55 protein-coding genes and 1 pseudogene (2 of these 56 only partly in view) are annotated in these 56,749 nt (G+C 66.9%); 43 read left to right on the forward strand and 13 right to left on the reverse strand.

All coding sequences use genetic code 11. The annotated features are described in order from the left end of the window. A protein-coding gene (locus tag AC5RUO_RS11220; RefSeq protein WP_494103534.1) for a dihydrolipoamide acetyltransferase family protein crosses the window boundary here: on the forward strand, positions 1–791 show its 3' portion. 598 nt of this gene lie to the left of the window's left edge; only the last 791 of its 1,389 coding nucleotides appear in the window; its start codon lies off the left edge, out of view; the stop codon is at positions 789–791. Positions 792–910: 119 nt separating this feature from the next. Here AC5RUO_RS11220 and AC5RUO_RS11225 read toward each other — a convergent pair whose 3' ends face one another. Beyond that, a complete protein-coding gene (locus tag AC5RUO_RS11225; protein WP_494010476.1) occupies positions 911–1,570 on the reverse strand; it encodes an SACE_7040 family transcriptional regulator in 660 nt (219 codons plus the stop codon). A gap of 144 nt (positions 1,571–1,714) precedes the next feature. Between AC5RUO_RS11225 and AC5RUO_RS11230 the strand changes: the two genes are divergently transcribed. From AC5RUO_RS11230 to AC5RUO_RS11260, 7 genes are read left to right on the forward strand one after another with little or no spacing between them, the layout of a single operon-like run. Further along, a complete protein-coding gene (locus tag AC5RUO_RS11230) occupies positions 1,715–3,322 on the forward strand; it encodes a carboxyl transferase domain-containing protein (RefSeq protein ID WP_494103535.1) in 1,608 nt (535 codons plus the stop codon). Between the two features lie 7 nt (positions 3,323–3,329). Then, positions 3,330–5,465: an acetyl/propionyl/methylcrotonyl-CoA carboxylase subunit alpha gene (locus AC5RUO_RS11235; RefSeq protein ID WP_494010474.1), complete on the forward strand. Its 2,136-nt coding sequence runs from the start codon at positions 3,330–3,332 to the stop codon at positions 5,463–5,465. A 3-nt stretch (positions 5,466–5,468) separates the two neighbouring features. Beyond that, on the forward strand, positions 5,469–6,632 hold the full coding sequence (locus tag AC5RUO_RS11240) for an acyl-CoA dehydrogenase family protein (protein ID WP_494010473.1): 1,164 nt from the start codon (positions 5,469–5,471) through the stop codon (positions 6,630–6,632). A 48-nt stretch (positions 6,633–6,680) separates the two neighbouring features. Next, a complete protein-coding gene (locus AC5RUO_RS11245) occupies positions 6,681–7,448 on the forward strand; it encodes a CoA transferase subunit A (RefSeq protein ID WP_494103583.1) in 768 nt (255 codons plus the stop codon). After that, a complete protein-coding gene (locus AC5RUO_RS11250) occupies positions 7,445–8,227 on the forward strand; it encodes a CoA transferase subunit B (RefSeq protein WP_494051546.1) in 783 nt (260 codons plus the stop codon). Before AC5RUO_RS11245 ends, AC5RUO_RS11250 begins: the two co-directional genes overlap by 4 nt. Continuing rightward, positions 8,224–8,850 (forward strand): MaoC family dehydratase, encoded by a 627-nt coding sequence (locus tag AC5RUO_RS11255; protein WP_494010471.1) that lies wholly within the window; start codon positions 8,224–8,226, stop codon positions 8,848–8,850. Before AC5RUO_RS11250 ends, AC5RUO_RS11255 begins: the two co-directional genes overlap by 4 nt. Further along, positions 8,847–9,686: an HpcH/HpaI aldolase/citrate lyase family protein gene (locus AC5RUO_RS11260; protein WP_494010470.1), complete on the forward strand. Its 840-nt coding sequence runs from the start codon at positions 8,847–8,849 to the stop codon at positions 9,684–9,686. The genes AC5RUO_RS11255 and AC5RUO_RS11260 overlap by 4 nt, the downstream gene beginning before the upstream one ends. 32 nt (positions 9,687–9,718) lie before the next feature. Here the strand turns inward: AC5RUO_RS11260 and AC5RUO_RS11265 are convergent, their stop codons facing one another. Then, positions 9,719–11,176, reverse strand: a complete 1,458-nt coding sequence (locus AC5RUO_RS11265) for a lipase maturation factor family protein (protein ID WP_494051547.1) — start codon at positions 11,174–11,176, stop codon at positions 9,719–9,721. Positions 11,177–11,234: 58 nt separating this feature from the next. On the opposite strand from AC5RUO_RS11265, the gene dxr reads away from it, so the two are divergent. The 8 genes from dxr to AC5RUO_RS11305 all read left to right on the forward strand — a co-directional run bounded on the left by dxr (position 11,235) and on the right by AC5RUO_RS11305 (position 18,357). Further along, positions 11,235–12,416 (forward strand): 1-deoxy-D-xylulose-5-phosphate reductoisomerase, encoded by a 1,182-nt coding sequence (dxr, locus tag AC5RUO_RS11270; protein WP_494103536.1) that lies wholly within the window; start codon positions 11,235–11,237, stop codon positions 12,414–12,416. An 18-nt stretch (positions 12,417–12,434) separates the two neighbouring features. Then, positions 12,435–13,766 carry a M50 family metallopeptidase gene (locus tag AC5RUO_RS11275; protein WP_494103537.1) on the forward strand — a complete coding sequence of 444 codons (1,332 nt, stop codon included), beginning with the start codon at positions 12,435–12,437 and terminating at the stop codon, positions 13,764–13,766. Between the two features lie 135 nt (positions 13,767–13,901). After that, positions 13,902–14,609 carry a MarR family transcriptional regulator gene (locus AC5RUO_RS11280; protein ID WP_494010466.1) on the forward strand — a complete coding sequence of 236 codons (708 nt, stop codon included), beginning with the start codon at positions 13,902–13,904 and terminating at the stop codon, positions 14,607–14,609. After that, complete coding sequence (locus AC5RUO_RS11285; RefSeq protein ID WP_494010465.1) at positions 14,606–15,133, forward strand: hypothetical protein; 528 nt, start codon at positions 14,606–14,608, stop codon at positions 15,131–15,133. Before AC5RUO_RS11280 ends, AC5RUO_RS11285 begins: the two co-directional genes overlap by 4 nt. 80 nt (positions 15,134–15,213) lie before the next feature. Then, complete coding sequence (locus AC5RUO_RS11290; protein ID WP_494010464.1) at positions 15,214–15,507, forward strand: YciI family protein; 294 nt, start codon at positions 15,214–15,216, stop codon at positions 15,505–15,507. Positions 15,508–15,539: 32 nt separating this feature from the next. Then, complete coding sequence (ispG, locus tag AC5RUO_RS11295; RefSeq protein ID WP_411376019.1) at positions 15,540–16,706, forward strand: flavodoxin-dependent (E)-4-hydroxy-3-methylbut-2-enyl-diphosphate synthase; 1,167 nt, start codon at positions 15,540–15,542, stop codon at positions 16,704–16,706. Continuing rightward, complete coding sequence (locus AC5RUO_RS11300; protein WP_494010695.1) at positions 16,669–17,559, forward strand: GNAT family N-acetyltransferase; 891 nt, start codon at positions 16,669–16,671, stop codon at positions 17,557–17,559. Before ispG ends, AC5RUO_RS11300 begins: the two co-directional genes overlap by 38 nt. A gap of 87 nt (positions 17,560–17,646) precedes the next feature. Further along, the gene (locus AC5RUO_RS11305) at positions 17,647–18,357 is read left to right on the forward strand and encodes a hypothetical protein (RefSeq protein ID WP_494103538.1); all 711 of its coding nucleotides are present in this window, start codon (positions 17,647–17,649) and stop codon (positions 18,355–18,357) included. Here the strand turns inward: AC5RUO_RS11305 and AC5RUO_RS11310 are convergent. Genes AC5RUO_RS11310 through AC5RUO_RS11320 form a run of 3 tightly spaced genes read right to left on the reverse strand, consistent with a single transcriptional unit; the run spans position 18,334 to position 20,548 of the window. Further along, the gene (locus AC5RUO_RS11310) at positions 18,334–18,966 is read right to left on the reverse strand and encodes a TetR/AcrR family transcriptional regulator (RefSeq protein WP_494103539.1); all 633 of its coding nucleotides are present in this window, start codon (positions 18,964–18,966) and stop codon (positions 18,334–18,336) included. The two genes, AC5RUO_RS11305 and AC5RUO_RS11310, sit on opposite strands and share 24 nt — an antisense overlap. Further along, positions 18,963–19,718: an ABC transporter permease gene (locus tag AC5RUO_RS11315; protein ID WP_494103540.1), complete on the reverse strand. Its 756-nt coding sequence runs from the start codon at positions 19,716–19,718 to the stop codon at positions 18,963–18,965. Before AC5RUO_RS11315 ends, AC5RUO_RS11310 begins: the two co-directional genes overlap by 4 nt. Further along, positions 19,718–20,548 carry an ABC transporter ATP-binding protein gene (locus AC5RUO_RS11320; protein WP_494103541.1) on the reverse strand — a complete coding sequence of 277 codons (831 nt, stop codon included), beginning with the start codon at positions 20,546–20,548 and terminating at the stop codon, positions 19,718–19,720. The genes AC5RUO_RS11315 and AC5RUO_RS11320 overlap by 1 nt, the downstream gene beginning before the upstream one ends. A 427-nt stretch (positions 20,549–20,975) precedes the next feature. On the opposite strand from AC5RUO_RS11320, the gene AC5RUO_RS11325 reads away from it, so the two are divergent. The 3 genes and pseudogenes from AC5RUO_RS11325 (at position 20,976) to AC5RUO_RS11335 (ending at position 25,040) form a co-directional block, all read left to right on the forward strand. Continuing rightward, a complete protein-coding gene (locus AC5RUO_RS11325; RefSeq protein WP_494103542.1) occupies positions 20,976–22,781 on the forward strand; it encodes a proline--tRNA ligase in 1,806 nt (601 codons plus the stop codon). Positions 22,782–22,790: 9 nt separating this feature from the next. Further along, the gene (locus tag AC5RUO_RS11330) at positions 22,791–23,585 is read left to right on the forward strand and encodes a sulfite exporter TauE/SafE family protein (RefSeq protein ID WP_494010458.1); all 795 of its coding nucleotides are present in this window, start codon (positions 22,791–22,793) and stop codon (positions 23,583–23,585) included. 65 nt (positions 23,586–23,650) lie between these two features. Next, positions 23,651–25,040, forward strand: a pseudogene (locus AC5RUO_RS11335) (pyridoxal phosphate-dependent decarboxylase family protein). Positions 25,041–25,053: 13 nt separating this feature from the next. Here the strand turns inward: AC5RUO_RS11335 and AC5RUO_RS11340 are convergent. Beyond that, complete coding sequence (locus AC5RUO_RS11340; protein WP_494103543.1) at positions 25,054–26,097, reverse strand: aminoglycoside phosphotransferase family protein; 1,044 nt, start codon at positions 26,095–26,097, stop codon at positions 25,054–25,056. Positions 26,098–26,167: 70 nt separating this feature from the next. After that, a complete protein-coding gene (locus AC5RUO_RS11345) occupies positions 26,168–27,343 on the reverse strand; it encodes a DUF4439 domain-containing protein (RefSeq protein ID WP_494103544.1) in 1,176 nt (391 codons plus the stop codon). A gap of 106 nt (positions 27,344–27,449) precedes the next feature. On the opposite strand from AC5RUO_RS11345, the gene rimP reads away from it, so the two are divergent. The 5 genes from rimP to rbfA all read left to right on the forward strand — a co-directional run bounded on the left by rimP (position 27,450) and on the right by rbfA (position 33,395). Then, positions 27,450–28,067 carry a ribosome maturation factor RimP gene (rimP, locus tag AC5RUO_RS11350; RefSeq protein ID WP_494103545.1) on the forward strand — a complete coding sequence of 206 codons (618 nt, stop codon included), beginning with the start codon at positions 27,450–27,452 and terminating at the stop codon, positions 28,065–28,067. Then, positions 28,067–29,047, forward strand: coding sequence for a transcription termination factor NusA (gene nusA, locus AC5RUO_RS11355; RefSeq protein ID WP_494010453.1), 981 nt, complete (start codon positions 28,067–28,069; stop codon positions 29,045–29,047). Before rimP ends, nusA begins: the two co-directional genes overlap by 1 nt. A gap of 161 nt (positions 29,048–29,208) precedes the next feature. Next, positions 29,209–29,571 (forward strand): YlxR family protein, encoded by a 363-nt coding sequence (locus AC5RUO_RS11360; protein ID WP_494010452.1) that lies wholly within the window; start codon positions 29,209–29,211, stop codon positions 29,569–29,571. A gap of 152 nt (positions 29,572–29,723) precedes the next feature. Next, positions 29,724–32,639, forward strand: a complete 2,916-nt coding sequence (gene infB, locus AC5RUO_RS11365; RefSeq protein WP_494010451.1) for a translation initiation factor IF-2 — start codon at positions 29,724–29,726, stop codon at positions 32,637–32,639. A gap of 246 nt (positions 32,640–32,885) precedes the next feature. Further along, complete coding sequence (gene rbfA, locus AC5RUO_RS11370; RefSeq protein WP_494103546.1) at positions 32,886–33,395, forward strand: 30S ribosome-binding factor RbfA; 510 nt, start codon at positions 32,886–32,888, stop codon at positions 33,393–33,395. Between the two features lie 90 nt (positions 33,396–33,485). On the opposite strand, the gene AC5RUO_RS11375 is transcribed toward rbfA, so the two are convergent. Continuing rightward, entirely contained in the window at positions 33,486–34,637 is a 1,152-nt protein-coding gene (locus AC5RUO_RS11375; protein ID WP_494103547.1) for a ScyD/ScyE family protein, read from the reverse strand. A gap of 182 nt (positions 34,638–34,819) precedes the next feature. Between AC5RUO_RS11375 and AC5RUO_RS11380 the strand changes: the two genes are divergently transcribed. Both AC5RUO_RS11380 and trxA read left to right on the forward strand, forming a co-directional pair. Next, positions 34,820–35,305, forward strand: a complete 486-nt coding sequence (locus AC5RUO_RS11380; protein WP_494010448.1) for a nucleoside deaminase — start codon at positions 34,820–34,822, stop codon at positions 35,303–35,305. Positions 35,306–35,307: 2 nt separating this feature from the next. Beyond that, on the forward strand, positions 35,308–35,745 hold the full coding sequence (trxA, locus tag AC5RUO_RS11385) for a thioredoxin (RefSeq protein ID WP_494010447.1): 438 nt from the start codon (positions 35,308–35,310) through the stop codon (positions 35,743–35,745). Between the two features lie 12 nt (positions 35,746–35,757). Here trxA and AC5RUO_RS11390 read toward each other — a convergent pair whose 3' ends face one another. Continuing rightward, positions 35,758–36,921 (reverse strand): pyridoxal phosphate-dependent aminotransferase, encoded by a 1,164-nt coding sequence (locus tag AC5RUO_RS11390; protein ID WP_494010446.1) that lies wholly within the window; start codon positions 36,919–36,921, stop codon positions 35,758–35,760. Between the two features lie 65 nt (positions 36,922–36,986). Here AC5RUO_RS11390 and truB point away from each other — a divergent pair, with 65 nt between their 5' ends. The 10 genes from truB (at position 36,987) to AC5RUO_RS11440 (ending at position 47,166) form a co-directional block, all read left to right on the forward strand. Continuing rightward, entirely contained in the window at positions 36,987–37,925 is a 939-nt protein-coding gene (gene truB, locus AC5RUO_RS11395; RefSeq protein WP_494103548.1) for a tRNA pseudouridine(55) synthase TruB, read from the forward strand. 1 nt (position 37,926) lies between these two features. Then, positions 37,927–38,280 (forward strand): hypothetical protein, encoded by a 354-nt coding sequence (locus tag AC5RUO_RS11400; protein WP_133349922.1) that lies wholly within the window; start codon positions 37,927–37,929, stop codon positions 38,278–38,280. 19 nt (positions 38,281–38,299) lie between these two features. After that, positions 38,300–38,758, forward strand: coding sequence for a hypothetical protein (locus tag AC5RUO_RS11405; protein ID WP_494103549.1), 459 nt, complete (start codon positions 38,300–38,302; stop codon positions 38,756–38,758). A gap of 78 nt (positions 38,759–38,836) precedes the next feature. Then, entirely contained in the window at positions 38,837–39,820 is a 984-nt protein-coding gene (locus AC5RUO_RS11410) for a bifunctional riboflavin kinase/FAD synthetase (protein WP_494103550.1), read from the forward strand. Between the two features lie 89 nt (positions 39,821–39,909). After that, a complete protein-coding gene (gene kynA / locus AC5RUO_RS11415) occupies positions 39,910–40,764 on the forward strand; it encodes a tryptophan 2,3-dioxygenase (protein ID WP_494010442.1) in 855 nt (284 codons plus the stop codon). After that, positions 40,761–42,020: a kynureninase gene (locus AC5RUO_RS11420; protein ID WP_494010441.1), complete on the forward strand. Its 1,260-nt coding sequence runs from the start codon at positions 40,761–40,763 to the stop codon at positions 42,018–42,020. Before kynA ends, AC5RUO_RS11420 begins: the two co-directional genes overlap by 4 nt. Before the next feature lie 182 nt (positions 42,021–42,202). Continuing rightward, a complete protein-coding gene (gene rpsO / locus AC5RUO_RS11425) occupies positions 42,203–42,472 on the forward strand; it encodes a 30S ribosomal protein S15 (protein ID WP_494010440.1) in 270 nt (89 codons plus the stop codon). A gap of 239 nt (positions 42,473–42,711) precedes the next feature. Then, positions 42,712–44,970, forward strand: a complete 2,259-nt coding sequence (locus tag AC5RUO_RS11430; protein WP_494103584.1) for a polyribonucleotide nucleotidyltransferase — start codon at positions 42,712–42,714, stop codon at positions 44,968–44,970. Between the two features lie 112 nt (positions 44,971–45,082). Next, positions 45,083–46,426 (forward strand): M16 family metallopeptidase, encoded by a 1,344-nt coding sequence (locus AC5RUO_RS11435; protein ID WP_494010439.1) that lies wholly within the window; start codon positions 45,083–45,085, stop codon positions 46,424–46,426. An 89-nt stretch (positions 46,427–46,515) separates the two neighbouring features. Further along, positions 46,516–47,166 carry a DUF1579 domain-containing protein gene (locus AC5RUO_RS11440; protein WP_494103551.1) on the forward strand — a complete coding sequence of 217 codons (651 nt, stop codon included), beginning with the start codon at positions 46,516–46,518 and terminating at the stop codon, positions 47,164–47,166. A 64-nt stretch (positions 47,167–47,230) separates the two neighbouring features. Here the strand turns inward: AC5RUO_RS11440 and AC5RUO_RS11445 are convergent, their stop codons facing one another. The 3 genes from AC5RUO_RS11445 to moaA all read right to left on the reverse strand — a co-directional run bounded on the left by AC5RUO_RS11445 (position 47,231) and on the right by moaA (position 50,577). Then, the gene (locus tag AC5RUO_RS11445; RefSeq protein WP_494103552.1) at positions 47,231–49,030 is read right to left on the reverse strand and encodes an HNH endonuclease signature motif containing protein; all 1,800 of its coding nucleotides are present in this window, start codon (positions 49,028–49,030) and stop codon (positions 47,231–47,233) included. A gap of 152 nt (positions 49,031–49,182) precedes the next feature. Continuing rightward, positions 49,183–49,449, reverse strand: coding sequence for a MoaD/ThiS family protein (locus AC5RUO_RS11450; RefSeq protein ID WP_494103553.1), 267 nt, complete (start codon positions 49,447–49,449; stop codon positions 49,183–49,185). 6 nt (positions 49,450–49,455) lie between these two features. Continuing rightward, entirely contained in the window at positions 49,456–50,577 is a 1,122-nt protein-coding gene (gene moaA, locus AC5RUO_RS11455) for a GTP 3',8-cyclase MoaA (protein WP_494103554.1), read from the reverse strand. 309 nt (positions 50,578–50,886) lie between these two features. Here moaA and AC5RUO_RS11460 point away from each other — a divergent pair, with 309 nt between their 5' ends. The 7 genes from AC5RUO_RS11460 to AC5RUO_RS11490 all read left to right on the forward strand — a co-directional run bounded on the left by AC5RUO_RS11460 (position 50,887) and on the right by AC5RUO_RS11490 (position 56,434). Next, positions 50,887–52,302 (forward strand): molybdopterin-dependent oxidoreductase, encoded by a 1,416-nt coding sequence (locus tag AC5RUO_RS11460; RefSeq protein WP_494103585.1) that lies wholly within the window; start codon positions 50,887–50,889, stop codon positions 52,300–52,302. A gap of 23 nt (positions 52,303–52,325) precedes the next feature. After that, complete coding sequence (locus AC5RUO_RS11465; RefSeq protein ID WP_494103555.1) at positions 52,326–53,567, forward strand: molybdopterin molybdotransferase MoeA; 1,242 nt, start codon at positions 52,326–52,328, stop codon at positions 53,565–53,567. Then, a complete protein-coding gene (gene moaC / locus AC5RUO_RS11470; protein WP_035753881.1) occupies positions 53,555–54,049 on the forward strand; it encodes a cyclic pyranopterin monophosphate synthase MoaC in 495 nt (164 codons plus the stop codon). The genes AC5RUO_RS11465 and moaC overlap by 13 nt, the downstream gene beginning before the upstream one ends. Continuing rightward, complete coding sequence (locus AC5RUO_RS11475) at positions 54,046–54,576, forward strand: MogA/MoaB family molybdenum cofactor biosynthesis protein (RefSeq protein WP_494010433.1); 531 nt, start codon at positions 54,046–54,048, stop codon at positions 54,574–54,576. Before moaC ends, AC5RUO_RS11475 begins: the two co-directional genes overlap by 4 nt. After that, entirely contained in the window at positions 54,566–55,054 is a 489-nt protein-coding gene (locus tag AC5RUO_RS11480; RefSeq protein ID WP_494010432.1) for a molybdenum cofactor biosynthesis protein MoaE, read from the forward strand. Before AC5RUO_RS11475 ends, AC5RUO_RS11480 begins: the two co-directional genes overlap by 11 nt. A gap of 124 nt (positions 55,055–55,178) precedes the next feature. Then, positions 55,179–55,949, forward strand: coding sequence for a 4-hydroxy-tetrahydrodipicolinate reductase (gene dapB, locus AC5RUO_RS11485; protein ID WP_494010431.1), 771 nt, complete (start codon positions 55,179–55,181; stop codon positions 55,947–55,949). Between the two features lie 2 nt (positions 55,950–55,951). Then, positions 55,952–56,434 carry a hypothetical protein gene (locus tag AC5RUO_RS11490; RefSeq protein ID WP_494010430.1) on the forward strand — a complete coding sequence of 161 codons (483 nt, stop codon included), beginning with the start codon at positions 55,952–55,954 and terminating at the stop codon, positions 56,432–56,434. A gap of 59 nt (positions 56,435–56,493) precedes the next feature. Here the strand turns inward: AC5RUO_RS11490 and AC5RUO_RS11495 are convergent, their stop codons facing one another. Further along, on the reverse strand, positions 56,494–56,749 hold the 3' end of the coding sequence (locus AC5RUO_RS11495; RefSeq protein ID WP_494010429.1) for a heparan-alpha-glucosaminide N-acetyltransferase domain-containing protein. It continues 980 nt past the right edge of the window; the window shows 256 of its 1,236 coding nt (coding positions 981–1,236); its start codon lies off the right edge, out of view; the stop codon is at positions 56,494–56,496.

Below are 56,749 nucleotides of genomic sequence, written 5' to 3' on the forward strand. Positions count from 1 at the left end.
GGGAGGACGTCCAGGCCTTCCTGGACGGCAAGCCCGCGCAGGAGCCGGACGGCGCCCTGGCGGCCGGGGCCACCTCCATGCAGCAGGGAGCACGGGAGACCCGTACTCCCATCAAGGGTGTCCGGAAGTTCACGGCCGCGGCGATGGTGGAGAGTGCCTTCACGGCGCCGCACGTCACCGAGTTCCTGACGGTGGATGTCACGCCCACCATGGAGCTGCTGGCCAAACTCAAAGCCAGCAGCGCGTTCTCCGGGGTAAAGCTCACGCCGCTGACCCTGGCCGCCAAGGCGGTGCTGATCGCACTACGGCGCAACCCCGGCCTGAACGCGAGGTGGGACGAGGCCAGCCAGGAGATCGTCACCTTCAACTACGTGAACCTGGGTATTGCGGCAGCAACGCCCCGCGGCCTGACGGTGCCCAACATCAAGGACGCCGATGCGCTGTCCCTGCACCAGTTGGCAGAAGCGCTGACGGCCCTCACCGAGACTGCCCGCGCTGGAAAGACCGCCCCGGGGGACCTGTCCGGCGGCACCATCTCCATTACCAACATTGGCGTTTTCGGCATTGATGCCGGCACCCCCATCCTCAATCCGGGGGAAGCGGCCATCCTGGCCATGGGGGCCGTGCGGACCATGCCCTGGGAGTACCGGGGCGAGGTGGCGCTGCGGCAGGTCCTGACGCTCAGCCTGTCCTTCGACCACCGCCTGGTGGACGGCGAGCAGGGGTCCCGGTTCCTGGCCGACGTCGGCGCGATCCTGGCCGAACCCGGCATGGTCCTGACCATGGTGTAGTAGAAAGGCGGCCCGCACCCGCGCCAGAATTCCGGGCCGGCGGTCAGAAGTTTTTGTCCAGATATGGTGACTCCAAGCGGTTCCAAGCCGCCATAGCTGGACAACAACTCCAGTGGTTGTCAGGGGGCCGGGGGAATACTGACGGTGAGGGCGGCCAGGGCCATCCCCTCCAGCAGCGGGCGGGCGGCCGCGGCGGTAATCCTGCGGCCGTGGCTGCGCACGGAATGCGGGGTGGAGTTGATGAGGCCGAACGTGGCGTGCGCCCGCATCCGAAGTTCCGGAATGTCCACGTCCGGGTGGACGCCGGCGAGGACCTCCACCCACACCTCCACGTAGCTCCGCTGGAGGATGCGGACAGCGGCCTGGTCCTGCTCGGACAGGTTGCTGAAATCGCGGTCCTGTACCCGGATTACGTCCGGCTTGCTTAGGGCGAAGTCCACCTGGAACGCCACCAGCCGCTGCAGCGCGGCCAGGGGGTCGGGGCTGGCCTCCACCACCTGGCGGCCACCGTCCAGCAGATCCTGGCTGACCGTCAGCAGCAGGTCGGCCAGGACTGCCTGCTTGCCCGGGAAGTGGCGGTAGACGGCCGGGCCGCTGACTCCCGCCGCCGCTCCCAGGTCCTCCAGCGACACCTTGTTGAACCCGTTCACCGCGAACAGTGACGCGGCGGCAGCCAGCAGTGCCTGGCGGCGGTTCTCCTTCGCCTTGCTGCGCTGGGTCGACGGGCTGCGGCCGGCTGCGCTGCGCTCGCTGGTCTGCGTGGTATCGGTGCTGGGCACTTTTCCTCCTAGGACCCGCAGATTCTAGCAAGGCGGCCCATGTGTTGGACATCACAGTTACGAGAGACTAACCTGAATTTCAGTTATTGGGCACTAACCGAGTTGGAGTGGATCCGGCTTGGCTCATGGAGGAACGGACCGTCAATGGAGACCCTTGTCAGCAGGATCAACCCGGCCAGCGAGGCGTTCGGTGCCAACAGCCAGGCCCAGAGGGAGCTGGCCGGGGAGCTCCGAAAAAGACTGGCCGAAGCGGCTCTGGGGGGTCCTGAAAAGTCCCGGCAACGCCATGTGGCAAGGGGCAAGCTGCTGCCCCGGGAGCGCATCGACCAGCTACTGGATGACGGCAGTCCTTTCCTGGAAATCGCGCCGCTGGCGGCCAACGGCATGTACAACGACGAAGCTCCGGGCGCGGGCGTAATCGCCGGCATCGGGCTGGTGCACGGCAGGCAGGTGCTGGTGATCTCCAACGACGCCACCGTCAAGGGCGGCACCTACTACCCCATGACGGTCAAGAAGCACCTCCGGGCCCAGGAGATCGCCCTCGAAAACCGGCTTCCCTGCATCTACCTCGTCGACTCGGGCGGCGCATTCCTGCCTAAGCAGGACGAAGTCTTTCCGGACAGGGACCACTTCGGACGCATTTTCTACAACCAGGCGCGCCTGTCAGCGGCCAAGATCCCGCAGGTCGCCGCCGTCATGGGTTCCTGCACCGCGGGCGGAGCCTACGTTCCCGCGATGAGCGACGAGACGGTTATCGTCCGCAACCAGGGCACCATCTTCCTGGGCGGCCCGCCGCTGGTGAAGGCGGCCATCGGCGAAATCGTCAGCCCGGAGGAATTGGGCGGCGGGGAGGTGCACTCCAGGATTTCCGGTGTGACCGACCACCTGGCCGAGAACGACCATCATGCCCTGCAGATCATCCGGGACATCGTGGCCACGCTGCCGCCCCCGGCCCCGCCCGCGTGGCAGGTGGAACCCGCCGTCGAACCCGTTGCCAGCATGGAAGAGCTGTACGGCGCCGTACCCACGGACGTCAACGCCCCCTACGACGTGCACGAAGTCATCGCCAGGCTGGTGGACGGCAGCACCTTCCACGAATTCAAGAAGGACTACGGCACCACGCTTGTCACCGGCTTTGCCCGGCTGCACGGACACCCCTTGGGTATCGTGGCCAATAACGGCGTGCTGTTCAGCGAGTCCTCCCTCAAGGGGGCACACTTCATCGAACTCTGCGACCAGCGCGGCATTCCGCTGCTCTTCCTCCAGAACATCTCCGGCTTCATGGTGGGCCGGGACGCGGAGCAGGGCGGCATCGCCAAGAACGGGGCCAAAATGGTCACGGCCGTCGCCACGGCCCGGGTTCCGAAGCTCACGGTGGTGATCGGCGGATCCTTCGGAGCAGGCAACTACTCCATGTGCGGCCGGGCCTATTCGCCGCGGTTCCTGTGGATGTGGCCCGCGGCCCGGATCTCCGTCATGGGCGGCAACCAGGCCGCCAGCGTGCTGGCCACCGTCAAGCGGGACCAGTACGAAGCCGCCGGGGAGGAATGGCCGGAACAGGACGAGGAAGAGTTCAAGGCCCCCATCCGGCGGCAGTACGAGGACCAGGGCAGCCCCTACTACTCCACCGCCCGCCTGTGGGATGACGGCGTGATCGACCCCGCAGACACCCGCACCGTCCTGGGACTGGCGCTCGACGTCGTCTCCCGCACCCCGTTGCCGGACACCTCCTTCGGCCTTTTCCGGATGTGAGCACACCATGACCGCACCCACTGACGTCTCCGCAACACCGGCAGCAGCCGTCGCCGCAGCCCCGCTGTTCGGCACCGTCCTGGTGGCCAACCGCGGCGAAATCGCCTGCCGCGTGATCCGTACACTGCGTGCGCTCGGCATCAGGTCGGTCGCCGTGTACAGCGATGCCGACGCCGGCGCCCGGCACGTGCGGGAGGCTGACATTTCCGTGCGCATCGGCCCGCCCCCTGCCGCCGACAGCTACCTCAACATCGAGGCGGTGCTCAAGGCCTGCCGCGCAACAGGGGCCCAGGCGGTGCACCCCGGCTACGGCTTCCTCAGCGAGAACGCCGATTTCGCCCGGGCCCTGGAAGACGCGGGAATCACCTTCATCGGTCCCGGCGTGGAGGCCCTGAACGTCATGGGGGACAAGATCCGGTCCAAGAACCACGTGGCAGGCTACGGGGTCCCCGTGGTGCCGGGCGTGGCCCGCCCCGGAATGAGCGATGCCGAGCTGGCGGAGGCAGCGGCCGGCGTCGGATTTCCGCTCCTCATCAAGCCCTCCGCCGGCGGCGGCGGGAAGGGGATGCACGCAGTGGACAAAGCGGAGGACCTTCCGGCGGCCCTGGCCACGGCCCGGCGGGTGGCGGCGAGCGCCTTCGGCGACGACACCCTGTTCCTGGAACGCCTGGTGACCACCCCGCGGCACATCGAGGTACAGGTGCTGGCGGACCACCATGGCAACGTCATCCACCTCGGCGAGCGCGAGTGTTCGCTGCAGCGGCGGCACCAGAAGGTCATCGAGGAGGCACCGTCACCGCTGCTGGAAAACCTGCCCAACGGCGCCGCCATCCGGGCCCGGATTGGCGAGGCTGCCTGCAATGCCGCCCGCAGCGTGAACTACACCGGTGCCGGAACGGTGGAGTTCCTGGTCTCCGACGAGCACCCGGACGAGTTCTACTTCATGGAAATGAACACCCGCCTCCAGGTGGAGCACCCGGTCACGGAGATGGTGGCCGGCCTGGACCTCGTGGAATGGCAAGTACGGATTGCGGCAGGCCGGGAACTCTCCATCCGGCAGTCCGACGTCGTGCTGACCGGCCACGCGGTGGAAGCCCGCGTGTATGCCGAAGTGCCGGAGAAGAACTTCCTGCCATCAACCGGCAGGGTGCACCTGCTGGACGAGCTGCCCGCCGGCGCGCAAGGCAAGGTCCGCGTGGACTCCTCCCTGGTTGAAGGGCTGGAGCTGTCCTCGAACTACGACCCCATGATGTCCAAGGTCATCGCCTGGGGCGGGGACCGGGCCGCCGCACTCGATGCACTGGACACGGCGCTCGCCGGCTACACCGCCCTTGGCCTGGACACCAACGTCGAGTACCTCCGGCTGCTCGTCAATGATCCCGACGTGCGGGCGGGACGCTTGGATACCGGCCTGATCGGGCGGAAGCTTCCCGGCCTCACCTTCCGGCGGGTGGGTCCTGCCGAGCTGGTGGCTGCGGCGCTGGATGTCCTGGCCGGCCAGGAACAGCAGCTTCCGCCTGCTGCCGGGCCCTGGCAGATGCGCAATGGCTGGCGGCTGGGCAAGCCCGCACCGCGCCGCATCACCCTGGGGACCCCCGACGGCGGCATGGCCACCGTGGAGGTCACCGGCGACGCCGCGTCCGGCCCGGTGGCGGTGACGGTGGACGGAGGTGCGGGCCACACCGCCTCCCTGCACGTCCAGGGGAAGGGCCACGTGGAATTGATGCTCGACGGCGGCACCCACCACTACGCGCTGGCGGAAGACGGCACGGGGCAGGTCTTCCTCGGCAACCAGGGCTGGTCCTGCCGCCTGGACGTTCTGACCCGGGAGGAACGGCTGGAACGGATCCTTGCAGCCATCCAGCGTGAAGAGGGGTCCGCTGACCCGGCCGTGCGTTCGCCGATGCCCGGCACCGTGGTGTCCGTCCCGGTCACCGACGGCGACGCCGTGGCAGCCGGCCAGGTGCTGGTCTCGGTAGAGGCCATGAAGATGGAACACCAGCTCCTGGCACCCCTCGCCGGAACGGTGCACCTCAACGCACAACCGGGAGACCTGGTGAAGGCCGACCAGGTCCTCGCCACCGTCCACCCGCATACCGCGGAACAGGACCACCACAATCCCACAACAGGCGAAGGAGCCTAACGAATGCCAGGCGTAGAACTCACCGAGGAGTACCAGGACCTTAGCGACACGGTGCGCGACTTCGCGGACAATGTGGTGGCTCCGGTTTCGGCCAAGCACGATGAAGAGCACAGCTTCCCCTACGAGGTAGTGAAGCAGATGGCGGAAATGGGACTGTTCGGCCTGCCCTTTCCCGAGGAATACGGCGGAATGGGCGGCGACTACTTTGCCCTCGCCCTGGCGCTGGAACAGCTGGGGCGCGTGGACCAGTCCGTGGCCATCACGCTGGAGGCAGGCGTCTCTTTGGGCGCCATGCCCGTGTACCGGTTTGGCACCGACGAGCAGAAACAGCAGTGGCTGCCCATGCTCGCGTCCGGGCAGGCGCTCGCCGGTTTCGGCCTGACCGAGCCGGAGGCGGGATCGGACGCCGGCGGCACCAAGACCACTGCCCGGCGGGATGCGGGGGACTGGGTGATCAACGGCAACAAGGAGTTCATCACCAACTCCGGGACGGACATCACGCGGCTGGTGACAGTCACCGCCGTCACGGGCCAGAGGGAACGCGGCGACGGGACGGTGCAGAAGGAAATCTCCACCATCCTGGTGCCCACCGACACGCCCGGCTTCAAGGCGGAAAAGCCGTATAACAAGGTGGGCTGGAACGCCTCGGACACGCACCCGCTCACCCTCAAGGACGTCCGGGTTCCCGAAGCGAACCTGCTGGGAACCGAAGGGCGGGGCTACGCGAACTTCCTGTCCATCCTGGACGAGGGGCGTATCGCCATCGCGGCCCTGGCCACCGGCGCGGCGCAGGGCTGCGCGGACCTGTCCGTCCGGTACGCCAAGGAACGCAGGGCGTTTGGTAGCGAGATCGGCAAGTACCAGGCCATCTCGTTCAAGATCGCGCGCATGGAAGCCAGGGCCCATACCGCCCGCCTGGCCTACTACGATGCGGCTGCCCGCATGCTTGCCGGCAAGCCATTCAAGACGCAGGCGGCCATCGCTAAGATGGTCGCAGGCGAGGCGGCCATGGACAACGCGCGGGATGCCACCCAGGTATTCGGCGGCTATGGCTTCATCAACGAGTTCACCGTGGCACGCCACTACCGCGACTCCAAGATCCTTGAAGTGGGGGAGGGCACCACGGAGGTCCAGCTGATGCTCATCGCCCGCGAACTGGGTCTGTAGCACCCGGCGTTTGCCGCATGGAACGTAGCCGGCCTGAAAGGATCGATGATGATTGACAAGGTTGTTGCAAGCGCGGACGAGGCAGTGGCGGACATTCCTGACGGCGCCTCCCTGGCCGTGGGCGGCTTCGGGCTCTGCGGAATACCGGTCACCCTGATCGACGCCCTGCACCGGTCCGGAACCTCGGACCTGGAAACCGTCAGCAACAACTGCGGCGTGGACGACTGGGGGCTGGGCATCCTGCTCCGGGACGGCCGCATCCGGCGCACCATCAGCTCCTATGTCGGTGAGAACAAGGAGTTCGCGCGCCAGTACCTGGCCGGCGAGCTTGAGGTGGTCCTCACTCCGCAGGGCACCCTCGCGGAGAAGCTGCGGGCGGGTGGCGCCGGGATCCCGGCGTTCTACACCAAGGCGGGCGTGGGCACCCAGGTGTCCGACGGCGGCCTGCCGCAGAAGTACGACGCCCACGGCGGCATCGCGGTGGCCTCCGAACCGAAGGAGGTGCGTTCCTTCGGCGGCGTCGATTACGTCCTGGAGGAGTCCCTCACCCCCGACTTCGGGCTGGTCCACGCCTGGAAGGGCGACCGGCACGGCAACCTGGTCTTCCATGCCACTGCCATGAACTTCAACCCGCTGTGCGCCATGGCGGGCCGGATCACCATCGCCGAGGTTGAGGAACTCGTGGAGCCCGGCGAGCTTGATCCCGAGCACATCCACACGCCGGGCATCTTCGTCCAGCGGGTGGTGGTGGCGCCTGGCGGCGAGAAACGGATCGAAAAGCGGACGGTGGCCCTCACCGGGCAGGCAGGAGCATGACCATGGACCCGAACAGCCCTGAAGCACCCCGGCCCGAAGCGGTCCGGCCTGAATACCGGCGCGCGGCATCCCAGCAGCATGCCGCACCCGGCGAGTCGACGGCCGGAGCCGACACCAAGGGCTGGACGCGCAACGAGCTCGCCGCCCGGGTGGCCAAGGAGCTCAGCAACGGCCAGTACGTGAACCTCGGCATCGGCATGCCCACCCTAATCCCCAACTACATCCCTGACGGGGTGGAGGTGGTGCTCCACTCCGAAAACGGGATCCTGGGCGTTGGCCCCTACCCGGCGGAGGACGCCGTCGACCCGGACCTGATCAATGCCGGCAAGGAAACTGTCACGGTCAACAAGGGCGCCGCGTTCTTCGATTCCGCCGCGTCCTTCGGCATGATCCGCGGCGGGCACGTGGACGTAGCGGTCCTCGGGGCCATGGAAGTGGCAGCGAACGGCGACCTCGCCAACTGGATGATCCCGGGCAAGATGGTCAAGGGCATGGGCGGCGCGATGGACCTTGTCTTCGGGGCCAAGAAGGTCATTGTCATGATGGAACACGTGGACCGGAACGGGAACCCGAAGATCGTCCAGCAGTGCTCGCTTCCGCTGACCGGCAAAGGCTGCGTGGACAGGATCATCACGGACCTCGCGGTCATCGACGTCGTGACGGACAGGTCCGGGTCACGGCTGGTCCTGCGCGAGCTGGCCCCGAATGTCTCGGTGGAAGATGTTGCGGCGGCCACAGGTGCCGAACTGTTCGAGGAAGACATGGAACTGACCGTATGACTGCCGCCAGGCCGGAAGAAGGGGGCGCGGGGGCCCGGGCGGACCAGGACGCCGGCCCGCGCGTCATCGAGCAGCGCGGGCTGTACTTCGATGAACTGGAGGAGGGCGTGCTGTACGCCCACCGCCCTGGCCGGACAGTGACGGAGGCGGACAACGTCCTCTTCACCACCCTCACCATGAACACCCAGGCACTGCACCTGGACGCCGCATGGAGTGCGGGGCAGCCCTTCGGCCAGCGGCTCGTGAATTCCATGTTCACGCTCGCCACCATGGTGGGCCAGTCGGTGGGCCAGCTGACCCAAGGCACCATCATCGCCCAGCTGGGCCTCACGGACGTGTCCTTTCCGCACCCGCTCCATCACGGGGACACCCTTTACACCGAAACGCTGATCACCGGAAAGCGGCTGTCCGGTTCACGGCCGGGACAGGGGATCGTCACAATGCGGCACACCGGCAGGAACCAGGACGGCACCGTGGTGGCGCTGGCAACGCGGAGCTGCCTGATGTGGACCCGTGAGGCGCATGCGCGGCAGCGCGCCGGACAGGGGAACGGCGGGGAGGAGAAAGAAGGCGTCGGCCGGGGAAGCGGCCACCGGGACGGACAGGAGACAATGCCGGTATGACCTTTGTGATGGGACCCGCCCTGCTTTTCTGCCCCGCTGACCGGCCCGAACGCTACCAGAAGGCTGCCACACGCGCAGACGCCGTGATCCTGGACCTCGAGGATGCCGTGGCCCCGGCGGACAAGCAGCGGGCCCGCGGTGCCATCCTCGCCCAGGTGGGGGCAACGGGCGACGAGCCGGAACTGGACCCGAGCCGGACGATCGTGCGCGTGAACCCTGCGGGGACCGAGGAGTTCGAAAAGGACCTCCACTGCCTGGCCCACACCCCCTACCGGACCGTCATGCTTGCCAAGGCGGAGACTGCCGAACAGCTGGAGGCGCTGGCGGACTACCAGGTCATCGCGCTGTGCGAGACGGCCGTGGGCGTCCTGAACGCCCCCGCCATTGCCGCCGCGCCCAATGTGGTGGCACTGATGTGGGGAGCCGAGGACCTGCTGGCAACCCTGGGGGGAACATCCAGCAGGAAGGACGACGGCGGCTACCGGGCAGTGGCGCTGCACGCACGGTCGTCGGTGCTGCTGGCGGCCCGTGCGTTCGGCAAGGAGGCCGTGGACGCGGTCTATGTGAACATTCCGGACCTTGGCGGACTGGCTTCGGAAACGGCGGACGCCGTGGCGTCAGGCTTCAGCTCGAAGGCGTGCATCCATCCCAGCCAGGCTTCCGTGGTGCGCGGCGCATACGCGCCCTCCGAGGCCGAGGTCACAGAGGCCGCGGCCCTGCTGCAGGCTGCCCGTGCCGCCGGTTCCGGGGTCTTCCAGTACAACGGAAAGATGATCGACGGCCCCCTCCTTCAGCACGCCGAGGCCGTCATCCGCCGCGCGGGTGAACACGCCTAGGGCGTTCGCGCCCCGTTGCCTGCGCCGCCTCGTTACCTGCGCCGCCCCGGTGACCGGCGCAGCGACAGCGGCGGTATCGGTTCGTAAAGCAGAGTCCGCACCCAGCGGTTCCCGGTCTCGCGGAACTCCCGCCGGGTGGCGAAACGGTAGTGGTAGCTGCGGACGCGCACCCAGCGCGGCGCCCCGCCGTCGAACGGGTCATGGCGCAGGAGCCGCAGCGTCTGCCGGTCCGCCTCCAAGAGCTTGCCGAGGAACGCGTAGAACCACTCCTCATGCACGGTGCGCAGCGGCAGGAACCACATCAGCCAGTCCAGCCGGAGGTGGTAGGGCGCCCACTGCCGCGGAATCCGCCGCAAATCCCCGGGCTTGCCCTTGAACCCGTACTCGCGCCAGGAGGAATCGTCCGGCTCCTCATCCATAGTTCCCTCCACCACGATTTCGATCCGCTTCTTGGTAACGGTGCCGAACGCGCCGTACGTGTTGACCAGCTGCCACCGGTTGAAGCTGGCGTTCATCAGCTGCCGGCTCGAGAACAGGTTCCGCAGCGGCCAGTAACTGAGCACCACGAGCAGCACCGTGGCAGCGAGGGTGATGGCCAGCCACCAGGCCGGCGTCTCCTGCGTCCCGCTGTGCCAGTCCAGGGGAATCGCGGGGATGACGGCGTGGGCCACCGGGTCGCTGACCGCTGCGAAGGCCAGGACGATCGCAATCCAGTTCAGCCAGGCGAAGTTTCCGCTGGCCACCAGCCACAGCTGGGTGGCAATGATGATGCCTGCCGCCACGCTGGCAACGGGCTGCGGCGCGAACAGGAAGAACGGGACCACCAGCTGGGCGAAGTGGTTGCCCAGCACTTCCACCTTGTGCAGGGGCTTGGGCAGCAGGTGGGCCTGCCGGCTCAGCGGGCCTGGCATCGGCTGCGTCTCGTGGTGGTAGTACAGCGCCGTCAGGTCCCGCCATTCCCGGCCACCCCGGATCTTGATCATCCCGGCGCCGAATTCCAGCCGGAACACCAGCCATGCAATCAGGAGCAGGATGGTGCGGGGCGGGTCTGTCTGGTTGGAACCCAGAAAGGCTACGGTGAAGCCGGCTTCCAGGAGCAGCATTTCCCAGCCGAAGCCGTAGAACGTCTGGCCAACGTTGACGATCGACATGTACAGCAGCCAGAGGGCCAGGAAGGCAATGAGCGGCACCCACGGCGGTCCGAGTTGCGGAATCCCCGCCACCAGCAGTGCGGATACCACCAGCCCCGTGGCGCAGACAACCCGCAACAGCCGGTCCGAGTACCGCCAGCGGAACAGGGTGGGCCGGCGCATCCTGTTGAAGGCGCCGACGTATTCCGGGACCGGCAGAAGCCCGCGTTCGCCCAGCAGCGCAGGGAACTGGTTGAGCGAGGAGAGGAACGCCACGAAGAAGAGCGCGGCGACGCCCCGTTGCAGCACCTGCCGGGCGAACTCGTATTCCGGCGCATCGAACCATGACAGCCAGTCCACGGGATCCACGTTACGCCGGGCCGTCAGGAGGTCAAGAATGGTGCGGGATACTTAAGCAATGCAGCGCAGAGTCGTCCTCCTCGGATCCACCGGTTCCATCGGCACCCAGGCGATTGACGTCGTCGACGGCGCCCCGCACCTCTTCAAGGTCGTGGCACTCAGCGCGGGCGGCGGCAACCTTGAACTCCTGGCCAGGCAGGCTGTCCAGACCGGTGCTTCCGCGGTTGGCATCGCCGGGGGCGATCCGCGGCAACTGGAGTCGCTGATTGCCGGAGCGGCAGCCGCGGCCGGAATGCCGGGCTACCGGCCGGAAATCATTGCCGGCCCCGATGCCTCCACCCGGATCGCCGAAATCGAGGCGGACGTGGTGCTCAACGGCATCACCGGGTCCATCGGGCTTGCTCCCACCCTGGCGGCACTGAAATCAGGCGCCACCCTGGCGCTTGCCAACAAGGAATCGCTCATCGTGGGCGGAGAACTGGTCAAGGCCGCAGCGCGGGAAGGCCAAATCGTGCCCGTTGACTCCGAGCACTCCGCCATCGCCCAGTGCCTGCGGTCCGGATCCACCGCGGAAGTGGAGAAACTGATCCTCACGGCCTCGGGCGGGCCTTTCCGGGGCAGGAGCCGCGAAGACCTCCACGGCGTTACCCCGCAGGAAGCCCTGGCGCACCCCACCTGGGATATGGGCGTCATGGTCACCACCAACTCGGCCACGCTGGTGAACAAGGGCCTTGAGGTCATCGAGGCGCACCTGCTGTTCGATGTTCCGCTGGACCGGATCGACGTGGTGGTCCACCCGCAGTCAGTGGTGCACTCCATGGTCCAGTTCATTGACGGATCCGTCATCGCCCAGGCATCGCCGCCGGACATGCGCCTGCCCATCGCGCTCGGGCTGGGCTGGCCGGACAGGGTGCCCAAGGCTGCCGCCGCTTGTGACTGGACCAACTCAGTCACCTGGACCTTCGAGCCGCTGGACGCGGCGGCGTTCCCCGCCGTCAACCTCGCCAAGGACGCAGCACGGCAGGGGAGCACCTTCCCAGCGGTCTTCAATGCCGCAAACGAGGAGGCCGTGATGGCCTTCCACGCGGGCCGCATCCGCTTCACGGACATCGTGGATACCGTGGATAGTGTCCTCAGTGAACACTCAGGTTCCTCCCGGCTGACGCTGGAATCAGTGCTGGATGCTGAAGGGTGGGCACGGTCCCGCGCCCATGAACGTTTAGCAGTCAGCAGTCTCTAGGAAGCAGCAGCACCCTCTATGACCCCCGTTCTCCTTTTTGTCCTCGGCGTCGTGTTCGTGGCCATCGGCATCGCTGCCTCCATCGCGCTCCATGAAGTGGGCCACCTGGTACCGGCCAAGCTCTTCAAGGTTCGGGTCACCAAGTACATGATCGGCTTCGGCCCCACCCTGTGGTCCCGGCGGAAAGGCGAGACCGAGTACGGGATCAAGGCCATCCCGCTGGGCGGCTACGTGTCCATGATCGGCATGTACCCGCCCAACAAAGAGGATGGCTCGGTCCGACCCTCAAGCACCGGAATGTTCCAGACGCTCGCAACGGAAGCACGCTCCCTGGCACATGAGGAAGTTGGCCCCGGCGACGCGAACCGGGTCTTTTACCGGCTTCCTGTGTGGAAGAAGATCATCGTCATGCTCGGCGGGCCGGCCATGAACATGGTCCTCGGCCTGATCCTCACTGCCGTCCTGCTGATGGGCTTCGGCATGGCAACGGCTACCACCACTATCTCGGACGTGTCCAAATGCCAGGTGGCAGCGGGCGAAACGGTGGACCCGGACTCTGCGGACTGCCAGTTGACCCCGGCCGCCGCGGCAGGACTTCAACCCAACGACACCGTCACCTCCTTTGACGGGAAGGCGGTCACCAGCTGGGACCAGCTGACAGAGTGGATCCGTGCCTCCGCCGGCCGGGAAGTGGACATCACCGTGGAGCGGGACGGCGCCTCCGTTTCCACCACGGTGACGCCGGTCCTGTCCGCCCGGCCCATCATCGGCGCCGACGGCAGGCAGGCAACGGACGACGCCGGCACCCTCCTGTACCAGGACGTAGGCTTCCTGGGCATTGGCGCGCAGACGGAGTTGGTGCCGCAGCCGGCGTCGTCCGTCCTTCCGATGGCGGGGGAGAACATCCGCCAGGTGGCCGGAGTCATCTTCAATCTGCCGGCGCGGGTGGTGGGTGTTGCGAAGGCGGCATTCAGTGAGGAACCGCGGGACCCCAACGGCCCCATCAGCGTGGTGGGCGTGGGCCGGGTTGCCGGCGAAGTGGCCGCGATGGAAGAGATCCCGGTCCAGTCCCGGGTGGCCACCCTGATTGGCCTGCTGGCCGGGCTCAACTTCGCGCTGGCAGTTTTCAACCTGGTCCCGCTCCTGCCGCTCGATGGCGGCCACGTTGCCGGGGCACTCTACGAAGGTGCCCGGCGCCAGGTGGCAAAACTGTTTGGCCGGCCTGATCCCGGGGCGTTCGATATCGCGAAACTGCTTCCCGTCACATACGTGGTGGCGGCCCTGCTCATGGGAATGAGTGCCCTGCTGATCTACGCCGACATCGTGAAACCTGTGAACCTCTTCGGCTGATGGCGGCGCCCCTTCTTCCGCGGAGCCGGTTCCCGCCCTGCCCAATGACGGGTCCATATCAGCCGTTGATGGCTGATATCAGAAAATCAGCTAATTCCGATTGATTGATGACGATCAGCCGCTTACGGTTGAATCATGTATGTCCTGACGATCGACCAGCGCGGCAGCACCTCCGATGTGGACCGGGTGCCGGAGCTCATCTCGGACCTGGCAAGGCTGACGCCCGCCACTTTTGAACGCTCCGTGGGTGACGAACTCCAGGGCGTGCTGGCCTCCGCCGACGAGGTGGTGGATGTAGCCCTGCATGCGCTGCGGGGCGGGCACTGGTATGTGGGGATCGGATTGGGAAACGTACAACTTGCCCCTGGCGGCAGCCCTCGTGAAGGCTCCGGGAGCGCCTTTGTGGCGGCGCGCAAAGCTGTGGAACTGGCGAAGGGTGCGGCCAGCCAGGTTCCGTTGTCAGTGGTGGCCGGGACGATGGGTGGTGATACCCGGACCCCAGCCCAGGAAGGTGACATGGCGAGCGCAAATGCGCAGGCGGTGCTTCGTTTGATCGGGCGCCTGGTGCAGCAGCGGACCCCTGCGCAGTGGCGCGTAGTAGACCGGCTGCGCGCACTGGAGGGCGGGGCAGGCAGGCACGGTGGCCAGAAACTCGTGGCCGGGGAACTGGGAATTACGGAACAATCGGTGAGCCGTACCGTGCTGAGGTCCGGATGGCAGGAAGAATGGGCTGCCAGGCCGGCAGCTTCCATGCTCCTTGTCCATGCCCACTCCCTGGTGGCTGCCGGCTCCCGTCCCAAAGGCACCCACACTGAACCTGGCCAGACCGAAGGAGACCGTTGACTGCATTCTGGATCGCTGCCGCCCTGCTGCTGGCCGGGTTTGGCGGATGGCCTGTCACGGCGTTCGTCTTCAAGCTCGCCCGCACCATCGACGACAAGGCGGACGCGGCGAAGGCGGCGGAAGAGGCGCGGAGGGCGGCCGAGGACCCCGCCGCGGACGTCACGGTGGACCGTTCTACCGGGCACCGGCCGGACACGCCCCACCAGAATGTGGACGGTGAACTCACCGCTGAACCCGGCCGGCCGGCCTCAGACGCTGCGCCTGCCGGGCCGGCGGTCCCCAGCCAGCGGATCCTGCGCGGCGGGGCCATCATTGGCATCCTGGAGCGGCTGGGCGTGTGCCTTGCCATCCTCACCGGCCAGCCGGTCGCCATCGCCTATATCGTGGCCGTCAAAGGCCTTGGCAGGTTCGCCGAGCTGAAGGAGACGCCGGTAGCTGCGGAGCGCTTCATCATCGGGACCCTCACGTCGATGCTCTGGGCCGCAGGAATCGCTGCTGCCACCAAGGTCCTGTTCCTCACCTAGCATCCCGCCGGGTACCTTCCCGCACGGCCGGACAGCCTGCGGGATGGGTGGTAGGGCAGGCAGGGCGATAGGGTAGCAGTATGACAGTTTTTGCCGTTGAGTACGTTTACGCCGCCGATTCCGCCGAAGCCCGGAACGAGGCACGGCCCGCCCACCGAGAATGGACCGGCACCCTGGCCCAGGACGGAGCCATCCTGGCCAGCGGACCCTACGGCGACGGCGCAGGCGCGCTCCTGATCTTCAAGGCAACGGACGAAGCAGCACTCAACTCGATCCTGAAGCAGGACCCGTTCGCTGCTGCCGGAGTCATCGCCGGAATCCGCATCACTGAATGGTCTCCGGTCACCGGCATGCTCGCCGGGCTCACCGCCTAAGCCGTTTCCACTTTTTACCTTTAGGAGTCCACGTGACCTCGGTCAGCCTGGGAATGCCGTCCGCCCCGCCACCCGTCCTTGCCCCCCGCCGGAAGACGCGCCAGATCAAAGTCGGTTCCGTCGGAGTCGGCTCGGACTATCCCATCAGCGTGCAGTCCATGACCACCACGCCCACCACTGACATCAACGCGACCCTGCAGCAGATCGCTGAGCTGACGGCATCAGGGTGCGACATTGTGCGTGTTGCCTGCCCGTCCGCGGACGACGCCGAGGCGCTGCCCATCATTGCCCGGAAGTCCCAGATCCCGGTCATCGCGGACATCCACTTCCAGCCGAAGTATGTGTTTGCCGCCATCGAGGCCGGCTGCGCCGCCGTCCGGGTAAACCCCGGAAATATCCGCAAGTTCGATGACCAGGTCAAGGAAATCGCCGCCGCCGCACGCGACCACGGCACGTCCATCCGCATCGGCGTGAACGCCGGTTCGCTGGAACCCGGGATCCTCAAGAAGTACGGCAAGGCCACCCCCGAGGCCCTGGTGGAGTCCGCCGTCTGGGAGGCGTCCCTGTTCGAGGAGCACGGATTCCACGACTTCAAGATTTCCGTGAAGCACAACGATCCGGTGGTCATGGTGGCCGCCTATGAAATGCTGGCGGAGAAGGGCGACTGGCCCCTGCACCTTGGCGTGACCGAGGCCGGACCAGCCTTCCAGGGAACCATCAAGTCGGCAACCGCCTTCGGAGCGCTGCTGTCCCGCGGCATCGGCGACACCATCCGCGTCTCCCTCTCGGCTCCGCCGGTGGAAGAGATCAAGGTGGGAAACCAGATCCTGCAATCGCTCAACCTGCGCCCCCGCAAACTCGAAATCGTCTCCTGCCCCTCCTGCGGACGTGCCCAGGTGGACGTGTACACCTTGGCCGAACAGGTCACCGCCGGACTCGAGGGAATGGAAATCCCGCTCCGGGTGGCCGTGATGGGCTGCGTTGTGAATGGACCGGGAGAGGCGCGGGAAGCCGACCTGGGCGTTGCCTCCGGCAACGGCAAGGGCCAGATTTTTGTGAAGGGCGAAGTCATCAAGACTGTCCCCGAGAGCGCGATTGTTGAGACACTGATCGAAGAGGCCATGCGTATCGCGGAAGAGATGGGGGAGGCCGATGGCGAAGATGCTGTCAAGGGTAGCCCCGTGGTTAGCGTCTCGTAGGGACGCTCCTGATCCGCCCGGGCTCTCCGTCCGTACGTTGGACGGCCAGGACACCGCGGCGCTGAAGTCGCTTGCGCACCAGGACCCGGTGGCCAATGTGTTCATCCTTGCCCATCTGCGGGCTGTCGGCACAGCGGCGCCCACCAGCGGCGGCGCCGGGATTATCGGGGTTTTCGACGACGGCGTGCTGGTGGGTGCATGCTGGGCAGGCGCCAACCTGGTGCCGGTCCAACTGGACCCAGCCCTGGCCGGGGCGGTTGCCGGCGCGGCGAACAGGTCCGGGCGCCGCTACGCCTCCGCCTTCGGGCCGGCGCCCGCGGTGCTGGCCATTTACGCCGAACTCTTGGAACTGGGGCACCGGGCGCATGAAGTCCGTGAGGACCAGCCGCTGATGATCATCGACGGGCCACCGTGCGTGGAGCCCAATCCCGGGCTTGGGCTGGGGAGCCTCGCGGATTTCGACCGGATCCTTCCTGCCTGCGCCGCCATGTTCGAGGAGGAGGTAGGGTATTCGCCTTACCTCGGCGGCAGGGAGTTCTACAGCCGCCGCGTGGAGGGCCTCATCCGGCAGGGCCATTCCCTGGTGCACCTCAATGAGGCCCAGGAGGTGGTGTTCAAGGCCGAACTCGGGGCGGTCACCTCCGAGGTCACCCAGGTCCAGGGCGTGTGGATGAATCCGCTCTTCCGCGGGAAGGGGCTCAGTTCCGGCTACATGTCTGCGGTGGTGGAGCACGCACAAAAGGTGGCACCCATCACCAGCCTGTACGTCAACGGCTTTAACGTCCGGGCTCGCTCAACCTACGAGCGCGTCGGTTTCCGCCAGGTGGGAACCTTCGCTACAGTTCTCTTTTAGCCGGCCATCGCAGGCTTGAATCTGAATATTGGGGGAAAATTGAAGACGTCCGTGCTGGGAACTTTTGCGGCCACAGCCCTGCTTGCCATGACAATCACTTCCTGCGGCGGCGCATCCGCTCCGGCCACCGGCTCCGAAGCCACCACGGACGCCCCGGCGGCAACCACAGCTTCCGCCCCAACCCCAACACCAACCCCCACCCCCGAGCCGAAGGTTTACACGGCGGAGGAGCTGTCCGCCGTCCTGGCACAGTTGCAGGACTCCAACGGCAGGAAACTGTCGGTCATGGCCAGCTCCGACCTCGCCGGGAGCATTGAGCAGGGTAAGGCCCTCATCGCATCCATGGACGTCCAGCCCGCGGAGTGCAAGGAAATGGCCGCCTCCACCGGGGTCCCGGCCCTGGATGACGCCGTCATGGCGGTGGGCCAGAGCCTGGACACCGCCGCCGGTTCAATGACCATGCTGACGCTCGCGACGGGCCTTGACGAAGCGTTCGTCGCCGGAGCCGCCGCGCAGGAGCAACAACTGGCAGCCTGTTCCGCCATGACCATGACCGTGTCCGGTGTGACAGCGGACGTCACGCTGACGCCGCTGGAGGCAGTGGGGACGATTCCGGGCACTCTGGCCTTCCGCACGGACACTTTCCTGCCGGACGGCCAGGTGCAGTCCATGATCACGGCACAGGCATTGCAGCAGGGCGTGCTGTTCACGGCTGTCGCCGCTGGCGGCGAGAGCGAGGCGGAAGCTGTTGCCCGCACCGGCGCGCTCCTGGACTCAGCGGCGGCCCTGCTCAAATAGGTCGCCGGTGAGGTACCGCTGCACGGTGGGGGCGACGAGCCGGACCACCTCGTCCTGCCGCGCAGACGCCAGGGGTTCAATCCGGACCACGTAGCGGACCATCATCAGTCCCACCATCTGGCTTGCCACCAGGTCCCCGCGCAGGGCCACCTCTGCGGGCAGCCCTGGTACGCCGGCGATGATGCGGCTGATGATGGTGCGGCCCACCATCTCCCGAAGAAGTGTTGTCTTCGCCCGGGATCCGAGTGTTCCGCGCAGGAACGCAACCAGGCTCGCCTGCGCGGGGCTTTCCCACAGGTGCAGGACGGTGCGCACGAGCAGCTCGGCCCGCTGGCCGGGGTCCGTGTCCGCCACCCCGCGAAGGACCTCCTCGGGGTCGGCCGGCAGCTCCACGCTCAGGGCGAAGAGTTCGTCCTTGCCCTTGAAGAAGTGGTGGATCATGGCCGGGTCAACGCCTGCCGCACGGGCAACCTGGCGAAGGCTTGTCCCCTCAAAGCCATGTTCGGCGAACAACCGCCTGGCGGCGTCGAGAATGTGCTCACGGGATACGGCGGCGCCGCCCCGGCGTCCCCGCCTGGCCGTGGCACCACCAGGTCCGGGAGACGTCATGCGCTGCGCCTGCGCAGCGTCAGTGATGCGAGCACCAGTACGGCCAGGACAATGGCAACCATGATGCCGGCATCCTCCCAGAGCTGTCCGGTGGCCTCCGGATGGGCCGCGATTTCCTGGAGTGCGTCCACGGAGAATGTCAGGGGAAGGACGTTGGAGACTGACTCCAGGACGTCATTCATCCGGTCACGGGGCACGAACAGCCCGCACAGCAGGATCTGCGGGACCACCACCACCGGCATGAACTGCACCGCCTGGAACTCTGTCCTGGCGAAGGCGGAACACAGCAGGCCCAGCGCCACGCCCAGTACGGCATTGATCACGGCGATCATCACCACGTAGCCCGGCGGGCCTTCGATGTCCAGGCTGAAGATCCAGTAGGCCACGGCGGTTGCCACCATCGATTGCAGGGCCGCCATGATGGAAAACGCCAGGCCGTAGCCGAACAGCAGGTCCGCTTTATGCACCGGCGTTGTGAGCAGCCGTTCCAGCGTCCCGGAAGTCCGTTCCCGGAGCATCGTGATGGAGGTGACCAGGAACATCACCACGAACGGAAAGATCGCCAGCATCATGAGGCCCACCCGGTCGAAGGTGCGCGGCATTCCCGGCGGAAGCGCCTCGTTCTCGAAGAGGTAATAGACCGCCGTGAGCAGGAGCGCCGGAACCACCAGAATAAGGGCGATGCTCCGCCGGTCATGGCGCAGCTGGTCCAAAACGCGGCCTGCGGTGGCCAACAGCATCATGGCGTCCATTACCCTGCACTCCTGTCTGGTCCAGCACCGCGGTGCCCCTGGCCGCTGCCCGCGTCCTCTGCCGGCGCCTGGTCCCCGCGGCCGCCACCGGATTCGCGGATGATGGAAAGGAACGCCTGCTCCAGGTCACTGCTGTGCCCGCGCCTGCCCAGCTCGTCGGGAGTCAGCTGCGCCAACAGCAGGCCCTCGCGGAGAAGCAGCAGCGTGTGGCAATGGCTGGCTTCCTCCATGACATGGCTTGACACCAGGAGCGTGGTCCCCGCCTCCGCCATGGACCGGAACCGGCTCCAGAGGTCCGCCCGGAGCACCGGATCCAGGCCCACGGTGGGTTCGTCCAGTACCAGCAGCCTGGGTCGCGCCACCAGCGCGCACGCCAGTGAGGCGCGGCTGAGCTGGCCGCCGGAGAGGTTCGCCGTCTTCTGGCGGGCCTCCCTTTCCAGGCCGACGGCGGCGATTGCCTCTGCCGCGTCGGCTTTGCCTTTCCGGTGCATGGCACCGAAGTACCGCACGTTCGCTTCCACCGTAAGGTCCGGATACACGCTTGGAGACTGGGTCACGTAGCCCACCCGGTGCCGCAGTACGGCACTGCCCGCCAGCACCCCCAGGACGTGCACTGTCCCGGACGAGACAACCTGGGCCCCCACAATGGCGCGCATGAGGGTGGTTTTGCCGCTGCCGGACGGTCCCAGCAGCCCGGTGATCCGTCCTGCAGGGACGGTGAAGTCCAGTCCCCGGAGGACCTGCAGCCTGCCCCGCGTGACCATCAGTCCCGAGGCGGCCACGGCCACAGAGGAGTCACGGTGTTGTGGTTGGGTTGCCGCGTGGGACATGCCCGCCTCCGCCGTCGTACAGGCTACCGGGCACCTTACTGGCCCTGGAATTCACCACCTGATGAATTAAAGCTAGGCACCGCTCTGCTGCCCGTCAATGGGTCCCGAACCGAAAAATACTTGTCAACGTGGGGGCCATCACATAGGTTCGATCTAGCTGCGCTGGAGTGGTTTGGGCGGTCTCACCAGTCCTCACCAGTACTTGGGCGATAACGGCGTTGAGCCACGCCCGGATGCGATGACCAGCCTCACTGGGGGGCCAGGGGCTTTGTTATTCCGGGCGTGGCTCTACTGTGTCCGGCGCCGGATGTGTCCGACCGGTGCCGGCCACAGTCGGGAGCGGGGGCCGGGTGCCGGTAGATTAGTACCCAGACGAAAATTGTCCGGCCCTGCTGATCCAGCACTTCCCCAGAAACGGATACCACCCGTGGTCCTAAGACTGTCCCAGCTTTTCCTGCGCACCCTGCGTGAAGATCCCGTCGACGCCGAGGTCGCCAGCCACAAGCTCCTGGTCCGCGCCGGATACATCCGCCGCGCAGCCCCCGGCATCTACACCTGGCTTCCGCTGGGGCTCAGTGTCCTGCGCAAGGTCGAGGACATCATCCGTGAGGAGATGGCGGCTATTGGAGCCCAGGAAGTCCACTTCCCGGCGCTGCTGCCGCGTGAGCCGTATGAGGCAACCAACCGCTGGACCGAATACGGTGAGGGCCTGTTCCGCCTCCAGGACCGCAAGGGCGCTGATTACCTCCTGGCCCCCACGCACGAGGAAATGTTCACGCTGCTGGTCAAGGACCTGTACTCCTCGTACAAGGACCTGCCCCTGAGCCTCTACCAGATCCAGAACAAGTACCGTGATGAGGCCCGTCCCCGCGCAGGCCTGCTGCGCGGGCGCGAGTTCATCATGAAGGATTCCTACTCTTTCGATGTTGACGACGCCGGCCTGGACGCCAGCTACGCCGCCCACCGCTCCGCCTACCTGAAGATCTTTGCGCGGCTTGGCCTGGAGGTTGTCCCGGTCGCAGCCACCGCCGGCGCCATGGGCGGCTCCAGGAGCGAGGAATTCCTGTACCCCACGGAGATTGGCGAGGACACCTTCGTCCGATCGGCATCCGGCTATGCAGCGAACGTCGAGGCCGTAACCACCGTGGTCCCCGAGGAGATCGACTTCAGCGACGCCCCCGCGGCCCAGGTGCTCGACACCCCGGACACCCCCACCATTGAAACCCTGGTGGCCGCCTCGAACCAGATTTTCCCGCGTCCCGACGGCCGCGACTGGACTGCCGCCGACACCCTCAAGAACGTGGTCCTCGCCGTCACGCTGCCCACGGGCGAGCGCCAGATTGTCGTCATCGGTGTACCCGGCGACCGCGCCGTGGACCTCAAGCGCGTCGAGGCAAACATCGGAGCCTTCCTGCCGGTCGCAGGCGAGATCGGACTGGAGGCCGCAGGCGAAGAGGACCTGAAGAAGCACCCGCTGATCGTCAAGGGCTACCTCGGCCCAGGCATGTCCCTGGACCAGGCCCTGCTGGGGTCCGAAGGCGCCGCCAAACTGCCCTACCTGGTGGACCCCCGCGTTGTCAGCGGCACCGCCTGGATCACGGGTGCCAACGAGGCCGGCAAGCACGTCTACGGCCTGGTGGCCGGACGCGACTTCACCTGGGACGGCGTCATCGAGTGCACCGAGGTGCGTGCCGGTGACCCCGCGCCCGACGGCTCGGGCCCCCTGGAGACGGCGCGCGGCATTGAAATGGGCCATATCTTCCAACTGGGCAGGAAGTACGCCGAGGCCCTGGACCTGAAGGTCCTGGACCAGAACGGCAAGCAGGTCACGGTCACCATGGGCTCCTACGGCGTGGGCGTCACCCGGGCCGTGGCAGCGCTGGCCGAGTCCAACCATGATGCCAAGGGCCTGGTCTGGCCCCGTGCCGTGGCGCCTGCGGACATCCACGTCGTGGCCGTCGGCAAGGGCGAGGACATCTTCGCCACCGCTGAACAGCTGTCACTGGACCTTGAGGCGGCAGGCCTAACGGTCATCTACGACGACCGCCCCAAGGTATCGCCCGGCGTGAAGTTCGGCGACGCGGAACTCGTGGGCGTTCCCACCATCCTGGCGGTCGGCCGCGGACTGGTGGATGGCGTGGTGGAGATCAAGGACCGGCGAACAGGCGAAGCGGAAAACGTGGCGGTTGATAAGGCCGTTGACTACGTGGTCAACGCCGTCCGCAACAGCTGAACCGCGGCAGTGGAATTTGGACTTGAATCCCTCCAACTGACAACGCTGCTCCTGCTGGTGCTGGCAGGCTTCGCTGCCGGCTGGGTGGATGCCGTGGTGGGCGGGGGCGGTCTGATCCAGCTCCCCGCCCTCCTGCTGGTTCCCGGCATCACGCCGGTGCAGGCGCTGGCCACCAACAAGCTGGGCTCGATCTTCGGAACGGCCACCAGTGCCACCACGTATTACCGCCGGGTGGGGCCGGACCTTAGGACGGCCCTCCCCATGGCGGTGATCGCCCTGGCGGGAAGTTTCGGCGGGGCAGTGCTCGCGGCCACGTTGCCGGCCAACGTCTTCAAACCCATCATCGTCGCGGCCCTGGTTGCCGTCGCCCTCTTCACGGCGCTTAAGCCCGACGTCGGTGACATCACCGCGCTGCGCCATGACGGCCACAAGCACTATGTGGTGGCATGCCTGATCGGCGCGGTCATCGGCTTCTACGACGGCCTGATCGGACCGGGTACCGGATCCTTCCTGGTCATCGCGCTGGTTTCGGCCATGGGCTACGCCTTCCTCGAGGCCAGCGCCAAGGCAAAGATCGTGAACATGGCCACCAACGCCGGCGCCCTGTTGTTCTTCATGCCGCACGGCTCCATCCTGTGGGGGCTTGGCCTGCTGCTGGGCGCGTCGAACATGGCCGGCGGCTATCTCGGCGCGCGGACTGCCGTCAAGCAGGGGAGCAAGTTTGTCCGCATCGTCTTCCTGGCGGTGGTGGCGGCCCTCATCATCAAACTGGGCTATGACATCTGGCAGGAGAACTTCGCCTGATTTCCGCACTGAGTAAGGGGGAACCGGTCCTCGAGGTCCCGCGGGAGCAGGCGTAGCATGCAGGTATGTCACACGGCGACGATGACTACGCCCGGGCCCTGGCAGCCGCCCTTCATCACGCCACGGGGTGGCTGCACAGCCTTTCCGAGCGGCCGGTAGGACCAAGCGCCACTGCGCATGACCTGGCCGGCGTCTTCGGCGGCCCCCTTCCCCGGCACGGAATGCCGGCCGAAGAAGTGGTGGACTTCCTCGCCCGGAGCGCTGGGCCCGGGCTGATGGCCATGCCGTCCGGCCGCTTCTTTGGCTGGGTTATCGGCGGCACACTGCCGGCGGCACTCGCTTCGGACTGGCTTGTCAGCGCGTGGGACCAAAACGCCGGCCTCCGCTATGCCACCCCGGCCGCCGCGGCCATCGAAGAAAGTGCGGGCGCCTGGCTGCTGGAACTGCTGGGCCTGCCCCCGGAGTCCGACGTCGGGTTCGTAACCGGCGCCACGATGGCGAACTTCACCGGAATGGCGGCCGCCCGGTGGCGGCTCCTCGCCGACGCCGGCTGGGACCTGGACCGGGACGGGCTGGCCGGAGCCCCGCGCATCCGCTGCTTCGTCGGCCGGGAACGGCATGACACGGTTGATCTCGGACTGCGCTACCTCGGGCTGGGGCAGCCAACGGCGGTGGCGGCAGACCAGCAGGGACGCCTGCTTCCCGAGGCGCTGGACGCGGCGCTGCGGGAAGGCGGGGGATCGGCGGGTGTGCCTGCAGGCCGGCAATGTGCACTCCGGCGCCTTCGATCCGTTTCCCGAGGCCATCGCCGTCGCCAGGAAGCATGGCGCCTGGGTGCATATCGACGGCGCGTTCGGGTTGTGGGCGGCAGCAGCCCCCGGACTGCGCCACCTGACCAACGGGTACGAGGAAGCCGACTCGTGGGCGACCGACGCGCACAAGACGCTGAACGTGCCCTACGACTGCGGAATCGCCATCGTCCGCGACGCCAACGCCCTCCGCTCCGCCATGGGCCTGCACGCCAGCTACCTGGTGCACGACGCCGAAGGGCCCGGGGACCCCTTCGAGAAAGTGCCCGAGCTTTCCCGCCGGGCACGCGGCGTGCCGGTCTGGGCTGCCCTGAAGAGCCTTGGCCGCGAGGGCGTGGCAGCGCAGGTTCACCGTTTAGCGGCAGCCGCCTCGGACATCGCCGCCGGGCTCGCCGGGCTTGACGGCGCCGAGGTCCTTAACGACGTCGATTACACCCAGGTGTGCGTGGCCTTCGGCGACGATGGCACCACCCGCGCGGTCACGGCCCGCATCATCGAGGACGGCAGGGTCTGGATGTCCGGCTCCCGCTGGCACGACCGGGACATCCTGCGTGTCTCCGTCAGCAACTGGCAGACGGCCGAAGAAGAAGTGCGCCTTGCTGTGGCAGCCGTCGGCTCGGCCCTCGCCGCAGTCCACAGCAGCTGAGCGGATAACATCGTCAGTCGGTACCGGCTGCCGCGCCGGGCTCCGGCAGTTCCTGCACCGGCGGCAGGTCCGGCAAAGTCCGGCCGGCCAGGGTACTGGCCACCCAGAGTGAACGTGCCAGGTCGCCCTGATGGCCTGGCTTCCCGGCATACCTCAGCGCGTTGGCAACCTCCCTGGCGACGGCCCACTGCCTGGCCACCTCGCCATCCAGTCCCGCGGCAGCGCTGAAGTCGCCGCACCGGCGCCGCAAGGCTTCGGCCGCGCCGCCGGCCGGCAATCCCCTGATCCGGTTCCACAGCAGGGGTGCCACGGCATACTCGGGCTCGCCGATCATGGGCTGGGGGTCGATGGCTGCATAGTCCGCCGCCGTCGGCCGTCCGTCCAAGCTGCCCGGCCTGGCCAGGACATTGAGGAAATGCAGGTCGGTATGAACCAGGACATCCCTTCCGGACCGCCGACCCACCGCACCCCGCGTCTGGCAAACCTCCAGCGCGGCTTCCAGCAGCCAGCGGGGGAACGGGCGGCCCAGCTGCTCCCAGTCAGCGGGCAGGTCATCGCTCCACTGCTCGGCGCGGGCGGCAATGTGGTCGAACTCCCGCCACTGCGGCCGGTGGTCCGGAGTGAGGCTCAACTGCCGCACCAGCCCGCCCCACACCTCGGTAGCCGCCTCAAAAGGCACTGTGGCAAGCGAACTGCCGGCGTCCAGCCGCTGCAGGAGCATGGCGCACGTGCACGTGCCCGCGTCCGCTTCGAGCAGGGCCACCGCGCCCTCCCCACCCCACAGCTCCAGAGCGTGCCGCTCAACCCGGGCTTCGTCGTGCGGAAAGGCAACTTTGAGGGCCGCCGCGGAACCATCGGCCTGCCGTACCGGTACCACCACGCCGCCGTGCCCGTTCCAGGGGAGGCTGCCGGCGGGGAGGTCCGTTTCGAGGCGCCATTGCTCCAGCCGGCCCTGGATCAAGTCCGGCAGCGAGGCAAGCCAGGCACGTCCTGCACTGCTCCGGCTGTACCGGACGGTAAGGTCCGGCGGGATAGGTACGGCTGCTGGCGGGTTCATCAGGTCCAGCCTAGGCGCCCCGGGCGGGACTTCCGGCGCGGGCAGGGCGGGGGACCCGGAAATCCTGCCCTTACTGCGGCAGCAGAGGCAGCCGCGCCTCGTCCAGGTGCATTCCGGGAACAGCGCCCGGGTCCCCGCCCCAGTGCACTGTCCGGGCCGCGGCCGCCTGCAGCCCCGCTATCGCCCAGGTGCGGGCGGAGCCGTCCGTCAGTGCCACCACGTCTCCATATGCGGGAAGGGTTGCAGCCTCCAGCCGCGCCAGTCCGGCGGCGGGCGCAGCGAGAAACCCGGGGTCCAGCGCGTAGCCCGGCTCCTGCGGCGGCGGAACGGCGCAGTACAGGCGACTGGCGGCTTCGGCATCCTCCACAAGGTCCTGGTGCCGCCCCAGGAATTCCGACGCCGTCCCGGCAGCATCCGCGGGGAGCCGCGCCAGGGCCGCCTGGTATCCGTAGACCACTTCCAGCTCGGCGGCGGCCAGGGCTGCCAGGGCGCTGCCCGCCCCCGCCCGCCCAGCTGACTGTGCCTGCTCTCCGGACTGTGCCTGTTCTCCGGTCTGTGCCTGCTCGCTGGCGGCAGCCTGGCCTGACGGGACAAAAGGGCACGCTGCAGCTGTCCCAGCGGACGGTGATCCTGGTGTCACGGGCGCGGTGGCGCCGGGACCCGCCGCGGCCGGTGCCGTTGGTGCGGTGCCACCCGGCACGGCCTGGTTGGTACCGGCGACTGCGTCGGGGCTGCCGGCTGCCGTGGCGAGCTCTTTGGCTGCCAGTACCTGGGCTGTGCCTGCCCCTGCCAGCAGGCGGGCCATCCCGCCGTCGGCCGTTTCCGCGTCCCGGAGCCGTTCCGTACCGCTGGTGGCCAGGGCTGTGGCAAGTCCGGCAGCTGTCAGCCCGGCAGGAGCCGGCGTGGGGGTGCCAGTGGTTGGCGACGGGGCCGCCGACGCAGCGGCCTCCGGCAGCAGGAGCGCGCGGGCCTGAATGGTCAGCAAGGTCACAACCCGGTCCAAGCTGGCGGCAGCAGCGCCGTCGGCCGTTCCGGCAGCAAGCTGGAGCCCTGAGGCGCGGAGTTCAAGGACGTCCGCCAGGGCGGCCGCGCGGGCCTGCTCCGTGAACGGGGGAGCGGGCGGCTCGGGCGGATCCGCGGGAATCAGGGCGAATCCCAGGCTGAGGACAAGGAGTGCTGCGAGGGTGATGACGGCGTACCGGAAATAGCGCATCCGTGGTTGGTATTCCTGGTTGTCGTCGTTCACAACAGACCATGGTGCCACGGCTGAGGGGGATCGCCGTGCACCGTTCTGCCGGTAAAATAGCTACGCTAGTACACACCACATCATCTATAGGGAGGCGGCCGGCATCGTGAGCAATGCAGAAGCCACGGCTTCACCAGACCACACCGGAACTGGCAGGGCTGGGACCGCAGCGGCACACAATCCGGAAGCTGCCCGGCTGAGGGCACTCCTTGAACCCTCTGTCCTGGCCAACAGGCTGTACCTCGAGGACGTGGAAATAAACGTTGCCGGGTCCCACCGGGTGGTCCACGTCGTGGTGGACCTGCCGCAGGAGGAGACGGGCGGCGTAAGCCTCGATGTCATCGCAGACATTTCCAAGGTCCTGTCCGACGTCCTTGACAACGATCCCAGCATGGACAGCCGCCCCTACGACCTCCAAGTTAGCTCTCCCGGCGTGGGGCGCCCCCTGACCGAACCCCGCCACTGGCACCGGGCCAGGGGCCGGATGGTCACGGTGAACGTCATCCAGGGTGACAACGTCACCGGCCGCATCCAGTCGGTGGACGACGCCGGCGTGACGATCGTCCCGGAGATCGCCGTTAAAAAGGGCATGAAGCCCAAGCAGGGCGACCCCATCAAACTTCCTTTCGACAGGATCCGCAGCGGAAAAGTCGAGATCGAATTCAGCCACCTCAATGAGGGCGGTCTGGAACCTGAACACAATGGACCTTCTGAGGAGGCCTGATGGATATTGACATGAGCGCACTGAGACTTCTGGAGCGTGAGCGTGAAATCCCGCTGGACCTCCTGATCCCCACCATCGAGCAGGCGCTCCTGGTGGCCTACCACAAGTCTCCCGGCGCCTTCGAAAAGGCCCGGGCCGAGCTGGACCGCAAGAGCGGCCACGTGACCATTTGGGCTGTGGAGATTGACGACGACGGCGCGCCCATCGGCGAGTTCGAGCACACGCCGGAGGGTTTTGGGCGCATTGCCGCCAGCACCGCCCGGCAGATCATCCTCCAGCGCCTGCGCGACGTTGAAGACGACAATGTGCTCGGCGAATTCAAGGGCCGCGAGGGCGAACTGGTTTCAGGCACCATCCAGCAGGGCAATAACCCGCACATGATCCAGGTCAACCTGGGTTCAGTGGAAGCGCTGCTTCCGCCGCCCGAGCAGGTTCCGGGGGAGAAGTACATCCACGGCAACCGGCTCCGTGCCCTGGTCATTGACGTCCACCGCGGCTCCAAGGGCCCGTCCGTCACGCTGTCCCGCTCCCACCCGGGGCTTGTGCGCAAGCTCTTCGAACTGGAAGTTCCGGAGATCGCGGACCGTTCCGTGGAGATCGTGGCACTCGCCCGCGAAGCGGGCCACCGGACCAAGATCGCGGTGAAGGCGAACGTTCCCGGGATCAACGCCAAGGGAGCCTGCATCGGTGAAATGGGTTCCCGGGTCCGCGCCGTCATGAACGAACTCAACGATGAAAAGATCGACATCGTTGACTTCAGCGAGAACCCGGCCACGTTCATCGCCAGCGCCCTCTCGCCCTCGCGTGTGAATTCGGTCACCATCACGGATGAGGCCACCCGGTCAGCACGCGTGGTTGTCCCCGACTACCAGCTGTCCCTCGCCATCGGCAAGGAGGGCCAGAACGCCCGCCTGGCCGCGAAGCTCACGGGGTGGCGCATCGATATCGTCTCCGACGCCGCCACGGCCAAGGAAAGCTGACCCGCCGCCCGGCCGGATCCTGCCACGCCGGAGCCGACCGGCAGTTCCGGCGGAAGGCCCCGGAGGGGCTAGAATAGATAGGACCGCGCCTTACGGCCGGTAACCGTGTGCCTTGAGTGTGCCCTTTCCGATGGGGAGGAGCGCGCCCATGGCCTGCAGACATGAACGTCAGGACGATTGCCGTGGCAGAAGTACGTACCAGCGGGAGTCAACCGGAACGCACCTGCATCGGTTGCCGGAAGAAGGGGCCGCGGTCTGAGTTACTCCGGCTCGTCGCCGAAGGCAGTGGATCAACCGCTGTCCTGGTGGATGAACGACGCCGGATGGCTGGCCGGGGTGCATGGCTGCATCCCAGCGAATCGTGCCTGGCTCTGGCAGTAAAGCGGCGAGCGTTCGGACGCGCCCTTCGGGGAGCAACCGGAACCGAAGCCGTGGAACGCCGGATCACGTCAGGTCCGATGGTCACAGGCGCCACGGCGGCTGCGACACCAACCGTCCAACCTGAAAGCGGGTCAGAAATCTGATGGAAACCCGATGAGTTCCCAGCGATGAGTGCGTAACGATGACAACTTTGTTGCGCTCTGCAATGGGCCCTTATGCAGCATCCGCGGCTGGGGCCCGCAGTAAGAAGTAGACGGTTCGTGCCTGGCTCGGTGCGGACCGAGACAGGAGAAATGTGGCCAAGGTCCGCGTACACGAGCTCGCGAAAGAGCTCGGTATTACTTCCAAAGATGCAGTGACGAAACTGCAGGAACTGGGCGAATTCGTTCGCTCCGCCTCATCCACCATTGAGGCCCCCGTCGTGCGCAAGCTGCGCAACGCCTTCCCCGATGCTGCCCCCAAGAGCGCAGCACCTGCAGCTGCCCCCAAGAGCGCAGCACCTGCAGCTGCTCCCAAGGCACCTGCACCCGCCGCGGAAGCACGTCCGTCAACCCCGGCTCCAGGCCCGGCAGCTCCCAAGGCTCCGGCACCCGCAGCCCCCGCCCAGGCGGCTGCCCCGTCGGCACCTGCTGCCAGCGCGCCGTCGGCACCTGCTGCCAGCGCTCCGGCTGCACCCGCCGCGCCCGCAGCACCCTCCACCGGCGCAAAGCCCGGTGCCCGTCCGGCTCCCAAGGCTGACACCCCCGCCGCCCGCCCGGGTGGCTCCACTCCCGGTTCCAACGCGCCCCGGCCGGGCGGCCCCCGTCCCGGCAACAACCCGTTCGCCACCTCGCAGGGCATGCCCCGCGGCCGTGGCGGCGACGGTGACCGCGCTCCCCGTCCGGGCAACAACCCGTTTGCCACGTCGCAGGGCATGCCCCGCCCGGGTGGCGGCCGCACCGACGGTGACCGTCCCGGTGGTCCGCGTCCCGCTGCCGGTGCCGGTGGTCCCCGTCCGGGTGGTCCGCGCCCCGCTGCCGGTGCAGGTGGCCCCCGTCCCGCAGCCGGTGCCGGCGGTCCCCGTCCCGGTGCACCCCGCCCCGGTGGTCCGCGTCCTACTCCCGGCATGATGCCCAACCGCACTGAGCGTCCCGCACCGGCAGGTGCAGGCCGTCCCGGTGGCGGTGGCCGTGGTCCCGGACGCCCGGGTGGCGCTCCCGGAACCGGTGGTCCCGGTGCCGGAGGCGGTGCTCCCGCTGGCGGTGGCTTCGGCAAGGGCGGCCGCGGCCGCGGCGGCACCCAGGGCGCCTTCGGCAAGGGCGGCGCAGGCCGTGGCAAGCAGCGCAAGTCGAAGCGCGCAAAGCGCCAGGAACTTGAGCAGATGAGCGCACCGTCGCTGGGTGGCGTGAGCGTACCCCGCGGCGACGGCAACACCGTTATCCGGCTGCGCCGAGGCTCCTCTATCACGGACTTCGCCGACAAGATCGAGGCAAACCCCGCCGCACTGGTGACCGTGCTGTTCCACCTCGGTGAAATGGCGACCGCCACCCAGTCGCTGGACGAGGACACCTTCGCGCTGCTGGGCGAGGAACTGGGCTACAAGCTGCAGGTCGTGTCCCCGGAGGACGAGGAGCGCGAGCTGCTGTCCACCTTCGACATCGATGTGGAAGCCGAACTCGAAGCCGAGGGCGACGACGAACTCGAGCCGCGCGCTCCGGTGGTCACCGTCATGGGCCACGTTGACCACGGTAAGACCCGGTTGCTGGATGCCATTCGCAACTCGGACGTCGTGGCCGGCGAGCACGGCGGCATCACCCAGCACATCGGTGCCTACCAGATCAGCCATGAGCATGAGGGCACCCTGCGCGACATCACCTTCATCGACACTCCCGGCCACGAGGCGTTCACCGCCATGCGTGCCCGTGGTGCGAAGGTCACCGACATCGCCATCCTGGTGGTCGCAGCGGACGACGGCGTTATGCCGCAGACCGTTGAAGCGCTCAACCACGCCCAGGCCGCCAACGTGCCGATCGTCGTGGCCGTGAACAAGATCGACAAGGAAGGCGCCAACCCTGACAAGGTCAAGGGCCAGCTGACCGAGTACGGCCTGGTTCCGGAAGAATACGGTGGCGACACCATGTTCGTTGAGGTCTCGGCCCGCCAGAACCTGAACATCGACGAACTGATCGACGCTGTGCTGCTGACCGCCGACGCTGCGCTGGACCTCCGGGCCAACCCGGACAAGGCCGCCCGCGGTATTGCCATCGAAGCCAACCTGGACAAGGGTCGGGGTGCGGTGGCAACCGTCCTGGTGCAGTCCGGTACCCTGGCCGTCGGCGACACGATCGTGGCCGGCACGGCCCACGGCCGCGTCCGCGCCATGTTCGACGAAGACGGCGAAGCCCTCGACGTCGCGCTGCCGTCCCGTCCGGTCCAGGTCCTGGGCCTGTCCAACGTGCCGCGTGCCGGTGACAGCTTCCTGGTGACCTCCGATGAGCGTACGGCCCGCCAGATCGCCGAGAAGCGTGAGGCCGCGGACCGCAACGCCCAGCTCGCCAAGCGCCGCAAGCGCATCAGCCTGGAAGACTTCGACCAGGCAGTGGCCGACGGCAAGATCGACACCCTCAACCTCATCCTCAAGGGTGACGTGTCCGGTGCCGTGGAAGCCCTCGAGGACGCCCTGCTCAAGATCGACGTCGGCGAAGGCGTTCAGCTGCGCGTCATCCACCGCGGTGTTGGTGCCATCACGCAGAACGACGTCAACCTGGCAACGGTCGACTCCGCCGTCATCATCGGCTTCAACGTCAAGCCGGCCGAGCGGGTTGCCGAACTGGCAGACCGCGAAGGCGTGGACATGCGCTTCTACTCGGTCATCTACGCTGCAATCGATGACATCGAGATGGCGCTCAAGGGCATGCTCAAGCCGGAATACGAAGAATTCCAGCTGGGCACCGCCGAGGTCCGCGAAGTCTTCCGCTCCTCCAAGTTCGGGAACATCGCAGGCTCGATCGTCCGCAGCGGCATCATCCGCCGTAACACCAAGGCACGCATCAGCCGCGACGGCAAGGTCATCGGTGACAACCTCACCATTGAGACGCTCAAGCGCTTCAAGGATGACGCCACCGAGGTCCGCACCGACTTCGAGTGTGGTATCGGCCTTGGCTCGTACAACGACATCGTTGAAGGCGACATCATCGAGACCTTCGAGATGCGCGAGAAGCCGCGCGTTTAGCCTGTCTGTTGTTTGGGGCCGTCGGGATTTTTCCGGCGGCCCCGCCCCTACGCTGGGCGGCTTGGGATCTTCGATCCCTCGCCGCCCAGCTTCGGTAGGCCCGATGCCACTCCCGGGACGCCGGATAAATCCCGCCGGGTCCGTTACCAGACTCGCCTAAGTGCGTGGCATCCAAACCCAACGTGTGTACGGAAGCGCCCTGCGCCGTCGTACGTCCCAAATTCTTATCTTTATTAGGAGTTGTTCATGGCTGATCCGGCACGTGCTGCCAAGATGGCGCAGCGGATTAAGGTTGTTGTTGCTGAGGCCCTGAGCCGGAAGGTTAAGGATCCGCGGCTTGAAGGCATTACTGTTACCGATGCCCGCGTGACCAATGATCTTCAGCATGCCACCGTTTACTACACCGTCTTTGGGGACCAGGCTTTGCAGTCTGATGCTGCCAAAGGGCTGGAGAAGGCCAAGGGTGTGCTGCGGCAGGAGGTGGGCCGCAACATCACTGCGCGGCTGACTCCCACGCTTGAATTCGTGGCCGACCAAATTCCGGTCAACGCCTCCAATCTGGAGGAACTGCTGCGGGAAGCGAAGAAGCGTGACGCCGAGGTGGCCGCCCTGGCTGCCAAGGCCAAGCACGCCGGCGAAGCCGACCCCTACAAGAGCGATGCGTCCCCTGACGTGGAGATCGACGAAGACGACTTCGACGAAGAGGACCTCAACCTCAACGACGCCGACGAGTTCGACGAAGACGGCAACAAGTAGCCCCGAAAACCCCAGCAGAAGGCCCGGACCGCGAATGCAGTCCGGGCCTTCTGCTTCCCAGAAACCTTTGTGCATGCCTCCTGCAGGTGCCTACCGGATGTCAGCCTTGATGACGCGCCCGGTGGCCGGTGGCGGTCCTGCCGCTTCAGGCCCGCCCATCGGTGGCAGCGCGTCAACCGTGGCGTACAGCGTCCGGCCCTGGATTTCGACGTCGGCCGGCTGGTTCACTGCCAGGAACTGGGTGCGGTGTCCTTTCCAGGCGTGGAATTTCAGGATCTCGTTGCCGAAGAGCGATGCCACGTAAACGTCGCCGGTGTTGGCCACAGCCAGGCCCGTGGGGCTGAGGATGTTTTCGACCCAGAGTTTTGTCTGGCCGGTCCAGGGATTCACCTTGAAGACCGCGCCGCGGTGGCCGAGCTCGGGAATTTCCGGACCGCCCGGGAGGGACGTCACGTACAGCCATCCGTCGGGGCCGAACTCCACGTCCGTGGGGACGGGCTCAAAGGCATACGTCCGCCCGGCAACACAAGCGGGAACATTGAAGGTATTGCCCGCCATGTCCACGGGGAGTACCAGGCCTGCCGGTACGACTGCGGGCCTGGGCGGAAGGACAGCCAAGGTGCTGACCTGGCCCGAATGAATGTTCACCTCAAGGATCGCGTTGGCCCCGGCATCGGCCACGTACGCAGTGTTGCCCCGCACCGCGGTGGCATAGGCGTTCGAGTCGAGTTTGCCCTTGTAGCGGGCCGGGAAAGCTTCGGGCCAATCCTTGAGGCACTGATCGCTGACGTCGCTTCCGAAGCCGTACTGCTGGTTGCCATCGGGATTATTCTTCCGCTCGTAATCCGCCAGATCGGCTATAAGCCGCTCCTCGCCGTGCGGCCTGATGGCTTTCAGGTAGCCCTTCAGGCCCTCCGCAGGACCTCCGGCGCCGGCCGTTTCCAGGAAGAACGTTGTGGTTCCACGGGTTTCCACGCCAGCCACGCCAAAGCCTTCGGGGGCCTGATAGACGTCATCGACGTCGCCGTCCCTGTCGATCCGGCTGAGCGTGCCCGCGAAGTCCTGCGTCACGTACAGGGACTTGCTTGTCCCGACGGCCAGGTGCAGGGGAGAGACCAGGCCGGTGGCCACTTCCTCGTAGGGCTCGCCGTGGTGGCCCCAGCCGGAGGCCGAAGACGGTGCGGCCGGGGCGATGACAGCTGCCAGGGCCAGGGAGGCGATCAAGGTGAGCTTTCTCTTCATTGCGTACTCCGGGGTTGGCGCCCTATAACGGGCCGGGATGAGGGTGCCCCACGGGGAGGCAGTACAGCTGAAGCCCCAGGGCGCCAGACTATGCCTGCGGTGAACAGATGTCGTCGGGACTTTCCCCCTAATACGCCCCCTATTTCATCCCCTAACCGGGATGCGGTGGCTAGGATCGAGCTATGACCCAGGCACCTGAGCACCTTGAGTCCACGCGGTACCTTGAGCAGGCCGTGGAATTGGCCGTCCGGAACGTTGCCGAGGGCGGCGGGCCGTTCGGTGCGGTGGTGGTGACTGCCGACGGGCGGGTGCACGAAGGCGTCAACCGGGTCACCCGGGACAACGATCCAACCGCCCACGCGGAGGTGGTGGCCATCCGCGCCGCCGCCTCGGCGACAGCCAACTTCGACCTCCACGGCGCGGTGCTGTACGCCAGCTGCGAGCCCTGCCCGCTCTGCCTTGCGTCCGCCCTCTGGGCCCGGATCGGCCGCGTATACTTCGCCGCTGACCGTCACGGCGCCGCAGCTGCCGGGTTCGATGACGCCTTGTTCTACGACTACTTCAGCGGCGCCCGCCCGGAGCTGATGCCGGTCACCCGCGGTGACATCCCGACGTCGGGCGCCCCCTTCCAGGCTTGGGACGCCTTCGCCGGAAGGAGGGAGTACTAGGCATGGAACCCGCACTCATCGCCTGCCCCTCCTGCGGCAAGACCAACAGGATTCCGGCGCAGGCAGCCGGGATGCCGCGCTGCGGCAACTGCAAGGCCGGGCTGCCCTGGATCGTCAACGCCGGAGATGTTGACTTCGCCGCCGTGGCCGAGAGGTCACGCGTGCCGGTGCTGGTGGACTTCTGGGCGGACTGGTGCGGGCCCTGCCGCATGGTGAGTCCGGTCCTGGACAAGCTCGCCCGCGAACGGCCAGGCCGGATCAAGCTGGTCAAAGTCGATGTGGACAAGGCCCCGGGCCTGTCGCGGCGGTTCGATGTGCAGGCAATCCCCACCCTGATGGTGCTGGTGGACGGAAAGGTTGCCGCCCGGCAGGCAGGCGCGGCGCCTGCAGAGGTGCTCCGCTCCTGGCTTGACGGAGCCCTCAGCGGCGCGGCACGCTAGCGGCCGGGGCCGTTACTCCAGGCCGGTCCTCGCCGGCAGGCGCGACAGCCCCTCCAGCAGTTCCTGCTTCCGTCCGCACAGGGCAATCCGGACCCAGCCCTCGCCGATCGACCCAAAAGCAGTGCCCGGGGCCAGGGCAACACCGGCGTCCGCCAGGAACCGGCGCACCCATGCCCGCACGTCGCCACCACTGGCGTGCGACATATCCGCCCACAGGTAGAAGGCGCCCTGGGCCTGGAGGTACGGAATGCCCTTGGCGTCAAGGACTGCGGAGGCGGCGTCGCGGTTCTCCCGGTAGTGCCGGTGGGCGTGCTGCACATAGTCCTGGGGGCCGGTGAGGGCAGCGAGTGCGGCGTACTGGGGCGGCGCCGCGACGCAGGAGACGATGGATTCCATCACGTTGTCCATCTGCTGCTTCAACTCCGGCGGACACACCAGCGCCCCGACCCGAAGGCCCGTGAGCCCATAAGTCTTGGACAGGGTTAGGGAGGTGAAGACCCGCGCTTCGCCGGGCGTGCCGCCGTCGAACCTTGCCGGGCTGATGTGGGGCACGTCGTAGGTGAACGCCTCGTAGCATTCGTCCGAGATGACCCAGAGATCATGCCGCCTGGCCAGGTCCATGAGCTCGCGGGTCAGGTCCCCGCCCAGGACGGCACCGAGCGGGTTGGACGGTGAATTCAGCACCAGCACCCGGGTTCGGTCCGTAATGAGCGCTTCGACATCCTCCGGCCGGGGCTGGAATCCATGCCCGGGGTACAGCGGGTACCCCACGGGCACGGCGTTCAGGAGCCGGCCGGTCATCGCGAAGGTGGGGTAGCCCGGGTTGGGGATGAGGATTTCATCGCCGGGGGAGAGCAGCAGGCTCATGGCCAGGTGCAGGCCCTGCTGAGCGCCCGCCACGACGTACACCCGGTCGGCGTCCACATCCACGCCCTGCTGTTCCCGGAACCTGGCGGCGAAGGCTTCGCGCAGGTCAGGAATACCTGCATTGGGGGTGTAGTTCGTTTCATCGCGGTCCAAACACGCCATGCCGGCGTCCAGCACGTGGCGGGGGAGCGGGAAGCCCGGCTCCCCAATGCTCAGGACCAGTGCGCCGGGGGTGCGCCACGCCGCCTCGGTGATCTCACGGATCTGGTTGACGGGCACGTCGCGGACATGGGCGGCAAGCTCGGGCATGCCTGCCATCCTAGCTGCCGCCATCCTGCACCGGCGCCCCAACCTGCGCCGATATACTGGTAGGCGTGCTTTCTGGACTGGTGATAGTGGACAAGCCGCAGGGATGGACCAGCCATGATGTGGTTGGCCGGATGCGGCGCCTCGCAGGGACCCGGAAAGTGGGGCACGCGGGGACCCTGGATCCGATGGCCACCGGCGTCCTGGTGGTCGGCATCAACAAGGCCACGCGGCTGCTCACCTACATCGTGGGCACCTCCAAGACCTACACGGCCACCATCCGCCTTGGGCAGTCCACAGTGACGGACGACGCCGAGGGTGAGGTGACTGCCATGGCCTCCACCGCCGCCGTGGACGAGCAGGCAATCCACGACGGCGTAGCAGCGCTCACGGGGGACATCCAGCAGGTGCCCAGCAGCGTCAGCGCCATCAAGGTCAATGGCGAACGTGCCTATGCGCGGGTCCGGTCCGGTGAGGACGTCAAGCTCACAGCCCGCCCCGTCACCATCCACCGCTTCGAGGTCCACGGCATCCGCCGGGATGACGAAGCCGGCGTGGTGGATGTGGACGTAACAGTGGAGTGCTCCTCAGGCACCTACATCCGCGCCCTCGCCAGGGACCTGGGCAACGCTTTGGGCGTCGGCGGGCACCTCACGGCGCTCCGGCGGACCCACGTTGGTCCGTACTCCCTTGAGCAGGCACGCACCCTCGAACAGCTCGCCGAGGAGCTCAACGTCCTGGAAATGTCCCAGGCGGCGCGGGCGCTGATGCCCAACCGGGAGCTCACCCCCGAGGAAACAACGGAGATTTCCTTTGGCCGGCGCATTGCCGCCGGGGCGGAACCGGGGAGCCCCTCCGCCGCCACCCCCGACCATCCGGCCGCCGCTTTCGCCCCCGATGGAAGTTTGGTGGCACTGCTCGCTGACGCCGGCAGTTACGCCAAGCCGGTCCTGGTGTTCGCACCCGGCAACGGCGCACCTGGCGCCGCGGCAGCCGGGGAGGCCTAGGTTGGACGCGTATTTCTGGATCATCCTGGCGGTTGGCCTGCTGTCCACCGCCATCTGCCTGGTGGCCGGCATTATGAAGAAGGCGCCCAACGACGTCACCATCCTCTCGGTGGCCGCCGTGGAACTCGCCCTGGTTGTCTATCTTGTAGGTTCGATCGTCCGGGTCATCGCCGGGGAACCCATCGCGGGCGAGGCGTGGGAGTTCTGGGGCTACCTTGCCACGGCCATGCTCCTGCCCCCGGCTGCCGTCTACTGGTCCATCCTGGAACGGACGCGGTGGAGCAACTTCGTCCTGGCCGCCGTCGGTGTGACGGCCCTGGTGATGGCCGCCCGCATGAACCAGATCTGGTACTGAAGTGGAAGAAGCACGCAACGTGAATGACCAGCAATCACCGGCCGCCGTCGGCAGCGCACCCGCCGGCACCTCCCGCAATACCCGCAACACGGGCCCGGGACGGCTCCTTATCGCCGTCTACGCCGTTTTTGCCATTTCGGCCTCTGCCCGCGCCGGCTACCAGATCCTCACCAAGTTCTCCGAGGCCCCGCTTGCCTACCTGCTGTCCGCCTTCGCTGCCCTGGTCTATGTGATAGCCACGATCTCCCTGGCGAAGGCCGGCAGCACCTGGTTCAAAGTGTCCGTCGCCGCCGTGCTGGTGGAACTTGTGGGCGTCCTGGTGGTGGGGGCGCTGAGCGTCTTCGATGCCGTGGCGTTCCCCCATGAAACCGTGTGGTCCCTGTTCGGCCGCGGCTACGGCTTCATCCCGCTCCTGCTGCCGATCCTCGGCCTGGTGTGGCTGTACCGGCGCCGCCCCCGGGAAAAAGGGGCACGGTGAATACGGGTAACCTTGAAGAGTTCCGCGGCCGGCCCGGCTGCGGAATGTTGATGCTGCAGGCAGTCTAAGGCGAGGGTGATGGTCTACATCTGGAACGATCCGTCCGAGGTCCCGGCGGACTTCGGACCCTCTGTTGTTACCTTCGGGAACTTCGACGGCGTCCACCGCGGACACCAGCAGGTGCTGTCCCAGCTGATCCGCTCGGCACGGCTCACCCACTCCAGGGCCGTGGCGGTCACCTTCGACCCGCATCCTGCGTTCATCCACCGTCCGGAGTCCGCCCCCGAGATGATCATGGGCCTGGACGACAAGCTGGAGGCACTGGGCGAACTGGGCCTGGACGCCATCATGGTGGTCAAGTATTCGCTGGAGCTGGCGAGCCTCACCGCCGAGGAATTCGTGGAGCAGTACCTGGTGGACTGCCTGCACGCCAGCCACGTCGTGATCGGCCATGATGCCCGCTTCGGCCGCGGCAATTCCGGGGACCTGGACACCATGAAGGCCCTGGGCGAAAAGTTCGGCTTCGAGGTCCAGGTGATCAGCGAGTTCGGCTCCGAGGGGTACCCCCTGCATGACGACGACGGCAAGGACCGCCGCTGCTCGTCCACCTGGGTCCGCGAAGCGCTGCAGGAAGGCGACGTCGCCACGGCGGCTGCCGTGCTGGGCCGGTGGCACCGGATGCGCGGCGAAGTGGTGCATGGCGCCGCCCGCGGCCGGGCCCTGGGTTTCCCCACCGCCAACCTCGCCTCCAACGCCAGCGGCCTCATTCCTGCCGACGGCATCTACGCGGGCTGGCTTGTGGATCAGGCCGGCAAGCGCTGGCCGGCCGCCATCTCGGTGGGCTCCAATCCCACGTTCGACGGCGTCAGCCGCCAGGTGGAGGCCCACGTCATCGACAGGCCCAAGGAGGCCGTTGAGGACTTCGATCTGTATGGCCAGACAGTAGTTGTGGAATTCGTGGCGCGCCTTCGGGGCATGGTGGCCTATCGTGGGCCTGAAGCACTGGTGGACCAGATGAAGCTGGACGTGGTCCAGGCCCACGACCTCCTGGTCAAACGCTGACCAGACGTTGACCAGACCGGGGCGCCGCAGCCGGTCCGCTGCATCCGTCCCGGCGGGAAGCTGCCGGGGACCGTAAGGAAAGGCAGTACGTGTCCGTCGAAAAGAACACCCGCAAGCTGGATAAAGGCATCGTCCGTGACTTCAGTTCCCGGATGAGCTACGCCTCCTACCTCCAGCTGCCCACCTTGCTGAGTGCCCAGCAGCCGGTCAGCAAGCCCGAACACCACGACGAACTGCTGTTCATCATCCAGCACCAGACCACGGAGCTGTGGCTGAAGCTGGTGCTGCATGAGCTTCGGAGCGCCGCCGCCTGGCTCCGTGACGATGACCTGGGTTCCGCACTGAAGGGCATTGCCCGGGTCAAACACATCCAGAAGACCCTCACCGAACAGTGGTCCGTGCTGGCTACCCTAACCCCTACCGAGTACTCCCAGTTCCGCGGCTTCCTGGGCAACTCCTCCGGCTTCCAGTCCGCCCAGTACCGGGCCGTGGAATTCGTCCTGGGCAACAAGAACCGCAAGATGCTTCCGGTGTTCGAATCCGATCCTGAGGCCCATGCCATGCTGTCCGAACTCCTCGCAGCGCCCAGCATCTACGACGAATTCCTCGCCTACCTTTCCAGGCACGGCTTCGACGTCCCTGCCTCGGTCCTGGACCGGGATGTCAGCCGCGCCCACGAGTTCACCCCCGAACTGGTACCGCTGTTCAAGCACATCTACGAACACGCGGCAGAGAACTGGGGCGCGTACGAAGCCTGCGAGGAACTTGTTGACCTGGAGGACAATTTCCAGCTGTGGCGGTTCCGCCACCTGCGGACGGTGCAGCGGACCATTGGCATGAAGACCGGAACGGGTGGGTCCAGCGGCGCCGCCTTCCTGCAGAAGGCCCTCGAACTCACTTTCTTCCCGGAGTTATTCGCAGTCAGGACGGAGATCGGCCAATGACCACACAGCAGCAGCCACTGGTGGAAGAAGAAGGCGTGGCGCTGCAGCAGCGCGCCGAAGAGCTTGACCGCCGGGACCCGCTGGGACACTACCGGGGCCACTTCATCGGCACCGACACCCCGCTGTCCTACCTGGACGGCAACTCCCTGGGCCGCCCGCTGAAGCGGACGGCCGATGACATCGCGGCGTTCATCCGCGAGGGCTGGGGCGGGCGCCTGATCCGGGGATGGGATGAGGAATGGCTGGACCTGCCGCAGGCCATAGGCGACCAGTTGGGCCGTGCCGTCCTGGGTGCTGCGCCCGGGCAGACGATTATCGCGGACTCCACCACGGTGGTCCTCTACAAACTGATCCGGGCTGCACTGGCCGCGGTGGCTGACCCGGACCGGAACGAGCTGGTCCTGGACACTGAGAACTTTCCCACGGACCGTTACCTGGTGGAAGGCATCGCTTTGGAGGAGGGCCTGACGCTCCGCTGGATCGAAACCGACCCCGCCGCCGGGGTGACCGCCGACCAGGTGCGGGAAGCGACCGGCCCGCGCACCGCCGTCGTCCTTCTCAGCCAGATCGCCTACCGCTCGGGACACTTGGCAGACCTGCCCGCCATCACGAAAGCAGTGCACGACGCCGGCGCCCTGGTGGTGTGGGATCTTTGCCATTCCGCGGCGTCGGTGGAGATCGACCTCGACGGTGCCGGCGTGGACTTCGCCGCGGGCTGCACGTACAAGTACCTGAACGGGGGCCCGGGGTCGCCGGCGTTCGCCTACGTCAACCAGCGGCACCTGGCCTCGCTGAACCAGCCAATCTGGGGGTGGATGGGCCGGAAGGACGCCTTCGAGATGGCCAAGGGGTATGAGCCGGCGGCAGGCATCCGGGGATTCCTGAGCGGCACCCCCGCCATCTTCGGAATGCTCGCCATGCGGGGAACGCTCGACCTGATCGAGGAAGCGTCCATGGCCGCCATCCGGGCGAAGTCGGAGAAGCTGACGGCGTTCGCCGTCGAAATCTACGACGCGTGGCTGGCACCGCTGGGCGCCGAACTGGCCACCCCGCGCAGTCCGGGGGAGCGGGGCAGCCACATCACCGTGGACCACCCCAGGTTCACCAAGGCCACCGTGGCGTCGCTGTGGGATGACGACGTGATCCCCGACTTCCGCTCGCCCCGCGGCATCCGGGTAGGACTCTCACCCCTGAGCACCAGCTTCCAGGAGGTGCTGCAGGGAATGGCGGCCATCCGGGACCGGTTGCGGGACTGACACCGACTGTTTCGACAGGTTAGGCCCGGGCCGGTAAACTTGACGATGGATCCGGCTGCAGTCCGTGGCGGCTGGTTCCTGTCGTGTTCGGACCCTCCCGGTTTTCCGGGGCCAGGCACCGGCGGCAGACCCGGCAGTGATTTTCTGACCGGGCCCTCACGGCACATTTCATAGGAGTTATTGTGGCACTTGACGCCGCTGTAAAGCAGTCCATCATCAAGGAATACGCAACCGTGGAAGGCGACACCGGTTCACCGGAGGTCCAGGTTGCTGTCCTGACCCAGCGGATCAAGGATCTGACTGAGCACATGAAGGAGCACAAGCACGACTTCCACACCCAGCGCGGCCTGCTGGCCATGGTGGGTCGCCGCAAGCGCATGCTGAGCTACCTCAAGAAGACCGACATCGCCCGCTACCGTTCGCTCATCGAGCGCCTCGGCCTGCGCCGCTAGTCAGACTTCGGGGGCGGCCCTTTCCAGCACGGAACGGGCCGCCTTCTTCAATCAAAACTAAACAGGAGGATCAACCGCATCACGCATTCGCGGTCCTCGGTAGTGATCCCCGGGAAGGCTTCAGAGACTGAAGTCCCGGCCCGTGGGTCTCGATCGATGACCGGGTGCAGGGCCAGTAGACAGATGCTGGCCAGGTTGATGCGGCTGGACTTCCGTAAACAGAAACGGAGGTGACTCTCTTGGAGGGTCCCGAAATCCAGTTCTCAGAAGCAATCATCGACAACGGCCGCTTCGGCAAGCGCGTGGTCCGGTTCGAAACCGGCCGCCTCGCCAAGCAGGCTGCCGGTGCCGCCATGGTGTACATCGACGAAGACACCGCGCTGCTGTCCGCCACCACGGCCGGCAAGCACCCGCGCGAAGGCTTTGACTTCTTCCCGCTGACGGTTGACGTCGAAGAGCGCATGTACGCCGCCGGACGCATCCCGGGCTCGTTCTTCCGCCGTGAAGGACGCCCGTCCACCGAAGCCATCCTGGCCTGCCGCCTGATGGACCGCCCGCTGCGCCCCGCATTCATCAAGGGCCTGCGCAACGAGGTCCAGATCGTGGTCACCGTCCTGGCGATCAACCCCGACGAGCTGTACGACGTGGTTGCCATCAACGCCTCCTCGATGTCCACGCAGCTGTCCGGCCTGCCCTTCTCCGGGCCCATCGGCGGCGTCCGCGTTGCCCTGGTTGCCGACGAAAACGGCTCCCAGTGGGTTGCCTTCCCGAAGCACTCGCAGCTGGAAAACTCCGTGTTCAACATGGTTGTTGCCGGCCGCGTTGCCGGTGACGACGTCGCCATCATGATGGTCGAAGCCGAAGCCACGGACAACTCCTGGGCCCTCATCAAGGAACAGGGCGCCACCGCCCCCACCGAAGAGGTTGTTTCCGAGGGCCTCGAGGCCGCCAAGCCGTTCATCAAGGCTCTCTGCGACGCCCAGGCCGACCTCGCCGCCCGCGCTGCCAAGCCGACAGTCGAGTTCCCTGTCTTCCTCGATTACGAGGAAGACGTCTACGCCGCCGTGGAGTCCGCAGCCACCGAGAAGCTGACCGCTGTTTTCCAGATCGCGGACAAGCAGGAGCGCGAGAACGCCGCTGACGCACTCAAGGACGAAGTCCTGGCCAACCTGGCCGGCCAGTTCGAAGGCCGCGAGAAGGAACTGTCCGCAGCATTCCGCTCGGTCACCAAGCACGTCGTGCGCCAGCGCATCCTCAAGGACCAGATCCGCATCGACGGCCGCGGCCTGACCGACATCCGCCAGCTGACGGCTGAGGTCGAGGTCCTGCCCCGCGTCCACGGTTCGGCGATCTTCGAGCGCGGCGAGACCCAGATCATGGGTGTCACCACGCTGAACATGCTCAAGATGGAGCAGCAGATCGACTCGCTGTCGCCCGTGAAGACCAAGCGCTACATGCACAACTACAACTTCCCGCCGTACTCCACCGGTGAAACCGGCCGCGTCGGCTCGCCCAAGCGCCGCGAAATCGGACACGGCGCCCTGGCAGAACGCGCCCTCGTGCCGGTCCTGCCGTCCCGCGAGGAGTTCCCGTACGCCATCCGCCAGGTATCCGAGGCCCTCGGTTCCAACGGTTCGACGTCGATGGGTTCCGTCTGCGCTTCCACCCTGTCCATGCTGAACGCCGGTGTGCCCCTGAAGGCCGCCGTCGCCGGCATCGCCATGGGCCTGGTTTCCGACCAGGTGGACGGCCAGACGCGCTACGCAGCCCTGACTGACATCCTCGGCGCCGAAGATGCCTTCGGTGACATGGACTTCAAGGTTGCCGGTACCTCCGAGTTCGTCACAGCCATCCAGCTGGACACCAAGCTCGACGGCATCCCCGCATCGGTGCTGGCAGCAGCCCTGAAGCAGGCCCGCGAAGCACGCCTGCACATCCTTGAGGTCATCAACTCGGCGATCGATACCCCGGACGAGCTTTCCGAGTTCGCACCGCGCGTTATCGCCGTGAAGATTCCCGTGGACAAGATCGGTGAGGTCATTGGCCCCAAGGGCAAGATGATCAACCAGATCCAGGAAGACACCGGCGCCGACATCTCCATCGAGGACGACGGCACGGTCTACATTGGCGCCACCGACGGTCCGTCTGCCGAGGCAGCACGTTCCGCCATCAACGCCATTGCCAACCCGCAGGTTCCCGAGATCGGTGAGCGTTACCTGGGCACGGTCGTCAAGACCACCACCTTCGGTGCGTTCGTGTCGCTGACCCCGGGCAAGGACGGCCTCCTGCACATCTCCGAGCTGCGCAAGCTGGCCAACGGCAAGCGCGTGGACAACGTGGATGACGTGGTTTCCGTCGGCCAGAAGGTCCAGGTGGAAATCACCAAGATCGACGACCGTGGAAAGCTCTCGCTCGCCCCTGTGGTGGCCGAGGAGGAAGGTGCGGCTGAGACCGAGCGCGCCCACACCACGGAACCTGCTGAAGGCGCCGAGGTCTAACAGCTCCGGTCTCCGGCAGAAGCAATGAATCGGCGGGGCCGGTGGATGATCCACCGGCCCCGCCGCTGTTACGATGGCAGCCAGATCCGGCTGCCCGTCCTGAAAGGCCTCAATGACTGTTGTACCCCTGCCTCTTGAGCAGAACCACCGCGGCGACACCCTGGTCCACGGTTCCGACGGCGGCTCCGAAGTCCGGCGTTCCGTGCTGCCCGGGGGAGTGCGGGTGCTGACGGAGGCGATGCCGGGGCAGCGGTCAGCCACCATCGGCTTCTGGGTGGGCGTTGGCTCCCGCGACGAGGCCCCCGGCCAGCACGGGTCCACGCACTTCCTTGAGCACCTGCTGTTCAAGGGCACCAAGCGCCGCACGGCCCTGGAGATCGCGTCGGCGTTCGATGAGGTGGGCGGGGAATCAAACGCCGCGACCGCCAAGGAAAGCACCTGCTACTTCGCGCGGGTGCTCGATACCGACCTGCCGATGGCCATCGACGTGATTGCGGACATGATCACCGGTGCGGTCATCGACCCCGCTGAGATGGAGCAGGAACGGGACGTCATCCTCGAAGAGATCGCGATGGACAGCGACGATCCAACGGACGTTGCGCATGAGCACTTCGTATCCGCCGTGCTCGGCAGCCACCCCCTCGGCCGTCCCATCGGCGGAACGCCTGCCGCGATCAAGGCTGTGGCCCGCGACTCCGTGTGGGAGCACTATCGCCGCTACTACCGGCCGGACGAACTGGTGATTACGGCTGCCGGTGGCTTGGAGCATGACGTGGTGTGCGACCTCGTCATCGGCGCACTGGAATCCGCCGGCTGGTCGCTGGAGGCCAGCGCTTCGCCAGTTAAGCGGCGTTCCACCGAGCCCTCGCTCATCACGGGTACCGCCGGGCTGCATGTGGTCAAGCGCGCCGTTGAGCAGGCCAACATCATCATGGGCTGCCCCACCATTGTTGCCACTGACGAGCGACGCTACGTCATGAGCGTCCTTAACGCTGTCCTGGGCGGGGGCATGTCCTCCCGGCTTTTCCAGGAGATCCGTGAGAAGCGGGGCCTGGTGTACTCCACCTACTCCTTCGCTTCCTCTTACGCGGATGCCGGCTATTTCGGTATGTACGCAGGGTGCACCCCGTCCAAAGTCCGGCAGGTGCTGGACCTGCTGGCTGTTGAGCTGGACAAGCTCGCCGAGCACGGGATCTCCGACGAGGAGCTCCGCAAGGCGGTAGGACAGCTTGGCGGTGGCATCGTCCTGGCCCTCGAGGACACCGGTTCAAGGATGTCCCGGCTGGGCCGCGCCGAACTGGTTTCCGGGGAATACCAGGACATCGACGAAACCCTTCGCCTCATCAAGGCCGTCACGGCCGAGCAGGTTCAGGACCTTGCAGCCGAACTTGCTGCCGCACCGCGGACCGTGACTGTCGTCGGCCCCTTCGAGGAGACGGAAACCTTCGGACTCTGACCCCTGCCGCCACATTCGTGCCTGGGCATAGGATGAGCGCATCCGGCGTTCGGCAGAGGGCTGACGCCTTGCGGTAGGGGGTGAAGGGCGTGGACGAACCCCTGCCGGGCACGGACAACACCGGCCAAGGTGACCCCGGCAGCATCAACCCCGCCGGCGGCCATTCCGCCGACACCCATTCCGTTGCCAGGGATGCTGCTGCGGCGCATGCCGCCGGCGGCCGTCCCATCGGTGTCCATCCTGCCGACCATCCTGCGCTGCGCGGACTCCTCGGCCGCTGGCGGGGGAGCACGCGCCTGGCTGCCGGCCCGTGGGGACCAGAACGAACGGTGGAGGCGGACGTTACCTACCGGCGGGTGGCCAGTGGCTTCGGCGTTGTGCAGACCTATAGCCACCGGGAGCCGGACGGGACGCACTTCGAAGGCCACGGAATGTTCACGGCGGACCCCGACCACCCTGATGTTCTCTGGTACCACGCGGACACGACAGAACCGGTGCCGGCGGCTCCGGACCGCTGCACATGGCGCGGGGGTGTGCTCCGGGTGGAGCGCCACGGCAGTGCCGGCTGGACCCGCCACTCCGTGCGCCTCGACGGCGACGTGCTGACCCATGTCACGGAATTGAGGTCACGCGAGCCTTCGAAGACGCAACCCGGCGGAGGGAGCGCTGAAAGTGCCAGCGCTGATGGCACAGGCTCGGCTTACACCCCGTTCATGACGTCGATTTTCACCAGAGGATGACATGCCCGTGCTGCCGGGGCTGCGGAGCGCCGTTGTCATATCGGGTTAGGAGACGCGCATGGCGTCAGGTGGTTGCTGGGGCTGAGTCTTGCATGGCCAAGAGTTTGAGCGCTTCTGCGCTTGAGTCCCAGTCCCTGTCCGGATCCGCCAGCAGGATGGAGGGCGTGGAGTAGTAGCTGTCCCAAGCTGCGTCGTCCCACGTGAGGGAGTCCGGAGGAATATCGTGGAGGTCCATCCCGGGGGGCCATTGAGGTGGTTCCCAATCTGGTTGTTCGCTTGGGTAGTGTCGGCCGGTGGGTGACGTATAACCGGGTGGTTGGTTTTCTGTTGCCTGCGCGGGTGCCCAGCCGCTGTTGTGCTTCAGGCGGTGATGTTTTGGGCAGAGTTGTGCCAGGTTGCTGATGCCGGTTGTTCCGCCGTGTTGCCAAGCGGTGAGGTGGTCGGCTTCGTTGTCGAGGGAGTTGTTGTTGCAGCCTGGGAAGGTGCATTTGCCGTCCCGCAGGGTCAGGGCTTGTCGCATTGCTTTGGTGATCCGGTAGCTGGTGCAGCCTATCTCAAGGGGTGCGCCGTCGCGGGGGTCGACGAGGACCCGGGTGAAGGAGTCAGCGCCGTCGGTGAGGAGTTTGCGGGCCATGGACGCGGGGATAGGGCCGTAGCCGTCAAGGATGGCCGGCTCGTCCGTCTGGCCGAACAGGGCGAACCACGGGACGGTGACGATGACTTCCGCCCGCGGAGTCGGAGCCTTTCCAACCTCGGGGCTGATCTCAACGGGGACGGCCTCTTCGTGATCAATACCTGGACTGATGCAGCCCCGGGAGTTTGCCGTGAGGCCTTCCGGAACGCCAAGGCCCGCGCTGGGTTCGTCGGACCCGATCAGCGCAGCGAGCCCGATGAACTCGGGAGGGGGCTGCTCATCGGCTCTACTGTTTTCTGCGGGACGTGCCGGGTCCCCGCTGGCAGCAACATGGATCCGGCTGGTCGTGCTGAGGTCGCTGCAGGTGCCCGTGCTTGTTAGTTGCTGGGCGAGGAGGCGCCGGACAACCTCGTCGGCTGTGATCTGGGTGAGGGTCCGGGTTTCGTTGGGTCCTTGAAGGCCGCGGGCGATAGCTCTGGTCTTGTTCCAGGCCGCCATCGCCGAGTGGGCCGGGAGGTAGGCCGAGAACCAGGCCATGCCATCCCGGTCACGGGTGAACTCGACCCGGCGGTCGGCGACGGACTTGGCGTGACGCTTCTCGATCGATTCGGGGTGATGGCGTTCGCGCCAGGCGCGGACCTTGGCGCGCAGCCGGGAAGGGACGAGCTTGGTGGCGGGGCAGCCCCGGGCGGGGTTGGGCGCGTCCGGGTCCAGGAAGTGATCCGTCAAAGCAACTGCGGTGGGATGGTCCAGGATTTCGGTTTCGTCGGCGATGATTTTGGCGCTTTGCCAGGACAACGCCCCACTAGACAGCGACTCGTACACCGAAGGGAGGGAGCAGACCTGCCGGGACTGAGTGACCAACGCGCCGGCGGCGCCGGAGCTGATGGTCAGGACCCCGGCAATTTCCTCCACCGCTGATATTTCCGCGTAGGTGCGTTCGTGGGTGGAGGCCTCTGGCGGCGTCATTGCCTGCTGCAGGTCGAGGGACTGGGCGGCGTCGCGGGCCTTGAGGGCGGCGACCTGCGCCTCGAGCTTTGCTATCAAAGCCAGGCGGTCCAGCCGGATCTCGTAGGCGCGTTGGAGAACATCCGTGCCTGTGCCGGAGCTATCGCGACCTTGCAGTCGGGCGTCAAGGAGGAACAGCGCGTTGATGGCAGCCGTGGTGGCAAAAACACCTTCCATCGGTGCTGCTGTGATCGCGCCGTTTGTGACTGCGCCGTTTCCCATACCCACATCATCGCCGGAGGCACTGACATTCTGGCCTGCGTCGCTTCAGCGGGCTGATCCGCGGCAGGACCAGCGGGCGAATAGGCCACGGGCTGCTATGGAGCAGCTACGGAAATAAGGCGCGGTGCGGAACTAAGGCGCGTTGCGGGCTTTTATCCGCCGGCGAACGGAGGCAGCACGTCCATTACGTCGTCCGGCCCCACAACGGTTGACTGGTCGCGCACCGCCACCTCATTGAGCAGGAAGCTGCTCCGGGAGAGGATACGGGGGAGCGAAGGGGTACCGGCCGGTGGTTCCGGCCGCTCCACGGACTGTATAGCCTCCAGCAGCCCGGCCACCGTAGTGCCCTCAGGCAGGTCGAGCTTCTCTTCCTCGAGGCCTGCGGCTGCACGTGCGGCAGCGAAGTAACGTACGTTCATAAACTGTTAGCCCCCGATGGCGCTCATGCTGCGGTCCGGCTGGACGAAGTCCGGAGCGTCGAGTCCCACGTGGTCCATGCCGTGGGCCTTTGGCTTGAGCCACATGGCGTCCTGCCACCGGCGGGCGAGGTCGTCGTCGCTGGCGCCGGACCGCAGGAGGCCCAGGAGGTCGAATTCCTCCCGCGAAAACAGGCAGCTCATGATCTTGCCCTCGGCTGTGATGCGGGTCCTGCGGCAGTCCGAGCAGAAGGGCTCCGTGACCGAAGCAATGATGCCGACTGTTCCCAGCACGGGGCCATCCGTAGGAGCAGCAGACCCCGCCGCCCGCCGTCGTACTTCAAAGCGTTCCGCGGGGGCACCGTCTCGGGCTCGCGGATCGGGGGTGAGAACAAAGTCGGAAGACAGCAGCCCGCGGATCTCGGCCGCGGTGATCATGTTGCGGCGGGTCCAGCCATGGTCGGCGTCCAGCGGCATCTGCTCGATGAACCGCAGCTCATAACCCCGATCCAGCGCCCAGGCGAGCAGCGACGGCGCTTCGGCGTCATTGATGCCGCGCATAAGGACCGCGTTGAGCTTGACCGGACCAAGCCCGGCCGCCCACGCCGCATCCACCCCGGCCAGGACCTGGTCCAGGAACGGGCGGCGGGTCAGCTTGGTGAATGTTTCCTCGTGCAGCGAGTCCAGGGACACGTTGATGCGCGTCAGTCCGGCGGCCTTGAGCGGCGCGGCCTTCCTGGCAAGCCCCACTCCGTTGGTGGTCATGGAGATCGGCAGGTCAGGATGGTTCCGTCGCAGTTCCGCAATGATGTCTACCAGGTCGTGCCGCACCAGCGGCTCACCACCGGTCAGCCGCAGTTCGCGGACTCCCAACTGCTCCACGCCGATCCGGACAATGCGGACAATTTCGGCGGCGGACATGACCGCCTGCTTCGCGAGCCATTCGAGGCCCTCTGCAGGCATGCAGTACGTGCAGCGGAGGTTGCACTTGTCCGTCAGGGACAACCGCATGTCAGTGGCACGGCGCCCGTAGCGGTCCACAAGTCCGGCGCCCGCGCCGGCAGGACGGGCTGCCGGCACGGACAGTCCGGCATCCTCCCGCGGCTGCGGCATGCCTAGCTGGACACTCATGAAATCAGGCTACGCCACGATGGGCTGTAGATCACATTCGTGTCCGCGCCCAGCAGGACCATTCCGAAACACACCGGCGCTTGCGGCCACCCGCAAACCTATGCTGGACATGTGGACAGTTCCCGGCAGCAGCAGGCAGCGCACGACGGCGGCACGGGCCTTGACGGGCCCGTGGCTGCCAACGTGGAGCAACAGTTCACGGAACGCCAGCGCCGCCGCTTTACGTCCGCCGCCGGCGTGGTTGCCGTCGGTGCCGCAGTGGTGCTGGGGGAACTCCTGGCGGGAATCCTGAGCCCTTCCCTGTCGCCGATGACGGCTGTGGGCGGCGCCGTCATCGACGCTGTCCCACCGGGTGTCAAGGACTGGGCGGTGGCGTTGTTCGGCACAGCGGACAAGGCTGCCCTTCTGGTTGGCATGGGCCTGGTTATCGCGGCCCTCGCTGCGGTGGCGGGGAACCTCGAGGCCAGGCGGCGTTTCGCCGGCGTGGCGGTGGTGGGTGTCTTTGGGCTGGTGGGAGTGGCCGCGGTTGTGACGAGGGCGCAACTGACGCCCGCAGCACTTGCCTTGCCGGCAGCGACTGCCGTCCTTGCGGCCGTACTGCTGCGGTTCCTGGTCCGCAGGCTTGACGCGGCAGCCTTGGCAGGAACGGAAGGTACCGCGCGCCGCCGGTTTCTGCGGAACCTTGGAGGTGGTGCGCTTGCCACGGCGGCGGGCGGAGTCCTTGCTGTAGCCTGGCGCGGCGCCACGGCAGGAGTGAATGACGCCCGGGAGCGGCTGAGGCTGCCGGCAGCAGCATCGGCCGCCCCGCCCATACCTGCCGGCGTCGAAGCCGGAGTGGAGGGGATGCAGCCCCTGGTCACTCCCAACCGGGACTTCTACCGCATCGATACGGCGTTGTCCGTGCCGGCAGTCAATCCGGACACCTGGGTTATGAGAGTCACCGGGATGGTTGAACGAGAGGTGGAGCTGGACTTCGCGTCGCTCCTGGCCAAGCCCCTCATCGAGCGCCATGTGACCATCGCCTGCGTCTCCAACCCGGTGGGCGGTGATCTGATCGGCAACGCACGCTGGCTGGGCTGGCCCGTCCGGGAGCTTCTCGCCCAAGCCGGACCCCTCCCCGGAGCGGATATGGTGCTTTCCCGCAGCGCCGACGGCTGGACTGCCGGCACCCCGCTGGAGGTCCTGACGGACAGCCGTGACGCGCTGCTTGCCGTCGGCATGAACGGTGAGCCCCTGCCACTCGAGCACGGCTTCCCTGTCCGGCTGGTGGTGCCAGGGCTCTACGGATACGTCTCGGCCACCAAGTGGGTCACCGAACTCAAAGTCACCAGGTTTGCCGACGACGCCGCCTACTGGACCCCGCGCGGCTGGTCCGAGCGGGGCCCCATCAAGACCTCGTCCAGGATCGACGTGCCCCGCTGTGGCCGGTCCGTGCCGGCTGGCACCGTCACTTTCGGCGGCGTCGCCTGGGCGCAGCACACCGGCATTGGGAAGGTGGAACTCCGCGTCAACCGCGGCCCGTGGCGGGAAGCCAGGCTCGCACCGGGCATCTCCATGGACACCTGGTACCAGTGGACGCTGGAGGTGGACCTGGTTCCGGGGCAGTACGAGGTGCAGGTGCGTGCCACGGATCTTCGAGGCGCAAGCCAGGACGAGGAGCAGCGGCCGGTGGCGCCCGACGGGGCTACCGGTTTCCACACGGTTAGAGTGGACGTGAAATCCTGACGGCCGCAACCGAAGGCACATCCATGACCAGCACGCACCCGCACGGCCCACAGAAGGTCCGGGCAAGGTCCACCGCCACCCATCTGGCAGCCGTCACGGAACTCCTTCGCCCCTTACGGGACTCCGCCCGGACTGAACTCCTCCCGCTGTCCAAGGCCCTCGGGCGCGGCCTCGTGGAGGACGTCACGGCGCCAATCAGCCTCCCGCCCTTCGCCAACTCGCAGATGGACGGATACGCCATCCGCTCCAGCGACGTGCCCGACGGCGGTAGGGAACTTGGCGTCGCGGCTCCCGTTCCGGCGGGCGCCGGCGCCGCAACCCTGGAAGCCGGAACCGCGGCGCCCATCATGACAGGCGCGATGATCCCGGAAGGTGCCGACGCTGTCGTACCCATTGAACGGGCCAGCCCGGACCATTTCCTTCCACCGGGCGGCGCGGCGCGGGTAAAGCTGCCTGCCGCCGCCCCCGGCACTTATGTACGCGAGGTTGGAAGCGATATCGCGGCCGGGGAGCAGGCCCTGGCCGCCGGCACCTTCCTCGGCCCTGCCCAGCTGGGGCTGCTGGCCGCCCTCGGCGTCCCCGAGGCCACCGTGTACCAGGCGCCCACCGTCCTGCTGGTCACCACCGGGGACGAGGTAGTGGAGCCGGGCCGGGACCTTCCGGACGGCAAGATCTACGACTCCAACGGCACGCTCCTGGAAGCCGCCATGACCCAGGCGGGGCTGCGGGTCCTGCGCGCAGGTATCTCCACGGACAATCCCGAAGAACTGCACACCCTGCTGCGGAACCAGGGGGCCAGGGCGGACCTGATCGTCACCACCGGGGGAGTGAGCAAGGGCGCCTATGAGGTGGTCCGGCAGGCGATGGCGGACCAGCCGGTGGAATTCCTGCACGTGGCAATGCAGCCCGGCGGCCCGCAGGGAATCGGCACCTTTGAGGGCACTCCCTTCCTCGGTTTTCCCGGCAATCCCGTGAGCTGCCTGGTCTCCTTCGAAATGTTCCTCCGCCCAGCCCTCTCGCAGTTGCTCGGTGCACCGGCCGCCCGGATGCCGGTCCGGGCCCGCCTGGGCCACCCGCTGACGTCGCCTGAACACAAGCACCAGGTGCGGCGCGGCAGGCTCCGGCCCGACGGTACGGTGCAGCTTGAGGGCGGCGAAAGTTCGCACCTGATGCACGCCCTGGCCGGATCGAATGTGCTGGTGCATGTTCCCGAGGGCGTAGCCGCCCTCACTGCCGGGGATGAGGTGGAAGTATGGATGCTGTGAATGCAGAACAGACCCCCGGCGCCCTGACGCATCTTCGCCAGGACGGCAGCGCCCAGATGGTGGACGTCTCCACCAAAGCAGAGACCACCCGCGAGGCAACGGCCACCGCAACCGTCAACACCACGGCCGAAGTGATGGGCCTCCTCGGCTCCGGCGGGCTTCCCAAGGGTGATGCCCTGGCCGTCGCGAGGGTTGCCGGGATCATGGCCGCGAAAAAGACCCCCGAACTGGTTCCGCTGTGCCATCCGCTGCCTTTATCCAAGGTCACGGTGGATTTTGAGCTGGCCGCGGAGTCCGTCATCATCGTGGCCACCGTGAAGACGCGCGGAGTCACCGGCGTGGAGATGGAGGCGCTCACCGCAGCATCGGTGGCCGCCCTGAGCGTGTACGACATGATCAAGGCGGTGGACAAGCACGCCGTTCTCACCGACATCAAAGTGCTGGCCAAGAGCGGCGGCAAGAGTGGAGACTGGGCCCTGTGACCATACATGCCACGCACAGTGCTCCCGAACCGCACCGGCACGGCGAGGTCCAGGGCCGGAAAGCCGGGGTGGTCATCGCTTCCACCCGGGCGGCCGCCGGGATCTACGACGACGAAACCGGGCCCGTGATTTCCGACTGGCTGATTGAACACGGCTTTGACGTGTACCCCGCCATGGTGGTCCCCGACGGGGAGCCTGTGGGCGCCGCCATCCGCGCCCTCCTGACCCAACGTCCCGCCGTCGTCATCACCAGCGGCGGGACCGGCCTGAGCCCGGACGACCGCACCCCCGAAGTCACGCTTCCCCTGCTGGACCGCGAGATCCCCGGCATCATGGAAGCGATCAGGCGTGCCGGCGCCGCGAAGACGCCGCTGGCAGCCCTGAGCCGCGGGTATGCCGGTGCGGCGAAGAGTACGTTTATTGTTAATCTTCCCGGCTCACCAAAAGGGGTCATGGACGGACTGGCCGTCCTGGACCCGGTGATCGGACACCTCTGCGACCAACTGGAAGGCGGACATGGGCACTGAAGCATTCGAGGTGGTTTCCGCCGTCCTAAGCGCGGAACCAATCTCCGTAGACCAGGCGATCGCCGCCGTGGAGAGCGATACCGCGGGCGCCGTGGTGAGCTTCAGCGGCGTCGTGCGCAACCACGACGGCGGGAAGCAGGTCAACCGCCTCAGCTACAGTGCGCACCCCACGGCACATCAGGTGATGTCCGACGTCGTCGCGCGCCTTGTGGCCGAGCAAGACGCGGCGTCCGGCACAGCCGGGGACGCCGGCACTGGAGACCCGGCGGCACAACCCGTCCGCATCTGGGCCGCCCACCGGATCGGCATGCTCGAAATCGGCGACCCCGCACTGGTCTGTGCAGTCTCTGCAGCCCACCGCGGCCAGGCCTTCGCCGTGTGCTCGGAGCTGGTGGACCGGATCAAGGAACAGGTGCCCATCTGGAAGGAACAGTTCTTCTCGGACGGAACGGTGGAGTGGGTCGGCGCCGGCGCCTGAACCCACCTCCGCTGGGCCCGCACATGGAAACTCACGGCACGCCGTGAGTTTCCATGTACGTCCTGCGAGGTAACGCACACCCTCCGGTTCCTTGCCCCGGCAGGCCCGCCGGTAGGGTTAAGGCATGACCCAACAACAATCCGATCCCAAGCTGGTGGCCGTGCTCGGCGCCAACGGACGCATGGGCGCCGAAGCCGTGAAAGCCGTTGAAGCCGCACCCGACATGAAGCTCGTCGCAGCATTGGGACGGGGCGATTCCCTGGACCAGGTCACCGCCGCCGGAGCGCAGTACCTGGTGGACCTGACAGTGCCGGAAAGCACCGAGGCAAACGTCCGGTTCGCCGTTGAACACGGGATCCACGCCGTCGTGGGCACCACGGGCTGGGACGCCGGCCGCCTCTCCGCGCTGGAGGCGCTGCTGGCCGAACACCCGGAAACCGGTGTGCTCATCGCCCCCAACTTTGCCGTGGGCTCAGTCCTCGCCTCGGCGTTCGCCGCGAAGGCCTCAAAGTACTTCGAATCCGTGGAGATCATCGAACTGCACCACCCGGACAAGGTGGATGCCCCCTCCGGAACGGCCGTCCGCACCGCGCAGCTGATCGCCGCTGAACGCAGTGCTGCCGAGGTTCCGCCCAGCCCCGATGCCACTACCAGCGAACTGGCCGGCGCCAGGGGGTGCGAGGTGGACGGCGTGCGGGTGCACAGCGTGCGGCTGCGCGGGCTGGTGGCCCACCAGGAAGTCCTGCTGGGCGGTCCCGGTGAGCAGCTGACGTTCAGGCACGATTCCTACGACCGCGCCTCCTTCATGCCCGGCGTCCTCCTGGGCGTGCGGAACGTCGCATCCCACCCCGGCCTCACCGTGGGTCTGGACGGCTACCTGGACCTGGGAATCTAGCCATGGGCGGGTTCCTGGCGGCATTCCGGAAGAACCGCACCAAGATCTGGGTGGGTGCGGTGACCCTGCTGCTGGTCTTCTACCTGGTTGTGTCCTTCCAGCGTTCCATCCTGCTCCTGACGGACAGAAACCTGGCGGCCCAGGCCATTGGCGCCGCGTACCTGGTTCTGCCCGTTATCGGCGCGTGGGCCCTGATCCGGGAACTGCTGTTTGGCGCCCGCACGGAACAGATGGCAAAGGTGCTGGAGGCCGAGGGCGGCCTGCCCGTGGACGAACTGCCCCGCACTCCCGGCGGGCGGATCGTCCGGGCGGCAGCCGATGCCGAGTTTGAGAAGTACCGGGCCGAGGCTGAAGCCGCACCTGATGACTGGCGCTCCTGGTTCCGGCTGAGCTGCGCCTACGACGCCGCCGGGGACCGCAAGCGTGCCAGGGCATCCATGCGCGACGCCGTCCGGCTGTTCCGCGGCAAGGTTCCGGCTTCGTAGCAGCTTGCGCCTGTCGTAGCAGCTTGGGCAGCCGCGCGGGCGGCCCGGGGACGCTCAACTCAGCGGAGGGCCTTGAGTTCGCCCCGGCCTGCCTGGTTCGCCGCGTGGCCCACCCATTCCAGCGGACCGCGCCACTTCAACACCGCAAACACCATGCCCACGATGATGGCCGTTGCCGCGTGCGCAAAGTACATCCCGTCCTCCGTCCAGCCGGCAGGCAGCGGCTTGAGGTAGAATCCGGACACCACCCAGACGTGCACCGTGTACAGGGTCAGCGTCATGGCGCCTGCCCCGCGCAGCGGGAGCAGCAGATCC

This window comes from Arthrobacter sp. Y3221087 (assembly GCF_059089905.1).

Coding starts and splice junctions, on each gene's coding strand:
- nusA (WP_494010453.1), top strand. CDS start 28,067: ATGGATATTGACATGAGCGCACTGAGACTTCTGGAGCGTGAGCGTGAA.
- AC5RUO_RS11380 (WP_494010448.1), top strand. CDS start 34,820: ATGACCCAGGCACCTGAGCACCTTGAGTCCACGCGGTACCTTGAGCAG.
- AC5RUO_RS11375 (WP_494103547.1), bottom strand. CDS start 34,637: ATGAAGAGAAAGCTCACCTTGATCGCCTCCCTGGCCCTGGCAGCTGTC.
- moaA (WP_494103554.1), bottom strand. CDS start 50,577: ATGAGTGTCCAGCTAGGCATGCCGCAGCCGCGGGAGGATGCCGGACTG.
- AC5RUO_RS11460 (WP_494103585.1), top strand. CDS start 50,887: ATGACGGCTGTGGGCGGCGCCGTCATCGACGCTGTCCCACCGGGTGTC.
- dxr (WP_494103536.1), top strand. CDS start 11,235: ATGCAGCGCAGAGTCGTCCTCCTCGGATCCACCGGTTCCATCGGCACC.
- AC5RUO_RS11445 (WP_494103552.1), bottom strand. CDS start 49,030: ATGGGAAACGGCGCAGTCACAAACGGCGCGATCACAGCAGCACCGATG.
- AC5RUO_RS11450 (WP_494103553.1), bottom strand. CDS start 49,449: ATGAACGTACGTTACTTCGCTGCCGCACGTGCAGCCGCAGGCCTCGAG.
- AC5RUO_RS11260 (WP_494010470.1), top strand. CDS start 8,847: ATGACCTTTGTGATGGGACCCGCCCTGCTTTTCTGCCCCGCTGACCGG.
- AC5RUO_RS11435 (WP_494010439.1), top strand. CDS start 45,083: ATGACTGTTGTACCCCTGCCTCTTGAGCAGAACCACCGCGGCGACACC.
- AC5RUO_RS11310 (WP_494103539.1), bottom strand. CDS start 18,966: ATGACGTCTCCCGGACCTGGTGGTGCCACGGCCAGGCGGGGACGCCGG.
- dapB (WP_494010431.1), top strand. CDS start 55,179: ATGACCCAACAACAATCCGATCCCAAGCTGGTGGCCGTGCTCGGCGCC.
- AC5RUO_RS11340 (WP_494103543.1), bottom strand. CDS start 26,097: ATGAACCCGCCAGCAGCCGTACCTATCCCGCCGGACCTTACCGTCCGG.
- moaC (WP_035753881.1), top strand. CDS start 53,555: ATGGATGCTGTGAATGCAGAACAGACCCCCGGCGCCCTGACGCATCTT.
- AC5RUO_RS11315 (WP_494103540.1), bottom strand. CDS start 19,718: ATGGACGCCATGATGCTGTTGGCCACCGCAGGCCGCGTTTTGGACCAG.
- AC5RUO_RS11245 (WP_494103583.1), top strand. CDS start 6,681: ATGATTGACAAGGTTGTTGCAAGCGCGGACGAGGCAGTGGCGGACATT.
- AC5RUO_RS11390 (WP_494010446.1), bottom strand. CDS start 36,921: ATGCCCGAGCTTGCCGCCCATGTCCGCGACGTGCCCGTCAACCAGATC.
- AC5RUO_RS11305 (WP_494103538.1), top strand. CDS start 17,647: ATGACAATCACTTCCTGCGGCGGCGCATCCGCTCCGGCCACCGGCTCC.
- AC5RUO_RS11420 (WP_494010441.1), top strand. CDS start 40,761: ATGACCACACAGCAGCAGCCACTGGTGGAAGAAGAAGGCGTGGCGCTG.
- rbfA (WP_494103546.1), top strand. CDS start 32,886: ATGGCTGATCCGGCACGTGCTGCCAAGATGGCGCAGCGGATTAAGGTT.
- AC5RUO_RS11290 (WP_494010464.1), top strand. CDS start 15,214: ATGACAGTTTTTGCCGTTGAGTACGTTTACGCCGCCGATTCCGCCGAA.
- AC5RUO_RS11230 (WP_494103535.1), top strand. CDS start 1,715: ATGGAGACCCTTGTCAGCAGGATCAACCCGGCCAGCGAGGCGTTCGGT.
- AC5RUO_RS11255 (WP_494010471.1), top strand. CDS start 8,224: ATGACTGCCGCCAGGCCGGAAGAAGGGGGCGCGGGGGCCCGGGCGGAC.
- AC5RUO_RS11235 (WP_494010474.1), top strand. CDS start 3,330: ATGACCGCACCCACTGACGTCTCCGCAACACCGGCAGCAGCCGTCGCC.
- AC5RUO_RS11320 (WP_494103541.1), bottom strand. CDS start 20,548: ATGTCCCACGCGGCAACCCAACCACAACACCGTGACTCCTCTGTGGCC.
- AC5RUO_RS11360 (WP_494010452.1), top strand. CDS start 29,209: ATGAACGTCAGGACGATTGCCGTGGCAGAAGTACGTACCAGCGGGAGT.
- AC5RUO_RS11480 (WP_494010432.1), top strand. CDS start 54,566: ATGGGCACTGAAGCATTCGAGGTGGTTTCCGCCGTCCTAAGCGCGGAA.
- AC5RUO_RS11410 (WP_494103550.1), top strand. CDS start 38,837: ATGGTCTACATCTGGAACGATCCGTCCGAGGTCCCGGCGGACTTCGGA.
- AC5RUO_RS11280 (WP_494010466.1), top strand. CDS start 13,902: ATGTATGTCCTGACGATCGACCAGCGCGGCAGCACCTCCGATGTGGAC.
- AC5RUO_RS11250 (WP_494051546.1), top strand. CDS start 7,445: ATGACCATGGACCCGAACAGCCCTGAAGCACCCCGGCCCGAAGCGGTC.
- trxA (WP_494010447.1), top strand. CDS start 35,308: ATGGAACCCGCACTCATCGCCTGCCCCTCCTGCGGCAAGACCAACAGG.
- AC5RUO_RS11490 (WP_494010430.1), top strand. CDS start 55,952: ATGGGCGGGTTCCTGGCGGCATTCCGGAAGAACCGCACCAAGATCTGG.
- AC5RUO_RS11275 (WP_494103537.1), top strand. CDS start 12,435: ATGACCCCCGTTCTCCTTTTTGTCCTCGGCGTCGTGTTCGTGGCCATC.
- AC5RUO_RS11300 (WP_494010695.1), top strand. CDS start 16,669: ATGCTGTCAAGGGTAGCCCCGTGGTTAGCGTCTCGTAGGGACGCTCCT.
- AC5RUO_RS11465 (WP_494103555.1), top strand. CDS start 52,326: ATGACCAGCACGCACCCGCACGGCCCACAGAAGGTCCGGGCAAGGTCC.
- AC5RUO_RS11240 (WP_494010473.1), top strand. CDS start 5,469: ATGCCAGGCGTAGAACTCACCGAGGAGTACCAGGACCTTAGCGACACG.